Below are 57133 nucleotides of genomic sequence, written 5' to 3' on the forward strand. Positions count from 1 at the left end.
GTGAAATTCCGTCATTCCGCATGCACGGGCCGTGGTCGCCCGAAAGGCTATTGGCAAGTGCGGATGGCCCGTACCGAGTGCTGATGCACCCTCAGCGTTCGTCACAGAGGCCTTGAAGGGTTGTCCGCACCGTCCGTGGCCCCCCGCACGACCCCATGTCTCGCGATCCGCCGCATCATACGGCACGGTGGAGTGACGTGTGACACAGCCGCCACGCGGAGAGGAGCACCCGCATGACCGACCACACCTACCGGGTCACCGAGATCGTCGGCAGCTCGCCCGAGGGCGTCGACCAGGCCGTTCGCAATGCGATCGCCCGTGCCTCACAGACCCTGCGCAATCTGGACTGGTTCGAGGTCACTCAGGTCAGGGGCCGTATCGAGAACGGCGAGATCGAGCACTACCAGGTCGGCCTGAAGGTGGGCTTCCGCATCGAGGGCGGCGAGTAGCGGGACCCGTCAGGTGCGCCCCTGCCGCTCTTGCGCGTCCTTGAGCGCGACGGAAGGGGTTCCCCAGCGCGCGCGTACGACGGGGAAGCCCGCCCGTTCCGCGTCGTGGCAGACCAGTTCGTCGTCGTCCACGAGCATGCGGATCTCACTGCCACGGGCCAGCTCGTGCAGAATCTCCAGCTTGGTGAAGCGGGCGGGCCTGCGGTCGGTGTCCGGCCGCATGTACAGGCGCCCCTCGGGCAGGCCGTGGGTGGTGAGCCACTCAAGGGTGTCGTTCCGGTAGCGCGCGGGCCGCCCGGTGAGATAGACGATCTCGCACGACTCGGCGGTCTCCCGGGCCAGCGCGACGCCCTCGGCCAGCGGAGGGTCCTGCGGCGCGGCCGCGAAGAACGCCGCCCAGTCCCGCGGTTGTGCCTCCAGGAAGCGCTGCCTGTGCGCGGTGTCGGCGAGGGTGTTGTCGAGATCGAATACGGCGACCGGCCTGCTGTTGTCCGTCACCCGGCCCACTCTAGGGTGATCGGCGAGGTCCCCCGTACGAACCGCCCGTCCAGCCGCCCCCCGGTCGCCCCGGGTTCACGCTGTTCGACAGCAATGCACACGGCCTCCACCTCCACAGACCACCACTGGGCGAGTCGCCGGTGTGCACCGCCTGTTCCTCGCGGCCGCCGGACTTCTCCCTGCGTGACCCCGTTCCCCCCTCGTGACCAGGCATGTTTCACCCCGTTCAGTACTGACTCACGCCTGATTCTCGTACAGCAGTGGTATATGACCCATCCATGGCTAAACCTCACGTTGCGGACCGCACGCCGGTATCACAGGGTCAAGGTGTGAGCGCAATCCCGCCCGCCCCTGTCACCGAGCGCGCCGGGGGCGCAGCCCCTCGCGTCCGCCTGCCCTTGCCGAACCGGCTCATGCCCGGTGCCGCCCAGGCCCTCGCCCTGTTCGCCGCCATCCGTCTCGCCGGGATCGGCGCGATCGCCCTGGCGAACCACCTCGCCGGTCAACCGCTGTTCAAGGGCTTGGCTCATTCGTGGGATTCACGCTGGTACCTGCACATCGCCGAGTACGGCTACGGCACCCACGTCCATGTCCTCGCCGCCACCGGTGCAGTCCAGCGGGACTGGGCGTTCTTCCCGCTCTACCCGGGACTCATCCGGGCCCTGTCCACCGTCCTCCTGCTCTCCCCGGGCGCCGCCGCCCTGTTGGTCGCGTGGAGTGCCGCCGGAGCAGCCGCGTACGGCATCTACGCGATCGGCCGTCATCTGTACGGACGAGCGGTCGGGACCGCGCTCGTCGGCGTCTGGGCGGCACTGCCGTGCTCCGTCGTCCTCGGGATCGCCTATACGGAGTCCCTGCTCACCGCGCTGGCCGCCTGGTCCTTGTACGCCGTGCTGACGGGCCGGTGGCTGTGGGCGGGCACGCTGGCCGCGCTTGCGGGCCTGTCCCGGCCCACCGGGTTCGCGGTGGCCGCCGCGGTGGGTGTGGTGGCGGTGCAGGAGATCGTCAAGCGGCGCGGCCGGGTTCCACTCGGATTGTGGATCGGCGCCGCGATCGCCCCGCTCGGATGGGTGGGCTTCGTGCTGTGGGTCGGGGACCACACGGGCGACCTGTTCGGCGGCTACTTCACGGTGCAGCGGGCCTGGGACTCCCGCTTCGACTTCGGCCTCGGTTCGCTGCGCTTCGTCAAGGCGCTGCTGCTGCACGGCGGCCGGGTCACCTACCCGCTGGCGCTGGTCGTCGTCGCCGCGGCCGTACTGCTGTTCTGTCTGCTGTGCGTCGAGCGGGTCCCCCTGGCGCTGGTCGTGTACGCGGGCACGCTCCTGCTGATCACGGTCGGCGGATCCGGCCCGTTCGCGTCGAAGCCGCGCTTCCTGCTGCCTGCCTTCCCCTTGCTGATCCCTCTGGCGCTCGCCTTCGCCCGGAGCTGGAGAGTCCGGCCCAGGAACGCCGTGCTGCCCGGTGCCGCCCTCGTCATGGTCTCCGTGATCTACGGCACCTACCTCGTGACGGCCGGCCACACACCGCTGTGAACGGGGAGCCGCCGCACCACCGGCCTGCGGGGCCGCGACCGTACCGGTCAACGGGCCCGGTGCGTGGGGGCGGGGGTGCGGCACCCGGTCCTGACGGCCCCGCTGAGGCGGTACGGGCCTGTCCCGCCTCAGCGGTTCGGGTCGGCGTTGCAGATGTCCGCGAGCGCCGAATCGGGGTCCTCCGTGGCGGCGAGGTCGCCCAGGCTGACGATGCCGACCGGGCGGCCGCCGCTCTCGACCACCGGGAGCCTGCGCACCGCGTACCTGCTCATCAACTCGGCCGCATGGTCGGTGGTGTCCTCGGGGGTCAGGGTCACCACGGGCGGACGGGTGCACACGGCCCCCACGGTCGTGGAGTGCGGATCGCGGTCCTCGGCGATCGTCCGGATCACGATGTCCCGGTCGGTGAGCACCCCGAACAGGTCGCTGTCGTAGGTCACGAGGACGTCGCCGACATCCTGGTCCCGCATCAGGTGGGCCGCCCGCGCCACGGAGGTCATCGGCTCGACGGCGACCGCGCCGCGGGACATCACGTCACGTATCTGCCTGGTCATGGGAACCTCCCGGATCGTCTCGTCGGAGTACGTGCCCCGCCCTGCCCTCCGTCCGCCTGGGGGTCGGAAGCGGCGCGCCAGCCGCTCCAGCGGCGGACTGCGACCGCGATCACCGGTCCGTCGGGCGGGTTGTCCCGGTACTGCGGGTACTTCCGGACCAGATGTGCCAGGGCGGCCCGGTACTCGTCGCGGTCCTCCTGGGCCGTCGCCTCGGGCCGCACGATGCGGGCGTCCCCGTCCGCCCGCACCCACCACAGCCGGTCCCAGTCCTCGTCGTACGCGTCCGCCAGCAGGCACACGGCCGGGCGGGCGGCGATATTGCTCAGCCGCCGCAGCCGCTGGGAGCTCTTCGGTTTCCGGTCGACGGCCATGACGATCCCGTCGTCACCGTGGTGGGCGAACACCACCGGTACGAGGTGGGGGCGCCCCACGGGGTCCACCGTCGCCAGCCGCGCGACGCGGGCTCCGGCGAACCGCCGCCGCGCCTCGTCCTCTGCCATCCGCGGCACTCCCGTTCCTCCTCCCGGATCGGTGGCGCCGTCGATGTACCCGCTCGTCCTCTGTGTCGTCCGGCGCTCGCGGGTACCCGACGTCCGGCTCTTTACACCGTCTCACCCTCTGTCCGGGGCGTCGCCCGCAGAGCCGGGCCAGGCACCCCGGCAGGTCGGCCCGGGGCGGGGCGGGGCACACTGGACGGCCGCATCCGTGTGCGACGGGCGAGCCCGTGGATCCGGTGCCCGCCTCCATGACAGCCGCCGGACCGCTGTTCACCTCCGCCAGGTACCCCGCCGACCACGGCTGCATCGACCACACGCTCGGCGGCGACGGTGGCCCTCCCCCACACTCCGTGCGGGGGGACCCCCAGACGCACTCGTCCGGTCGGTGACCCCACCTTTCCCGGCTGTGTGATCGAGTGCCGCGCCGTCGGCATGTTCGTGATGAGGGACGAGAAGGGCCCCGACGAGAAGGTCCTCTGCGTCCCGCGCACGACCCGCGCTGCACGGCCGTGCAGGACATCGACGACATCCCGATCTTCGACCGGATGGAGATCACCCACTTCTTCGAGGTCTACGAGGACCTGGAGCCGGGCAAGTCGGTCGAGGGGTCCCACTGGGAGGGACGCGACCAGGCTTGTGCGGAGATCGACGCGTCCCGCCGGCGCGCCGCCGGGAGCCGAGGCGGGCACGGTCCCGAGTGACGACAGCCGACCGCGGCGCCTCCGACGAGGCGTTCACCTTCTTCCGGCCGGCTTCGGGCACACCTGGGACACCGTCTTCCGGGTCACGTTCCTCGCCGACCCGGCCGCGGCCCTCCCGAACGAGGCGGGCGTCAGCCGCAGTTGATCAACTGCGCGGTGGCGGGCCCAGGACGCCCGGCGACTTCGCCATGACGGCACCCGCGTCCGCGTGTTCGAGGCGTTCGCCTCTCAGCGACCGGCGCCCTGTCGGCCGCGCGGAAGCACCGTGACGCGACGGAAGTTGCAGGCCGCGGGCGGGTTTCCGGCCGGCGGCGTCTGGTGCGCCTTCAGCGCCACACTGACCAGGCTCAGCAGCAGATCCACGTCGGCGTCGCAGTCCAGGTGCACCGTCACCCATCGTGAACCGGGCACCATGCGGATGGCGGTCGAATCGGCGAGGTCGCCGTAGATGCGCTCGATGGCACGACTGGTGAGATGCAGGTCCGCCTCGTGGTCGGTATGGAAATGGACGATCTCGCTGTACCGGGAGCGGAGCGCCCGCCCGACGCCGCAACTGGCCGGACCTGGCGTGAGGTCGGGCCAGGCGTCGAGTCTCTCCAGGGCGCGCTGGGCCAGAGTCATGCACCCATGGTCGTCCCCTTACCGCTTCGACACCAGAGGTTGAGGGTTCCGTAACCCGGACGTGAGGTTGACTGCCCGAAAGCGAACCCCCCTTCGATCGGCGTCCGGGAGTACTGCTCACACACGCAGCCGGTACGGCAGCATGCACACCACCACATCGGTGCGGGCCCGCAGAACGGTCGCGAGCAGCAGGCCACGCTGGTTCTGGAGGATCTCGTAACGGCGATGACGGGGCTCCACCTCGGGGATCAGCACGGCGATCTGCCGTCCGTCCCGGGCGACGCGCTGCACATAGTCGACGATCGGCTGGACCAGGGAGCGGTGCGGGCTGTCGATGACGTCGAGGCGTACGCCAGGATCCCAGCGGTCCCATGCCTCCTGCAGGGCGCGGGTCTTGTCCGGGTCCCCTTGGACGGCCACCGCCACCACCTCGTCGCCCAGGGCGAGGGCGGCGGCGATGGCGTGCCGGGCGAGCTTGCTGACCTCGCCGAGCGGGACGATCACCAGGCTCTCGGTCCGCCGGTCCGGGGGATCCGGGATGCGGCCGAGCCCCAGTTCCTCCCCGACGGCCGTGTAGTAGCGCTCGATGCGGTTGAACAGCAGCATCATCAGCGGTACCGCGATGACGACCACCCAGGCGCCCTCCAGGAACTTCGTGGTGAGGAGGATGACACCTGCCAGCGTGGTGAGCAGTGCGCCGGTGCCGTTGATGAACGCGCGGCGCAGCCACCCCTCGGGTTGCTCGGTCGCCCAGTGCCGTACGAGACCGGCCTGGCTGAGGGTGAACCCGATGAACACGCCGATCGCGAAGAGCGGGATCAGCCGGTGGGTGTCGGCGTCGACGGCGATGAGCAGCACGGCGGCCAGCAGGGCCAGGGCCACGACACCGTAGCGGTAGACCGGGCGTTCGGTCCGCAGCCCGAACAGGTGTGGCAGGCGGTGGTCGCGGGCGAGCAGGCTCATGAGCACCGGCAGTCCGCCGAAACTGGTGTTCGCGGCGAGCAGCAGCACCAGGGTGACGATGAGATTGGTGGCGTAGTAGGCCCAACCGGTGCCGTAGGCGCCGGCGGCGAGTTGGGCGAGGACGGTGACCTCCCCGCGCGGGGCGACGTGGTCGCGGCGGATGAGCACGGCGAGGCCGATGAGCATCAGCCCGAGCAGCGCGCCGAGCATGAGTTCCGTGCGCTGGGCGCGTTTGACCCGGGGGGTGCGGAAGGTCGGTACGGCGTTGGCGATGGCCTCCACGCCCGTGAGGGCCGAACAGCCGGAGGAGAACGCCTTGAGGATCAGCAGCAACCCCAGTGACTCGTGCGCGGGGAAGGACTGCTGGGTGCCGACGACGGCCACCGGATGGGCACGGAGCAGACCGAGGAGGACGATGCCGAGGATGGCCACGATGAACAGCACGGTGGGCAGCATCAGCACACGGGCGCTCTCGGCGACGCCGCGCAGGTTCACGCCCGTGAGCAGGGCGAGCCCGATGAGGCAGATGACGAGCTTGTCGTGGGCGAGAACCGGGAACGCGGACGCCAGGGCGTCGGCGCCTGCGGTGAGACTGACGGCGACGGTGAGCACGTAGTCGACGACCAGACTGGCCGCCGCCAGCAGGCTGGTGGTCCTGCCCAGGTCCTTCTTCGCGACGGCGTAGGCGCCTCCGCCATCCGGGTGCACCGCGATGACCTGACCGTACGACACCACCAGTGCCGCGAGCAGGAAGGTGATCGCGAGAGTGACGGGCAGCGTGGCGGTGAGCGCCCCGGTCCCGGCGGCGACCAGGGCGAGCACGATCGCCTCGGGACCGTACGCCACCGAGCTGAGCGCGTCCAAGGAGAGCGCGGCCAGGCCTTCCAGGCTTGTCAGATGGTGCTTCTCGCCCTCGCCCGGACGCAGGGGGACTCTCGGTCTCAGCTCTCGACGTGCCAGGCCATACACCATCGGGACCTCACCACGGCCGGTCGGACGGTCCCCAACAGTGTCCGCTGCGGTGCCTTCGGGCGCGTCCCGGCAGATGCGACCGGGCGGGCCAGTGGTGAGGAGCATTGGCCCGCCAGGAGTACTCAACTGCTCGTCTTTGAGGTCGTTTGAGTGAGCGGGTGGCTGCGTGGGTGGGTGCGTCGATCTTGTGGGGTTGGCTTGTCAGTGGGGGTCGATACGCTGGTGGCGTTGACGCTCCGTGGGATCGGTGAGGGGGTGTTCGGTGCGTCAGCAGGGGTTGCGTCCTATCGGTGTGCCGTTCGTCGCCCTGGGCCCTTCGGGTGTGGCGATCCGGACTCGACTCAAGGAGCTCACGCGCGAGGACGAGAAGATGCTGCGGCTGGTGGGCGCGCACCTGGGCTCGCTGGCGTCGCAGGATCTCAAGGTGCGCTGCGCGCAGGGACTGGAGCATTCCACCAGCACGTGGGCGGCGCGGAAGCGAGAGTTGACGGCGCTGTCGTCGTCGCGCTGGGCGGGCAGCATCACCAAGGCCACGCATGATCAGTGGGCTTTGGCCCGCCGCTGTCAGCTCGCCCACATCCAAAGCCTGGAAACCGGCATCCGCACCATCGCGCACCGCCTGTCCCTGCCGATCGGCGAGAAGGGCAGCAGGCGGGCACCGGGCGGCTACCGCAGCAAGCAGGAGTGGCACGCGAAGACCCGCCGCCTGCGCACGCTGGAGGACCGGCTTGCCGCCGAGAGGGCGGATCGGGAGGCCGGAATCGTACGCGTCGTGCGGGGCGGGAAGCGTCTGGCACGAACCCGCCACAACCTCGCCGACGCCCAGCTCACCGAGGTCGAGTGGCGGGAGCGCTGGGAGGCCGAGCGCTGGTTCCTGGCCGCCGAGGGGGAGTCGGGAAAGCGGTATGGGAACGAGACGATCCGCGTCACGCCGGACGGCGAGATCTCGATCAAGCTCCCGGCACCACTGGCCGAGTCGGCGAACGCGGCGCATGGCCGGTACGTGCTCGCCTCGCGGGTTCATTTTGCGCACCGGGGACACGAGTGGGCGCAGCGTGTTGCGGCCAACCGTGCGGTGGCCTACCGCATCCACTATGACGTGCAGCGCGGGCGCTGGTATGTGACCGCCTCCTGGCAGATCCCGCCCACCAAGACAATCCCGCTTCAGTTGGCACGTGCCGAGGGCGTGATCGCTGTCGACACCAACGCCGATCACCTCGCCGCCCGGCGCCTGGACGTCCACGGCAACCCCGTCGGCAGGCCCCGCAGGTTCTCCTACGACCTGTCCAATAGCGCCGACCACCGCGACGCCCAGGTCCGGCACGCCCTGTCCCGGCTGCTGAACTGGGCACGCGCCCTCGGCGTCAAAGCGATCGCCATCGAGGACCTGGACTTCGGCGCGGAGAAGACCCGCGAGAAGCACGGACGCCGAAAGTGGTTCCGGCAGCTCATTTCCCGCATGCCCACCGGCAAACTCCGCGCCCGGCTCACGTCGATGGCCGACCGCACGGGCATCACGATCATCGCGGTCGATCCCGCCTACACCTCGAAGTGGGGCGCCCAGCACTGGCAAGGGCCCTTTGCCGGCAAGAACCGCAAGACCACTCGCCATGACGCGGCAGCGGTGGCGATCGGAAGGCGCGCCCAAGGACATTCGATCCGGCGACGGACGGCACCGCCCCCGCACGACCAGAGCGATCGTGCGGGGCATCGGACCGTCCAGGCCGTGTCGGAGATCCTTGGGCGTGAGGAAACCCGCCCCCGCATTCCCGGACCACGGACACGATCCGTGCGTGCCGGATGCGGTGAGAACGCGGGGGACCAGTGTGCCCAACACCGTTCGGGGCACGCGGCTGAGCACGGGTCCTGGCAACAGGACCCACTCCCGCTCAGTCCCCAGGAACGGTTCACGGATTCCTAGAGCAGCCCCTCCGCCAGGGACCCCAGCGAGAGGGCCGGCAGGAAGTTGAGCAGCGCCAGGATCAGGGCGGCACCGGTGGCCAGGGCGACGAAGTTGACGCCGCGGGCCTGGAGGGTGCCGACGGTGACCACACCCGGCTGCTGGCGGGCCAGCCGGCCGGCCAGCGCGAGCAGGAACACGATCGGCACATAGCGCCCGATCAGCATGGCCGCGGTCATCAGCAGGTTGTGGAAGTCGGTGGCGCCGTTGAAGCCCGCCATCGCGCTGCCGTTGCTGTTGACGTTGGACGTGTAGGCGTACACCAGCTCGGTCAGACCGTGCGGCCCCGGGTTGCCCATGGACGACTGGCCGTCGCCCAGCGCCACGGCGAGCGCCGAGAAGCCCAGGATCGCGGTGGGGGCGACCAGCGCGTACAGGACGACGTAGCGCATCTCCGGGAACCCGATCCGCTTGCGCAGGTACTCGGGCGTCCGACCGACCATCAGACCGCCGATGAACACGGCGATCATCACCGCCACGATCAGGCCGTACAGACCGCTGCCGGTGCCGCCGGGGGCGATCTCGCCGAGCATCATCGCCGACAGCAGCACTCCTCCGCCGAGGCTGGAGAAGCTGTCGTACGAGGAGTTGCCCGCGCCGTCCGCCGACCCGGTGGCCGCCACACCGAAGAGCGTGGAACCGGGAACCCCGACGCGGGTCTCGGTCCCCTCGTACTGCCCGCCGACCGCCGCCGTCACGGTGCCGGTGTGGGCGCTCTGCGCGAGGCTGCCGGCCGCCAGCAGCAGGCCGAAGAGGATGCCGACGACCGCGAGCAGCGTCCAGCCCTGCCGCAGCGAGCCGATCATCCGGCCATATGTGCGGATGAAGGCGGTCGGGATCAGCAGCATCAGCACGATCTCGATGGCGTTGGTGTACGCCGACGGGTTCTCGAAGGGGTGCGCGCTGCTGGCGTTGAAGAAGCCGCCGCCGTCGCCGGACATCAGCTTGATCGGCTCCCAGGAGCCGACGGGACCGCCGAGCAGGGTCTGCCGGCCGCCCGCGACCGTGGTGACGGTGTGCGCGCTGCCCAGGTTCTGCGGAACACCCAGGGCGATCAGGATGATTCCGAAGACGATCGACAGGGGCAGGATGATCCGGAAGATCGTACGGATCAGGTCGACCCAGAAGTTGCCCAGCTGATGGGTGTCCCGGCGCACCAGGCCCCGGATGAGGGCGAGCGCGGCGCAGATGCCCACGGCGGCGGAGGCGAAGGCCTGGACACCGAGGCCCGCCATCACCGCGAGGTGGCCGGTGGTGGACTCGCCCGCGTAGTTCTGCCAGCTGGTGTTGGTGGTGAAGCTGACCGCCGTGTGCAGGGCGAGCCGCCACGGCATGCCCTCGTGGCCGGTGGACCAGGGCAGCTTGCCCTGGAGGGTGAAGAGGGCGAAGAGCGCCGCGATGCTCATCAGGCTGAAGGCGAGCAGCGCGAACAGGTAGTGCCGCCAGTCCTGCTCACGGTCCGGGTCGATGCCGCTCACCTTGTAGAGGGCGCGCTCCACGCGTTTGTGCGGACCGCCGTCGAGGGCCTTCGCCATGTAGTCGCCGAGCGGCACGTGCAGTGCGACGACGACCGCGAGGATGAGGGTGGCCTGGAGCCAGGCGTACATGTTCAGGCCCCCTTCACGGGATGCGTGCGGTCGAGGGCCGCGTTCAACTGGACGACGTTCACGGCCGGTTCACCGAGGAATCCGAACCCGCGGTCAGTGGTGAAGCGGTCGAGCAGCGTACGCAGGGCCGCCTCGCTCAGTCCGCGTTCGCGGGCGACGCGCGGTGTCTGGAGCCGGGCGTAGGCGGGGCTGATCTGCGGGTCCAGTCCACTGCCGCTCGCGGTGACCGCGTCGGCCGGGACCGCGGGGTGCGCGGGCGCGTCACCGCGGATCGGGGTGACCACGGCCTTGGCGTAGTCCTCCCCCGGCTTGGCGCACTCGACCGTCACGGCCTCGTAGGTGGCGACGAACGGCTTGGCGGGGCACGCCTGGTCGAGGCTGACCACACGGGTGGCCTTGCCGGTCGTGCCGCCGTCGCGGAAGACGCCGAGCACGGCGCCGACGCCGTCAGCCGTGCAGTACGGCCGGGAGCCGTCGACGTGCTCCAGCTCGCCGACCGCCTTGCTGCGGGAACAGACCTGGGTGAGCAGGCTCTGCTTGCCGGAGTCCGGCTGTCCCTTCACCGGCAGGACGTCGACGGTCGACTCGGGGCCGAGGTTGCCGGCCGCCGAGGCCGAGGCGTCGTATCCGGTACCGGCGTTGGAGGGCCGGGGCTGGAAGTAGTACGGGATCGGGTTGCCCTTCGCGTCGAGGAAGGACTGCCCGATCAGTTCGCTGCCGGCCTGCTTTCCGCCGGCACCGGTGAGCGGGGAGCCCTGCGCAGCCTGGCGCAGCCCCGGGATCTGGGCGATCGCGGTCATGCCCAGGGGGTAGGCGAGCCCCAGGAGCAGGGTGAGCACGATGACCACCCGGATCGCCGCCACGTGGTGGCCGACCCAGGCGGGCATCCTGGAGAGGAAGGTCATGGTCAGATCCCGGGGATGAACTGGACGACGGCGACGTCGATGAACTTGATCGCGAGGAAGGGCAGGATCAGGCCGCCCATGCCGTAGATCCACAGGTTGCGGGTGAGCAGGGAGTCCGCGCCGCTGGGCCGGTAGCGCACTCCGCGCAGGGCAAGCGGGATCAGCGCGACGATGATCACCGCGTTGAAGATGACCGCGGACAGGATCGCGGACGTCGGCGAGTGGAGCCGCATGATGTTGACCGCGTCGAGCGCCGGGTAGACCCCGCCGAACATGGCCGGGAGGATCGCGAAGTACTTGGCGATGTCGTTGGCGATCGAGAACGCGGTCAACGCGCCCCGGGTGATGAGGAGCTGCTTGCCGATCTCGACGATGTCGATGATCTTCGTGGGGTCGGAGTCGAGGTCGACCATGTTGCCGGCCTCCTTGGCGGCCGACGTGCCCGTGTTCATCGCCACGCCGACGTCGGCCTGCGCGAGCGCGGGCGCGTCGTTGGTGCCGTCACCGGTCATGGCGATCAGGTGACCGCCCGCCTGCTCCTTCTTGATGAGCGCGAGCTTGTCCTCGGGCGTGGCCTCGGCGAGGAAGTCGTCGACGCCCGCCTCGTCCGCGATGGCCTTGGCGGTGACCGGGTTGTCTCCGGTGACCATGACCGTGCGGATGCCCATCCGGCGCAGTTCGGCGAAGCGTTCCCTCAGGCCGGGCTTGACCACGTCCTTGAGGTGGATGACACCGAGCAGCCGGGCCGGGCCGTCGCCGGCCTGCTCGGCGACCGCGAGCGGGGTGCCGCCTGAGGCGGAGACCTGCTTCGCGCAGACGTCCAGGGCCTCGGACGCGGTGCCGCCGTTCTCCTGCACCCACGCCGCGACCGCGGACGCCGCGCCCTTGCGCAGCCGCCGCGCTTCCGGCTTGAAGGCTCCCCCGGGCAGGTCCACCCCGGACATCCGGGTGGTGGCGCTGAAGGGCGCCCATTCGGCGTCCCCGGGCACGGACGGCTCCAGACCGAACTTGTCGCGCACGTACTCGACGATCGAGCGGCCCTCGGGTGTCTCGTCGGCGAGACTGGACAACGCGGCGGCCTCCGCGATCCGACGACCCGTCACGGATTCGATCGGGAGCAGCGCGCTCGCGCGGCGGTTGCCGTAGGTGATGGTGCCGGTCTTGTCGAGCAGCAGTGTGTTGACGTCGCCCGCGGCCTCCACCGCGCGCCCCGACATGGCGAGCACATTGCGCTGCACCAGCCGGTCCATGCCCGCGATACCGATGGCGGACAGCAGACCGCCGATGGTCGTGGGGATCAGGCAGACGAGCAGCGAGACCAGGACGATGCCGGTGACGCCGTCGGCGTTGATCGCCTGCGTGTCGTGCGCGGCGGCCATGAAGTTCTTGGAGAAGATCGCCATCGGCTGGAGCGTGAGGACCGCCACCAGGAAGACGAACGTCATCATGACCAGCAGCAGGTTGAGCGCGAGCTCGTTCGGCGTCTTCTGCCGGTTGGCGCCCTCGACCAGGGAGATCATCCGGTCCAGGAAGGACGCGCCGGGCTCCTGGGTGATGCGGACGACGATCCGGTCCGAGAGCACACGCGTGCCGCCGGTGACGGCCGAGCGGTCGCCGCCCGACTCGCGGATGACCGGCGCGGACTCGCCGGTGATGGCCGACTCGTCGATGCTGGCGACGCCTTCGATGACGTCGCCGTCGCCGGGGATGAGCTCCCCGGCCTCGACGACCACGACATCACCGCGCCGCAACTCGCCCGCGGCGACGCTCTCCTCCATGTACGAGCCCTGGGCGGCGCCGGGCTGCCAGCCCACCACCCGCCGGGCGACGGTCTGGCGGCGCATCCCACGCAGGGTGTCGGCCTGGGCGCGTCCGCGGCTCTCGGCGACGGCCTCGGCGAGGTTCGCGAAGATCACGGTGAGCCACAGCCAGGCGGTGATCAGCCAGCCGAACCCTGACGGGTGCGCGATGGCGAGGCCCGTCGTCAGGGCCGCACCGATCTCGGTGACGAACATGACCGGGTTGCGGGACAGGCTCACCGGGTTGAGCTTGCGCAGAGCGGCGGGCAGGGCCCGCCACAGCTGCTGGGGGTCGAGCAGCCCGGCGCCGATCCGGCGCGACGGACCAGTGGGGCGAGGTGGTGCGGCGTTTGCGGCTTTCTCCCGCACGGGAGCAGGCGCGGTCATCAGAAGCGCTCCGGCTTGATCAGGGCCACTACCAGGTAGGCCAGCAGGGCGATCGCGACGATCAGCCCCACGGTGTTCTCGGCCGTCACAAAGACCTCACACGTAGTACTCGACAAGGGGATCGGGTCACCTCCGGGCGAGGGCCGGGCCGTCGACTCGCCCGGAGGTGGTTCAGAGAGACTGCGGGCTAGAGCCCTACGTCCCGGCTGCGGATGTCGTCCAGCGACTCGCGGCGGACCAGGAGGCGCGCCTGACCGTCGCGGACGGCGACCAGCGGCGGCCGGCCGACCATGTTGTAGCCGGAGGCCATCGACAGGTGGTAGGCGCCCGCGACCGGGACGGCCAGCAGGTCGCCCGGGTGGATGTCGTCGGGCAGTTCGACGTCCGAGGCGAGCACGTCGCCCGCCTCGCAGTGGCGGCCCACCACGGTCACCGAGGCCGTGGGCGCGGTGCTGTGCCGCCCGACGAGCCGGGGCGCGTAGCGCACGCCGTACAGCGCGGGCCGCGGGTTGTCGCTCATGCCGCCGTCCACCGCCACGAACGTGTGGGCGCCGGTGCGCTTGACGGCCAGCACGTGGTACAGGGCGACGCCAGCCGGACCCGCGATGGCGCGGCCCGGTTCGATGATGAGGCGGGGCACCGGAAGCCCTGCCGCGGCGCACGCCTCGGTCAGTTCCGCGCGGACCTTGCGGGCCAGCGTGGTGAGGTCCAGGGCCTCCTCACCGGGGCGGTAGGCGATACCGTGCCCGCCGCCCAGATCGAGCTCCGGAAGCACCACTCCGTGCTGCTCGTGCAGCCGGGCCATGAGTCCGACCATGCGGCGCACCGCGAGCAGATACGGCTTGACACTGGTGATCTGCGATCCCAGGTGGCAGTGCAGACCGGTGAGTTCGAGCTGCGGCTGGTCGAGTATCCGGGCGATGGCGTGCTGGGCGTAGCCGTCGGCGATGGACAGCCCGAACTTCTGGTCGTCCGTGCCGGTACGGATCTTGTCGTGACCGCCGGCGCTGATGCCGGGCACCACGCGGACCATCACCTTCTGGCGTCCGCCGGGGCCCACGGCCGCGGCCAGCCGCGCGATCTCCGACGGGCTGTCGATGACGATGCGCCCGACGCCGAGGCGCAGCGCGGTCTCCAGATCACGCGGGGACTTCGCGTTGCCGTGCAGCACGATCCGCTCGGGGGGAAAGCCCGTGGTGACGGCCAGTTCCAGCTCCCCGGCCGAGCACACGTCGAGGCCGAGGCCCTCCTCGTCCATCCAGTGGACCATGGCGCGGCACATGAACGCCTTGGCCGCGTACAGGACTTCGGCGTCCGGGAAGGCGTGCCGGTAGGTACGGCAGCGGTCGCGCACCTCGGCCTCGTCAAGGACGTAGACCGGGGTGCCGAAGCGGTCCGCCACCTCGGCCAGGGGTACTCCGCCCACCGCGAGGTCCCCGCGGTGCTGCTCGGTCGTAGAGGCGGGCCACACCGACAGCTCGCCGGTGGTGGTGACGGTGGGTTCGTGGACAGTGGTCATCTTGCCTACCTCTTTCAGCCTATCCACAACGCCAGGGCCGAGACGAACGCGGCGGCCCCGGTCACTCGCAGCACCCCGACGGCCTGCGGATCCCAACTACTTGTGCGCGAGCGGCGCACGGGCGGCTTCTCCGGAACGCGGGGCAGGTCACCGGTGCGGGTCGGCGCGGGAGCCGGCGCCGAGAACTGGGGGTCCACCGTGACGGTGGAGACGCCGAGCGGTGCGGCCAGCGCGCGCAGCGCGGGCTCGGCCAGCCTGATCCAGGCCTGGTCGGTGCCGAGGGTCGCGGTCAGACGCTCCTCGGAGGTGAAGCCGACGGCCGTACGCTCGCCGAGAGGAGTGCGGAAGAGCCGGGCCGCACAGCCTGACGAACCCGGCCGGACCGGTACGAACAGTGGTCCGGCCGGGAACCGATCAGAAGGCTCCGGGTCGTCGCCGCACAGGATGTCTGCCATGGGATGCCTCCTGGAGGATCCGATGTGAGTCACGAGATGGGGGGTGTGCCCCGAACGCGGGGAGGCGACCGGGGCGTGTCGATGACGCTATGCCCGGTCCCCTGGGGGTCCGGATGTCTCATGACGCGATGCTGACGGCGATCGGCGCGACGCTGACGCGATGCTGATACGAGGTCCGATCGGACTTGGGAATGCCCGTCAGAGGAGCGCCAAGAAAGGGTGCACTGGCTGTTCGCAGGCTCCTTACCAGGGATGAGATGAAGGCAGCCCCTTTCGAAGGGCTGCCCACGGAACACCCCGCGGGCGCGTGCGAAGAAACGGTGGAGTCATGTCCGATACCGGCGCCCCCTCGACCGCTGCCCGGGTTCTGGTGGGAGTGAGCGGCTCGCTGGGCAGTCTCACCGCCCTGCGCCGGGCCGCCGCGGAGGCGCGGTGCCGGGGCGCCGAGCTGTGGCCGGTGCTGGCCTGGGAGCCGCCCGGAGGGGACATGGCCGCCCGTCGCGGCCCCGGTGCGACCGTGATGGTCGAGGCATGGCAGGACCTGGCCCGGCAGAGGCTGCTCAGTGCCCTCGATGACGTCTTCGGCGACGCCGGGCCCGGCGTCGCGATGCGGGCCCTGGTCGCGCGGGGCGCCCCCGGCGTGGCGCTGGTGGAGATCGCCGATCGCGAGAGCGACGTGCTGGTCGTCGGTGCCGGACGGCGCAGCCTCTGGCACCGGGCGTGCTCGCGCTCGGTGAGCCGTTACTGCCTGGCCCACGCCACGTGCCCGGTCTTCGCGGTGCCGCCCTCGCCTCTGGAGGCCGAACTCATGGTGGCGCACCGCCGCAACGTCCTGGGACTCGGCCTCGACACCGGCGCTCTGGAACGAGCGGCGTCCCGGGTGGTGCCGGGCCGTTCCGGGCTGTCGGACGCCTGAGCCTTCCGGCGGCCCGTGCTCGGTGTGAAGCCCCTCGGGCCCCACCGCACGTTCGCCGGAACGTACCCGCGAGGATGCCGGTCCTTCGAACCGTGCGAGAAGACGACAGGAGCCATGAACGATTCGGCCACTCCACCGGCTTCCGGGCGTCCCCGGGTGGTTGTCGGCGTGAGCGGTTCGCCGGGCAGCATCGCCGCCCTGCGCCGGGCGGCCCGGGAGGCACAGCGCACCGACGCCGAACTGTGGGCGGTGGCCGCTTGGGACGTGCCCGGCGGCGACGTCACGGCAGGGCGCTCCTCCACCCCGCCTCTCCTGGTCGAACAGCGTGAGCGGCGCGCCTTCGTGGCGTTGCTCGGCGTGGTCGACCGGCTCTTCGGCGACGGTGGTCCGGGCGTGCCCGTCCATCTCGCGGTCGGCCGGGGTCCGGCCGGCCGCGTTCTGGTCGAGACCGCCGACCGGGAGGACGACCTCCTGGTCGTCGGAGCCGGGCGGCGAGGCCACCTGCGTCGTCTCTTCTCCCGCTCCGTGAGCCGCTACTGCGTCGACCACGCCGTCTGCCCCGTCCTCGCGGTACCGCCGTCCGCGCTCGAAGCCGTGCTGGCCGCGGCACGCCGCAGAAGGATCTGGCGGCAGCGCCTGGACGTCGGACGGCTGAAGGGGGAGAACGCGCCCGGGGCGTAGGCCGGGGCGCACCGGCGGCATCTCATCGGCCGACCACCCGCCGACCGGGTCGTCGGCCGATGAGATGCCGCCGTGGTGACAACTCGCCCCGGTGGCCTACGTCGTGGCTGTCGTAGCGGGCGCAGAGGGCTGCGGAGCCCGCTGTTCCGCCACCGGCAGGGTGAGCACCATCGTCAGACCGCCGCCCGGGGTGTCCTCGGCGTCGAGCGTGCCGCCGACGGCTTCGGCGAAGCCGCGGGCGACCGCGAGGCCGAGTCCCACGCCGGCACCGCGCGGCGCGTCGCCGTAGCGCTGGAAGGGCTCGAAGATGCGCTCCTTGGCCTCGTCCGGTACTCCCGGGCCCCGGTCGACGACGCGCAGTTCCACACGGCTGCCGAGGGCGCTCGCGGACACCAGCACGGGTTCGCCCTGCGGGCTGTACTTGACGGCGTTCTCCACGAGGTTGGCGACCACCCGCTCCAGCAGTCCCTTGTCCACCGAGACCATCGGAAGGGTCTCCGGGATGTCCATATCGACGCTCGCGTCCGATACCCCGCCCAGCGCGATCGGAACGACCTCGTCCAGATCCACCTCACGGATGATCGGGGTGACGGTGCCGGTCTGCAGGCGCGACATGTCGAGGAGGTTGCCGACCACGTGGTCGAGGCGGTCGGCGCCTTCCTCGATCGCCTCCAGGAGATCCGCGCGGTCCTGTTCGGACCACTCGACGTCATCCGAACGCAGCGAGGTGACCGAGGCCTTGATGCCCGCCAGCGGGGTGCGCAGGTCGTGACTGACCGCCGCCAGCAGAGCGGTGCGGATCCGGTTGCCCTCGGCGAGGGTCCGGGCCTGGCCGGCCTCCTCCCGCAGGCGCTGCCGGTCCAGGACGACGGCGGCCTGGGCCGCGAAGGCGGCCAGCACCCGGCGGTCCTCGGCGGGCAGCACACGGCCCGTCAGGGCGAGCGCCATGTGGTCCCCCACGGGCATGTCCACATCGGCTTCCTCGGGGCACGGCGAAGGCCGCGGCCCCACACTGCCCGCGCAGGTCCATGGCGCCACATCGCTCGCCCGCTCCAGCAGCGCCACCGACTCCATGCCGAAGGTCTCGCGCACCCGTTCCAGCAGTGCTTCCAGGCTGGTCTCACCCCGCAGCACGTTCCCCGCGAGGAACGAGAGGATCTCCGACTCGGCACGCAACCGGGCCGCCTGCTGGGTGCGCCGGGCCGCCAGGTCCACCACCGAGGCCACCGACAGGGCGACGCCGACGAAGATCGCGATGGCCACGATGTTCTTCGGGTCGGCGATGGTCAAGGTGTGGACGGGAGGGGTGAAGAACCAGTTCAGCAGCAGCGAGCCCACCACCGCGGAGGCGAGGGAGGGCACCAGCCCGCCGAGCAGTGCCGCCGCCACCGTCAGTGACAGGAACAACAACATGTCGTTGGCGAGGCCGACTTCGGGCGAGACGCTGGTCAGCAGGAAGGTGAGGAGAGCGGGCCCGAGCACGCCCACCAGCCAGCCCCAGATGATGCGCACCCGTCCGAGCCGCGCGACGCGGGGTGCCGGCAGTCCGCGGCCCTTGCCCACCTCGGCGTGCGTGATCAGGTGGACGTCGAGGTCGGGGCCGGACTCCCGGGCCACCGTCGCGCCGACGCCCGGCCCGTAGATGTACTGCCAGGCCTTGCGGCGCGAGACGCCCAGCACGATCTGGGTGGCGTTGACACCACGCGCGAAGTCCAGCAGCGACGCCGGGACATCGTCCCCGACGACGTGGTGGAAGGTGCCGCCCAGGTCCTCGACCAGGGTGCGCTGGACGGCGAGCTCCTTCGGAGAAGCCGAAGTGAGGCCGTCGCTGCGGGAGATGTAGACGGACAGCACCTCGCCGCCTGCGCCCTTCTCCGCGAGCCGCGCGGCCCGGCGGATCAGGGTCCGTCCCTCGGGGCCACCGGTGAGCCCGACCACGATCCGCTCGCGCGAACCCCAGATCTCCGACACCTGGTGCTCGCTGCGGTACTCGTTCAGGTACTCGTCGACCCGGTCCGCGACCCACAGCAGGGCCAACTCGCGCAGTGCGGTGAGGTTTCCGGGCCGGAAGTAGTTGGACAGGGCCGCGTCGACCTTGTCCGGCTTGTAGATGTTGCCGTGCGCCATCCGGCGGCGCAGCGCCTGGGGCGACATGTCGACCAGCTCGATCTGGTCCGCCCGCCGCACCACTTCGTCCGGCACCGTCTCCTGCTGCCGGATGCCGGTGATGGACTCGACGACGTCGCCGAGGGATTCGAGGTGCTGGATGTTGACGGTCGAGACCACATCGATCCCGGCGGCCAGCAGCTCCTCGACGTCCTGCCACCGCTTGGCGTTGCGCGACCCCGGGATGTTCGTGTGGGGCAGTTCGTCGACCAGCGCCACCTGAGGCCTGCGCGCCAGGACGGCGTCGATGTCCATCTCGGTGAAGGTGGTGCCCCGGTACTCCAGCTCCTTGCGCGGTATCTGCTCCAGTCCGTGCAGCATCACCTCGGTACGGGGCCGGTTGTGGTGCTCGACGAACGCGACCACGCAGTCGGTTCCTCGTTCCACGCGCCGGTGTGCCTCGGACAGCATCGAGTAGGTCTTGCCGACACCGGGTGCCGCACCGAGGTAGATCCGAAGCTTGCCGCGTGCCATGTTCATCCTTCGAAGCGGTAACCCATGCCGGGTTCGGTGATGAGGTAGCGGGGGTGCGAGGGGTCGGATTCCAGTTTGCGGCGCAGTTGGGCCATGTAGACCCGGAGGTAGTTGGTTTTGTTGCTCTGGGAGACCCCCCAGACCTCCTGGAGCAGGTACTTCTGTGTGACAAGCCGGCCCGGGTTGGTGACCAGGATCTCCAGCAGGTGCCACTCGGTCGGGGTCAGCCGTACGTCCCGTCCGCCCCTGGCGATCCTCTTGGCGAGGAGGTCGATGGTGAAGTCGTCCGTCTCCACCCGTGTCGTCCCGGGCGTGAGCGGCACGTCCTCCGTCCGGCGGACGGCGGCCCGCAGCCGGGCCATCAGTTCGTCCATGCTGAACGGCTTGGTGACGTAGTCGTCGGCCCCGGCGTCCAGCGCGGCGACCTTCTCGTCGGACGCCTGACGGGCCGACAGCACCAGGACCGGCACACGGGTCCAGCCACGCAGCGCCTTGATCACGTCCACACCGTCCATGTCGGGCAGACCGAGGTCCAGTATCACCACATCGGGCTGGCGCGCGGCCGCCAGACGCAGAGCCGTCGCGCCGTCGGGTGCCGCGTCCACCCCGTACCGGCGCGCCTGCATGTTGATCACAAGGGCCCGTACTAGTTGCGGGTCGTCTTCCACCACCAGCACCCGGGTCATGGCTGTGCCTTTCGTGTCGTGCGTGGGGCCATGGGCGCCGGCCGTGCACAACCGGCGTCATGGCTGCGGGAGTCGGCGCCGGGATGCCTCCCGGACCGCCGACTCCCGCTGGGGCCGTAACGCCATCAGCTCTTGGACACGAGACCCTTGAGCGCGATGTTGAGCTCGAGGACGTTCACCCGGGGCTCGCCGATGAAGCCGAGGGTACGGCCCTCGGTGTGGTCCTTGACCAGCTTCTCCACCTGGGCGACGGGCAGACCGTTCTTCTCGGCGACCCGGTGGACCTGGATCTCCGCGTACTGCGGGGAGATCTCCGGGTCCAGGCCCGAGCCGGAGGACGTCACCGCGTCGGCGGGGACGTCGGACGGCTTGACGGTGTAGCCGCCCACGGAGTTGTCCTTGACGACCGCGGCCTTGGCGTCCTTGACCCACTTGATCAGGTCGGCGTTGTCACCGGAACGGTTGGTGGCGCCGGACAGGATCAGCTTGTACTGGGTGTTGACGCTGTTGGCGCCGAGGCCGTTCTGCGGACGGCCCTGGAACCACTTCAGGTCGGGGTCGGGAGTCTCCTGCCCCTTCTTGAGCGGCAGGTTGTAGGCCTGACCGATCAGCGAGGAGCCGACGACCTTGCCGTCCGCCTTGATCTCGGAGCCGTTCGCCTTGTTGTTGAACAGCCCCTGGGCGATGCCGGTGACGACCAGCGGGTAGATGACGCCGGTCACCAGGGTCAGCACGAGGAGGGCGCGCAGGCCCGCCCCGAGCAACCGGGCGGTGTTCGAAACGGAGTTGTTCATCGCGATCAGCCGATTCCGGGGATGAGGGAGATGATCATGTCGATGATCTTGATGCCGATGAAGGGGGCGATCAGGCCGCCGATACCGTAGATCCCGAGATTGCGGCGCAGCATCTTGTCGGCACCCACCGGCCGGTACTGCACGCCCCTGAGGGAGAGCGGCACCAGCGCGATGATGATCAGCGCGTTGAAGATGACCGCGGACAGGATCGCCGAGTCCGGAGAGGACAGCTGCATGATGTTCAGCTTGTCCAGGCCCGGGTAGACCGCCGCGAACAGCGCCGGGATGATCGCGAAGTACTTCGCGACGTCGTTGGCGATGGAGAACGTCGTCAGCGCACCACGGGTGATCAGCAGCTGCTTGCCGATCTCCACGATCTCGATGAGCTTGGTCGGGTTCGAGTCGAGGTCGACCATGTTGCCGGCCTCCTTGGCGGCCGACGTACCCGTGTTCATCGCCACGCCGACGTCCGCCTGCGCCAGGGCCGGGGCGTCGTTGGTGCCGTCACCGGTCATCGCGACGAGCTTGCCGCCCGCCTGCTCCCGCTTGATCAGCGCCATCTTGTCCTCGGGAGTCGCCTCCGCGAGGAAGTCGTCGACGCCCGCCTCCTCGGCGATCGCCTTGGCGGTCAGCGGGTTGTCACCCGTGATCATGATGGTCTTGATGCCCATGCGGCGCAGCTCGTCGAACCGCTCCCGCATGCCCTCCTTGACGACGTCCTTGAGGTAGATCACGCCCAGCACCCGAGCACCCTGGTCGTCCTTGACGGCGACCAGCAGCGGAGTACCGCCCGACTCGGAGATGCGGTTGGCGATCGTGTCCGCGTCCTCGGCGACCGTGCCGCCCTGCTCCTGCACCCAGGCGATGACCGAACCGGCCGCGCCCTTGCGGATCTTCCTGCCGTCGACGTCCACACCCGACATACGGGTCTGGGCGGTGAAGGCAATCCAGTCGGCCTGCGCCAACTCGCCCTGGTGACGCTCGCGCAGACCGTACTTCTCCTTCGCCAGGACGACGATGGAGCGGCCCTCGGGGGTCTCGTCGGCCAGCGAGGAGAGCTGGGCGGCGTCCGCGACCTCGGCCTCGGTGGTGCCCCTGACGGGGAGGAACTCGGCGGCCTGGCGGTTGCCGAGCGTGATGGTGCCCGTCTTGTCGAGCAGCAGCGTGGACACGTCGCCGGCGGCCTCGACCGCACGGCCGGACATGGCGAGGACGTTGCGCTGGACCAGGCGGTCCATGCCCGCGATACCGATCGCCGACAGCAGGGCGCCGATCGTGGTCGGGATGAGACAGACCAGCAGGGCCACCAGCACGACCATCGTCAGGTGCGTACCGGCGTAGTTCGCGAACGGCGGCAGCGTGGCACACGCCAGCAGGAAGACGATCGTCAGCGACGCCAGGAGGATGTTCAGCGCGATCTCGTTCGGCGTCTTCTGCCGGGCCGCGCCCTCCACGAGGCTGATCATCCGGTCGATGAAGGTCTCGCCGGGCTTCGTCGTGATCTTGATGACGATGCGGTCGGACAGCACCTTCGTACCGCCGGTCACCGCGGAGCGGTCACCGCCGGACTCACGGATGACGGGCGCCGACTCACCGGTGATCGCCGACTCGTCGACGGACGCGACACCCTCGATGACGTCGCCGTCACCGGGAATGATGTCGCCGGCCTCGCAGACGACCAGGTCACCGATCTTGAGGTCCGTACCGGGCACCCGCTCCTCGGTCTTGCGGTCCTGCAGCAGGCGGCGCGCCACCGTGTCGGTCTTGGCCTTGCGCAGGGTGTCGGCCTGCGCCTTGCCGCGGCCCTCGGCGACAGCCTCCGCCAGGTTGGCGAAGATGACGGTCAGCCACAGCCAGGCGCTGATCGCCCAGCCGAACCAGTCGCCCGGGTCCTTGAAGGAGAACACCGTGGTCAGGATGGAGCCGACCCACACCACGAACATCACGGGGGACTTGATCATCACCCGCGGGTCGAGCTTGCGGAAGGCGTCCGGCAGCGACTTGATGAGCTGCTTCGGGTCGAAAAGGCCCGCGCCGACACGGCCCTCGTCGGTCTTGCGCCCGGTGGGTACGTCGCTGTGCGGCGCCCGGGTCGGAGTGGCTGTGGACACTGCGTCCTCTTGGTTCTCTATGCGAGTGGTCATGACGCCAGCCCCTCGGCCAGCGGACCCAGCGCCAGCGCCGGGAAGTACGTCAGACCGGTGATGATCAGGATCGCGCCCACCAGCAGACCGGTGAACAGCGGCTTCTCGGTGCGCAGGGTGCCCGCGGTGACCGGGACCGGCTTCTGCTCGGCGAGCGAGCCGGCCAGCGCCAGGACGAACACCATCGGCAGGAAGCGGCCGAAGAGCATCGCCAGGCCCAGGGTGCTGTTGAACCACTGGGTGTCCGCGTTCAGACCGGCGAAGGCCGAGCCGTTGTTGTTGGCGGCGGACGTGTAGGCGTACAGGATCTCGGAGAATCCGTGCGCCCCGCTGTTGGTCATCGAGTTCCCGGGCGTCGGCAGGGCCATCGCGAACGCGGTGAACACCAGGACCAGCGCCGGGGTGATCAGGATGTATATGGCCGCAAGCTTGATCTCGCGGGAGCCGATCTTCTTGCCCAGGTACTCGGGCGTACGGCCGACCATCAGACCGGCGATGAACACCGCGATGATCGCCAAGATCAAGATGCCGTACAGACCGGAGCCCGTGCCACCGGGGGCGATCTCGCCCAGCATCATGCTGAGCATGGTGATGCCGCCACCGAGGCCGGTGAACGAGGAGTGGAACGAGTCCACCGCACCGGTCGAGGTGAGGGTGGTCGCCACGGCGAAGATCGACGAGCCGCCGACGCCGACGCGGACCTCCTTGCCCTCCATCGCACCGCCGGCGATCTGGAAGGCCGGGCCGTGGTGCGCGAACTCGGTCCACATCATCAGCGCGGCGAAGCCCACGAAGATGGTGCCCATGGCCGCGAGGATCGCGTAGCCCTGCTTGACCGAGCCGACCATGATGCCGAACGTGCGCGTCAGCGCGAACGGGATCACCGTCAGCAGGAAGATCTCGAAGAGGTTGCTGAAGGGCGTCGGGTTCTCGAACGGGTGGGCGCTGTTGGCGTTGAAGTAACCACCGCCGTTGGTGCCCAGCTCTTTGATGGCCTCCTGGGAGGCGACCGCGCCGCCGTTCCACTGCTGGGAGCCGCCCGTGAACTGGCCGACCTCGTGGATGCCGGCGAAGTTCTGGATGGCACCGCAGGCGACGAGGACGATCGCGCCGACCACGGCCAGCGGTACGAGAATGCGGATGGTGCCGCGGACCAGGTCGGACCAGAAGTTGCCCAGGTCACCCGTGCGCGAGCGCGCGAAGCCACGCACCAGCGCGACGGCGACGGCGATGCCGACGGCCGCGGAGACGAAGTTCTGGACGGCCAGACCGGCGGTCTGCACGACGTGGCCCATGGCCTGCTCGCCGTAGTACGACTGCCAGTTCGTGTTGGTCACGAAGGACACGGCGGTGTTGAACGCCTGGTCCGGGTCGATGGCCTGGAAGCCGAGCGAACCGGGCAGGACACCCTGGAGCCGCTGCAGCAGGTAGAGGAAGAGGATGCTGACCGCGGAGAAGGCGAGCACACCGCGCAGGTACGCGGGCCAGCGCATCTCCGTGTTGGGGTTGGCACCGATGCCCTTGTAGATCCACTTCTCGACCCGCCAGTGCTTGTCGGAGGAGTAGACCTTGGCCATGTAGTTGCCAAGGGGGACGTAGCAGAGCGCCAGTGCGGCGATCAGGGCGAGCAGCTGGAGCACGCCTGCAAGTACGGGACCCATGTCGTTTCTCAGAACCTCTCCGGGAAGATCAGGGCGAGGACGAGATAGCCCAGCAGGGCGACGGCCACGACCAGGCCGACGATGTTCTCGGCGGTCACAGCTTCGTCACCCCCTTGGCGACGAAGATCACCAGCGCGAAGCACGCGATCGTGGTGACGACGAAGGCCAGATCGGCCATCGTGAACTCCTGGGTTGAGGTTCGTTGGACAAGGACGGTTAAGAGAAACAGCCCCCTGGCCGGTTTCGACTTCCGTTGACGGGTCCCTTACGGCCCCCTGCACGCCTTTGACGGGACTCTTACGGCGGCCGCCGTGACCTGTGACGGGACTCTTACGGCGGCCGCCGTGACCTGTGACGGGACTCTTACGGCGGCCGCCGTGACCTGCGGGGAGGCGGCGCCGTCCCGCTCGGAAATTCGTCAGAACAGCCGGAAGCGCAGCCTGCAGATGACCGCGTCGGTCTCCCGTCGCACGGCGTGCGCCACGAGGGCTCCCCGCTGGTTCTGCAGCAGGCGCTGCCACAGCCGCTCCGGCTCCGCCTCCGGGATCAGGACGGTCACTCGAGTGGCCGGTTCACTCACGCCGACCTGACGGACGTACGCGGCGATGGGGCGCCCGATGGAGCGGTGCGGGGAGGTCAGCCGGACCAGCGGCACACCGGGGTCCCACTCGGCCCAGGCGCGCTCCAGGGCGTGCATCTGCGCACGGTCCTCCGGGTCGGGGCAGCAGACGGTGACGGCGCGCACCTCGTCGCCGAGCGAGGCGGCGGTCGTCAGGGCCTCGGAGGTCAGGCGGGACAGCGAGGAGACGGGCACGACCACGACCGAGCGGTCCCGGTGCGGGGTCTCGGGGATGCGGCCGAGGCCAAGACGCTCACCGATCCGGGTGTAGGCGCGGTGCACCGTCTCGAAGGCGAGCACCAGCAGAGGCAGAGCGATCACGATCAGCCAGGCGCCGTCGGCGAACTTGCTCGCCGTCACGACCACGCCGGCGACGCCGGTCAGCAGGGCGCCGAATCCGTTGAGCAGCGCCTTTCCGCGCCATCCCGGCCCCCGCTCCCCTCGCCAGTGCCGGACCATGCCGACCTGGGCGATGGTGAAGCCGATGAACACGCCGATGGCGAAGAGGGGCACCAGGGTGTTGGTGTCACCGCCCGAGAACACCAGCAGCCCGGCGGAGACCAGGGCGAGGGCGAGCACGCCGTGGCGGTGCACCTGCCGCTCGGCTTTCAGGGCGAAGACGTGCGGCAGGTAGTTGTCACGGGCCAGCAGCTTCAGCAGAACGGGAAGGCCGCCGAAGGAGGTGTTGGCGGACAGGGCCAGCAGGATCATCGTGGCGAACTGGATGACGTAGAACGCCCAGTTGTGGCCGAACGAGGCGTCGGCGAGCTGGGCGAGGACGGTGACGCCCTCGGCCGGCTGGAGGTGGAACCTGGAGATCAGCACCGACAGGCCGATGAGCATCACGCCGAGCACGGCGCCGAGGGCGACCTCGGCCCGCTGGGCACGCTTGACGCGCGGCACCCGGAAGGAGGGGACGGCGTTGGCGATGGCCTCGACGCCGGTCAGTGCGGCACAACCCGAAGCGAAGGCTTTCAGCAGCAGCAGAGCGCCCACGGTGGACGCGTTGTCCGCGAGGACCGAGGCGTGCCCGGCCGCGGAGAAGGTGCTCGCCGGCGTGGACCGGAACAGACCGACCAGGATCAGCACGAAGATCGACCCGACGAACACGACGGTCGGCACGATGAACGCCTTCGCCGACTCCACGATGCCGCGCAGGTTCACCGCCGTGATCACTGCGAGCACCGCGAGGCACAGCCACAGCCGGTCGTCGTACAGGGCCGGGAAGGCGGAGGTCAGGGCGGCCACGCCGGCCGTGACCGCGACGGCGACGTTCAGCACGTAGTCCAGCACCAGGGAGGCGGCCGCCACAAGGCTCGTCCGCGCGCCCAGATGCCTCTTGGCGACGGCGTACGAGCCGCCGCCGTCCGGGAAGGCCGCGATCACCTGCCGGTAGGAGGCGACGAGTACGGCCAGCAGTCCGGCGATGGCCAGCGTGACGGGAAGCGTGAAGCCGAGGCCGTGCGCGCCCGCGGCGGCCAGCACGAGGACGATCGCCTCGGGTCCGTACGCCACCGATGCCATCGCGTCCAGGGACAGCGCCGCCAGGCCCGTCGTGGCGGTGAGCCGGTGACGCTCGCCGGTATCGGGCGGTTCCTCGTCGGCCGGTACGGCGCCGGGGTCGGCGGTCAGAACGGACATCGGCGGTTGCTCCTTCGTGCCGGATCGACATCCGCGCGCGGGCGGTCGCACGCGGACGCACCAAGGTTGTGTCCCGCGCACGCCGCCACCGGCCGGTCCTTGCGCGTTCTTCGCGCTCAACCTGCCGAGCTTGACGACGCCTTGACGCCTGTGTGACGCGGGTAACTGCCGACCGCCGCTTGCGCCGCATCAAGAACGGCCCCCGGCCCGTCAGAGTCGTATCAAGGCGCGTTGCGGCGGCTCACGCGGTCCTTATCGTCGGCGCTATGGGAAGCAGCAACGACGCGCCGAACGCGACGGTCGGCGCGCACGCGCAGGAGGGCGACCACGCGGTGTCCGACCGCCGCTGGTCCGCAGACCTGCACAGCTCGATCCGGTGCGCTGCCATGCTCCTCGCCATGCTGCTCCTGATCGACTGGGGCTCGGGCAACGCGACGTGGTGGCGTGCCGCGCTGTGGCTCGCGCTCTCGGGGCTGCTCTTCGTCGTGCTCTTCCCTCGGCGGGTGACCGCGGGCGAGGGGTGGCTGGCCTCGCGCGGGCTGCTGGGCACCCAGCGGGTCCGGACCGACATGCTGGTGTCGTTGCGCTCCCTGGAGGGCGTCTCCCAGCGGCTCGTGCTGCGGGACGCGCTCGGCAGCCGGGTCGAGCTGGACCCCCAGGTGCTGGTGAACAATCCGGACCTCTGGTACCGCCTCCACGAGGACGTACGCACGTCCGAGGACCTCGGCTCCCTGCTGTGCGGGGCGACGGCACTGCGCCGTGTCCAGGAGCGGATCGAGCGCGAGACCGCCCGGACCGTGTTCACGATGTCCGGTCTGGAGTAGCAGCCCCCGCTTCCCGTCGCCTGGTCGCCACGCCCCGTTCCCCGTCGCCCTGGGTGCCGGCCTGCACTCCGGTCAGTCCGCCTTGCTGTACGCCTGGGCGGGGGTCTTTCCGGTCCAGGAGTGGAAGGCCCGGTAGAAGGAGTTGGGGTCCTCGTATCCGAGCAGGAAGGCGATCTCCCGTACGGTCAGCCCGGAATGTGCGAGGTAGTGGCGGGCCAGGGCCTCACGCGTGTCGTTGAGCACCGTCTGGAAGGTGGTGCCCTCGAGGTTCAGCTGCCGTTGCAGGGTGCGGGTGCTCACGGTCAGCGATCTGGCGACGGCGTCCATCGACACACTGCCGGCCGGCAGCAGCTCCAACAGGGCCGCCCTCACCCGTTCGGCCGCTGTCGCACCCGATCGCAGCTCTGACAGTCGGCGCCGCAGTTCCGGTTCGAAGAACTCCCGCATGCCCTGGTCGGCGGTGAGGAACGGCCGGTCGGCGTCGACCGCCGAGAAGGTGATCGACTCCCGTGGGCCGCGGTCGACGGGGACCCCGAGGAAGTCCAGGTACGGGCGCGGGTCCGCGGGCGGCTCGGGTGCGCTGATCCGCAGCGGGCGCACCGGTGTCCTGGTCCCCGTCCTGGCGAGGATCACCCAGAACGCCAGTTCCGTCATTGCCAGGACGGCCGGGGGCTGAAGCGGCGGTGGCCACCGGTAGGCAACGGTGATGCCGTCCGGTGTCTCGGTGACCTGGACGGACATGGGCCCGATCAGCTGTTTGTACACGGCGATCCGGTGAGCCGCCGCTCGCGCTACGGACGGCCGGTGCACCCCGCACTGGCAGAAGGCGCCATCCCGCTCGCACAGCGCGCCAGATCCTGCGGGCGCCGTCGGCCGGTCCACGACCCGCACGAACGGTTCCGCGTCGGCGCACACGGAGGCGCTCCGCCGGGAGATCCCGTCAAGGCCGGGTGCGAGCGGCAGGCGCCGCCGGAGCGAGGCGCTCGCAGGTGGGTGAGGATCCCGTCGAGCCGCGGCCGACCCCCGTGCCGCGCGGCCCCCGGATGCCCGCCCGGCCGGTCATGACAGGCCACCCACGCTCTGCGCACACTGCCAATGGGGCTGCTGGGACGTGTCGGCGACGGGCAGCGACAACACCATGGTGAGACCGCCGCCGGGGGTGTCCTCAGGGGTGAGGGTTCCGTTCATCGCCTCGGCCAGACCCTTGGAGAGCGCGAGGCCGAGGCCGAGGCCGGTGGTGTTGTCGGTGTCGCCGAGGCGCTGGAAGGGCTCGAAGAGCCGGTCGCGGCCGGTGGGCGGCAGACCGGGGCCGCGGTCGATGACGCGCAGCTCCACACGGCCTGCGAGGGCGCTGGCGGTCACCAGGACGGTGGCACCGGCCGGGTTGTGGCGGGCCGCGTTGCTCACCAGGTTCGCGATCACACGCTCCAGCAGGGGCGGATCCACCAGCACCGGCGGGATGTCCTCCAGGTTCCCCGCCTCCACCCCGGAGAAGTCCGACATCGCCATCGGCAGCACCTCTTCCAGCGTGGTGACGCGCAGTTTCAGCGTGAGGGCCCCTGCCTCGAGACGGCTGAGGTCGAGCAGGTTCTCCACCAGCCGGTTGAGTTTCGCCATGGACTCGTCGGCGGTCGCCAGCAGTTCGTCCCGGTCCTCGGGCGAGAACTGCACGTCGCGGCTGCGCAGCGAGGTAACGGCGGCCCAGCCCGCCGCGAGCGGGGTGCGCAGGTCGTGACCGACGGCCCGCAACAGGGCCGTACGCATCCGGTCGGCGGCCTTGACCGGTTCGACCTCGGCGGCGGCCTCGGCCAGCCGGGCCCGCTCGACGGCGGATCCCACATGGGCGGCGAAGGCGGCGAGCACACGCCGCTCGGACGACGACAGGGTGCGCCCGCGCAGCGCGAGGAAGGCGCCAGGACCCGCCGGCACGGCCGTGACGCCCTCGGCATCCGATGGTTCGTCCACCAGTTCGGCCGAGTCCATCCCGAAGGTCTCCCGGGTGCGTTCCAGCAGGGCCGGAATGGTCTGGCCACCGCGCACGATGCTGCCCGCCAGTGAGGACATGGTCTCCGCCTCGGCAGCGGCGCGTGCCGAGCGCCGGGACAGACGCAGCGAACGGTCGACGACGGCTGCCACGACGGCGGCCACCACGGCGAAGACGGCGAGTGCGATCAGCGCGTTCGGATCGCCGAGGGTGAACTGCCCTATGGGCGGGATGAACCAGTAGTTGAGCAGCAGGGACGCCGTCACTGAGGCGATCACCGCCGAGGCGACCCCGCCTATACAGGCCACACCCACCACGGCCAGCAGGAACAGCAGGGCGTCGCTGGTGAGGTTCAGGGCGCCGCGCACCTGGGCGAGGGCGACGGTGAGCAGCAACGGCAGCACCAGGCCGGCCACCGGTCCGGCGATCAGGCGGCCTGTCGACAGTGTGCGGCGACGCGACGGCAGCAGGGTGCCTCGTCCGGCGCGCTCGTGAGTGACCTGGTGGACGTCGATGTCCCCGCTGAGCGCGGTCACGGTCTCCCCCGTGCCCAGACCCGTCAAAAACCGCTCCAGACGCCCGCGACGGCTGGCGCCGAGGACCAGCTGGGTGGCGTTCTCGGCGCGGGCGAACTCCACCAGGGCCGCGGCGACATCGTCGCCGACGATCGAGTGGTAGCTGCCGCCGAGGTCCTCGACGAGCCGCCGCTGCCGGGCCAGCGAGGCGAGCGAGACCCCGGCGGCGAGCCCGTCGCTGCGGGCCACGTGCACGGCGAGCAGATCGCCTCCGGCCGAGCGGTCGGCGATGCGGGCGGCTCTCCGGATGAGCGTGTCGCCCTCGGGGCCACCGGTGAGGGCGACCACGACCCGCTCGCGGGTCTCCCACACCCGGCCGATGGCGTGTTCGGCGCGGTACGACTGCAGTGCGTCGTCCACCCGGTCGGCCACCCACAGCAGGGCCAGCTGGCGCAGCGCGGTCAGGTTCCCGGGCCGGAAGTAGTGGGCGAGGGCGGCGTCGATCTTCTCCGGCGCGTAGATGTTGCCGTGCGCCATACGGCGGCGCAGCCCTTCGGGAGGCATGTCCACCAGCTCGATCTGGTTGGCCCGCCGTACCACCTCGTCGGGCACCGTCTCGTGCTGCGGCACCCCGGTGATCTTCTCGACGACGTCCTTCAGGGACTCCAGGTGCTGGATGTTGACGGCGGTGATGACGTCGACCCCGGCCGCCAGCAGCCGTTCGATGTCCTGCCAGCGCTTGGGGTTGCGCCCGCCGCCGGGAACGTTCGTGTGGGCCAGTTCGTCGACCAGGGCGACATCGGGCCGGCGTTCCAGCACCGCGTCCAGGTCCATCTCGGGGAACACCCCTTCGCGGTACTCGCACCGCGCCCGGGGCACGATCTCCAGCCCCTCCAGCATCTCCTCGGTACGCCGACGGCCGTGGCACTCCGCGAACCCGACCACCACGTCCGCGCCCCGGGCGGCCCGCCGCCGCCCCTCGTCGAGCATGCGGTAGGTCTTACCCACTCCCGGGGCGGCCCCGAGGTACACCTTCAGTCGTCCGGGCCGTACGTCACTCATCGCAGCCGAGGCGCTCCGCTCACTGGCTCAACTCCCACGCGGGGAACAGGTCACTTCTCGCAGTCACTGCTTCCACGGAAGCCGTTCCGTGACCCCGTCGGCACGGCCGTTAGCGGTTCCTTGGCGCCGCCCACGTGGACCTTGACACTGTCTTGACGAGTGCTGGACCGATAGGGTGAACGCGGTGTGCCGGGAAGTCTGGTCGGCGAGGAGTCAAGGTGGCTCCGTTCGAGCCCAGGGGACGGCATGCGCGGCGTAGGGACAGTTCTCTCACTGGTGATACTGGCTACCGTCGTGGCGACCTTCGCGCGCCGTTGGCGTATCCCCGCGCCCTCACTGCTCGTGGTGGCGGGCCTTGCCGTCGCACTGCTGCCGGGAACGCCCCAGATCCAGATCAGTCCCGAGGTCATCGGGCTCGTGGTGCTGCCGCCGTTGCTGTACGCGAGCGCGGAGGACATGTCGTGGCGCGAGTTGCGCGCCGTGTGGAAGCCGGTCGGCATTCTCGCCGTCGGACTTGTCCTTGCCTCGGCGGCCGCGGTGGCCGCCGTGGCGTCGCTCGTGACACCGCTGCCCTGGCCCATGGCGTTCGTCCTCGGCGCGGTTCTGGCCAGCACCGACCCGGTGGCGGTCACCGCGCTCGGCCGGCGACTGGCGCTGCCGCCCAAGGTCCAGGTCATGGTCCAGGCGGAGAGCCTGTTCAACGACGCGACCTCGCTGGTGCTGTTCCGGGTCGCGGTGAGCGTCGCCGTGGCGTCCGCGGCCGCCAACTGGGGCGCGGCGGGCGGCGAGTTCATGCTGCTCGCCGGCGGTGGCACGGTGATCGGTGCCGCGCTGGCCGGAGTGGTGACGCTGATCCGGCGGCGCACCGAGGACCCGGTGCTGGAGACCGTGATCGCCCTGGTCACGCCGTACGCCGCCTACGTCCTCGCGGAGGCCGCGCACACGTCCGGCGTCACGTCCGTCGTGGTCGCCGGGGTGGTCCTCGGCGGGCGGGGCGACCGGCTCACCAACGCCCGCATCAGGCTCCAACTGCACGCGGTCTACGGCACGGTGGTGTTCCTGCTCGAGAGCGTCGTCTTCAGCCTGATCGGCCTGGCCCTGCCCGCACAGGTGCGGGCGCTGTCCGACGGCGACCGGACCTGGCCGCTGTACGCGCTGGCCGTCGCCGGAACGCTCATCGCCGTGCGTCTGCTGTGGGTGGCGCCCCTGTCCGCGGTCGTGCAGCGCAGGGGCGGAATCCAGCGCATGAACTGGCGGGTGCCGATGGTCCTCACCTGGGCGGGCACCCGAGGGGTCGTCCCCCTGGCCGCGGCGCTGTCGATCCCGGTGACCACGGCTCACGGCGCCGCTCTGTCGCAGCGGCCGCTGGTGCTCGTCCTGACGACGTCGGTCGTGGTCGTCACGCTTGTCGTCCAGGGGTTCACCCTGGCCCCGGTCGTCCGCCGCTCGGGCATCGCGCTCGAACCCGACCACACGGAACGCGAGGAGGCGGCGGCCCGCTGCAGCCTGGCCGGGGCCGGCATCCGCCGCCTGGACGAGCTGGCCGCGCTGGAGGTGGCACCGGACGTCGTCCTCGACCGGCTCCGCCGTGCTCTGAACGCCCGCCTCGACGCCGCCCGCGACCGCCTCACGGACACCAACGGCGGGGTGCCCGCCGAGTCCGCCGACCTGGTCTACCGCCAGCTGCGCCGCGACCTGATCGAGGTCGAGACGGCGGAACTGCAGCGCCTGTACGACGAGCACGCGATCAGCGACACCACCCGCAGGCGCCTGCAGCGCTCCCTGGACCTGGAAGAGGCCAGGCTGGCGGACGTCTGACACCCGAGAGGGCTCAGCGGAACTCGGCGAGCCGGGGCCGCAGTCCGAGGGCGGTGAGGGCGGCGGCCGCGAGCAGCAGGCCGCCCGCCCACGGCAGCAGTCCGCTCACTGCGGAGCGGCCCTCGCGTACCGAGGACACGAAGTGGGCGCGGTTGATGTCCGTCACCTGGTCCAGCGCGGCCATCCACTCCCCGAAGTGCGCATTGGACGTGCCGGGCTCCCAGCCCATGCAGAACTCCGCCGCCTCGTGCTCCTTGCCGGCCGCGAGCAGGACGCGGACCCTGCGGTCGTCGCGCTGGTACACGGCGTAGGTGCCGACGGTCCGCTCGGCCGCGGCCCGCTCACCGGGGAACGTGATGTTGTCGAGTTCGCGCCGGAACTCCCCGGTGAAGCGCAGATCGTGGTGGTCGGTGCGGTAGGCGTTCCAGCTTGCGGCGAGCCCGGCGTCATACGTCGCGAGGGTGGCGCCCTCGATGCCGTACAGCTGCTGGGACTTGGCGAGGAACGAACGCGCGTACTGGTCGCGGCGCCCGGGGTCGAGGAGGTAGCGGCTCTCGTCGGCGTTGGCGTCGTAGGCGATGGCGCGGGCGCGGGAAAGGGCGACGACGGAGTCGAAGGCGTCATGGCGGGCAACCCGCAGGTGGTCCAGGGAGGCGGACAGCATCTGTCCTCCGAGGAGTACCGCGACGAGGGTGCAGACGGTGGCGGCGAGCACACCGGGATTGAGAATCCGGTGGAAGCGGCGAGCCAGATACCACTGCAGTACGGCCAGCACGGCGAGGAGCAGCGCGCCGAGGATCAGCACGCCGGTGAGCTGCGCGGACAGGGTCGAGCGGGCCTGGGCGTACTGTCCGTTGAACGCCGTGTTGTTGGACTCCACCAGCCGCCGCGCGTCCGGCAGCAGGCTCCGCTGGAGCAGATCCGTCGCCGTGCGGTAGTCGGCCAGTGCGGCCGTCTTGCCGCCGCTGCGCGCGTCGTTCTCCAGCGCGCGGCCGATCAGCTCCTGGTACTCGGCGAAGTCGTCGGTCAGCGACTCGACGGTCCGCTCGTCGGCCGGCGCGCCCTGGGCTGCGACGGCCAGGGTGCGCAGGTCGTGGCCGATCTCGCGGCGCGCGGCCCCGTAGAAGCCGACGGCCTTCTCGTACGGCGTCACAAGGCGCCCATGACCCGCGTCCCCGCTGGACAGCAGGATGTTGGCGGCCTGCGCGTCCATGTCGTTCAGGGCGAGGTTCAGGTCGGCGGCACTGGTGGTGCGGGGCGCGTCTCGGCCGGCGACGGAGTCCCAGGTGCCGGTCGCGGCCAGGCCGGCCAGCAGGAGCAGCAGGGCCAGGGCGGCGGCGAGCGAGACCGTGACCGCACGCAGGAAGCGCAGCCGCGCGGGCAGAGTGGCCCAGCAGCGGCGGCGCAGAGCGGCCCGCGCGGCCACGGTCTCGCGGCGGAAGCGAGGCCTCCGCCCGCCCGGTCGCGGCCCCCCTCTTGGCCGCGAACCGGTCCCCCCCACGGGCGGGACGACCGTCGGCTGCCGTGGTGGCGCGCTTTCCCCTTGCGGGGCATGCGCTGTTCCGGCCGTGATGGTCACGGTCCCTCCCACGTCAGGCCACGGACGGTCGCCCGTCCCCCGTTGCCGCTCAGTCTGCGACCGGTTCCGGCCACGGACGATCTGCGTTGACGCGCCCCTGACGCTTTATCAAGCCGGATTGACGGGACTTTGACGGCCCGTCCGCAAGCCGCGCATGAGCGCCCACAAATACCGTTCTGAGCAGGCAAGTTCAGGCGCCCGGCGCCGTCCGGCTCTCCTTCGGCGGGCCCGGGCCGCGGGTGCCGGCGGACCGGTCCTGCCGTCTGCCGGCATCGAGGTGGTCGGCATCGTGATCTTGTGGGAGCGCAGCCTTCACCGACCCACGCCTCCGCCCAGCCGGACGACCTCGTCAAGAACGCGTATGCGCACGTCAGATCGGCGTATGGGATCACGTGTCGGGCTTGCCCTGGCCCTGCGCAACGACTTCGATGGACGGCGTGAACAGCGCATGGCTTCTCTTCGACCGGCCGCCGAGTCCCGGCGTGACCCGTCGTGCGCCTCGCTGCCCGGAAACGCCCATGTCAGTCGTCGTCCACTGACGCCGACGCGTTTTCCGTAGCCCTCGGGGCGCCGTGACCCACGTCCGGCGCCCCTTTCTCATACCCGCACCTCACCGGCCGCCCGCACGGGCCGAGCCGGCGTGCCCGCATCCCCGGAATGGACCATGTCCGACCTTTCGCCCCGTACCGTTCTGATCACCGGAGCCACCTCAGGCATCGGGCTGGAGACCGCCCGCCAGCTCGCCGAGCGCGGCGCCACCGTGCTGATGCACGGTCGTACCGCCGAGGAGACACAGGCGGCCGTCGACCGTCTCGTCGCCACGACCCGGATCGAAGAGGCCCAACTGCGGGCCTACGTGGCCGACTTCGCTCGCCTGGAGGAGGTCGAGGCGCTGGCCGACCGCGTCGTGCGCGAACACCCGCACCTGGATGTGCTGGTGAACAACGCCGGCATGGCGGCGCCGGAACGCCACACCGTCACCGCGGACGGCAACGAGATCGCCTTCCAGGTCAACTTCCTCGCGCACTACCTGCTGACCTGCCTGCTGGAGCCGGCCCTCACCAGCGAGCCGGGCGGCCGGGTCGTGAACGTGTCGTCCTCCCTGCACCGGACGGCGTCGATCCAGTGGTCCGACCCGAACCGGGCCCGCCGCTACTCGCGGCTCGCCGCCTACGCCCAGTCCCAGCTGGCGCTCACCGTCTTCGCGGCCGACCTGCGCGTCACCGCCGTCTCCGTGCACCCGGGCGTCTGCGACACGGCGCTCCTGTCGCTGTACGGGCTCGAAGGCGTCGCCCCGGCCGAGGGTGCCGCCTCCGTGGTCCGGCTGTGCGACCCGGCGGTGGAGATCGTCAACGGTGCCTACTACGACCGCGACGAGCGCATGGACCCGGCACCGGCCGCGCAGGAGGAGCGGACGGTCAAGCGCCTCAACAAGCTGGCGGACCTGCTGGTCGGCCGCAGCGCTTGAACAACACATCACGGAACAGGAGTTGACCCACATGTCCAAGCGAGCCCGGAAGAAGAAGGCCCGCCGCAAGAAGAAGGCGAACCACGGCAACAAGGCCTGCCAGGGGTAGCGCCGGCCCAAGGCGGGGCGAGCGTCCGGCCACGGGCGCTCGCCCCGCTCCATTCGTCCACTTTCACCGCCGAAGCGTCTTCGCCGTCCGAGCTCCTTCGCCGTCGAAGCGTCTTCACCGTCCTCACGTGGAGGCGTCGATGATCGAACTCGTACCCGACCAACTGCCGTCGCTCACTCGCTGGTTGCCCGCGGGCTCGCCGGGGCCGGCCGTCGTCGGCGAACACGTACTGAGCACCGGAATCGGCCACTGGTGGGCGGACCGGCCGGTCCAGCCCCGTGCGATCGCCGTGTCCTGCGCGGGATTCACCGTGCTCCGCGGGACGCCGGACGTGCTCACCCCCGAGGCCCTGGCACCCCTGGCACACCACTACATCGACGCCCCGGCGCGCTTCCTGCCCACCCTGCGGGCGGCCTTCGACCGTCTCACGCCCTGGGAACGCATGGTCTGGACCCTGCAGGCCGATCCGCAGCCCGCCCCCACTCCGCGGGGCGTGGCCGTACTTCGTCTCGGCCGCGGGGACGCCGACGCCCTGGCCTCACTCGACGCCGAGGCGGAGTGGATCCACTCCCCCTGGGGCGGCCCGGCGAGCCTCGCCTCCTCCGGTCACGGCTGGGCGGCTGTGGACGCAACGGGCCGGCTGCTGGCGGTGGCCTGTACGCACTTCCGCGGCACCAGGTACGAGGACGTGGCTGTCTTCACCCGCCCCGAACACCGCCGCCACGGTCTCGGCCTCGCCTGTGTCACCGCCCTCTGCGCGGACATCACCGCACGCGGTCACATCCCGAGCTGGAACTGCTCGGTCCACAACCGGGCCAGCCGTCTGCTCGCCTGGACCGCGGGTTTCAGGCTGGTGCGCGAGTACGTCCATCACGCGGCGGGAAGCACCCTCGCAGCCGGGGGAGACCACCTGCGTCATGACGCAGCGTGTTCGCCGCGGGCTGGGCGGTCCGCCGCTCGTGCCGCATAACGGTACGAGTTGCGGCCTGGTGTTTTGATGCGTTCCTGATATTGCTTCGACGCATCATTGATGTCTGACCGCTCGTTCTTAACGGAAGCTTGACGCGCTCGCCCCACACATCCGTGGGCCCAGGCGTCACTCTCCGCATACGCTGGTGCGGCCGTCCGTGTGATGGCCCAGTCCCGCACCGAGCCGTACAGCAGGAGAGCACGCCGATGGCCACCACCGAACACCCACCTGCGAGCCGCTTGCGGGCGTGGATGCTGGAGGGGCTGTCCGACATGGGCAAGGGCTCCGCGGCTCCGCACGCCCAGCCCGAGTCACCGCACAAGGGCCAGCCCTGGTGGCGGGTGATGTGCCTGACCGGCGTCGACTACTTCTCCACGCTCGGCTACCAGCCCGGCATCGCCGCCCTCGCCGCCGGACTGCTCTCCCCCATCGCCACCATCGTCCTCGTGATCGTCACCCTGGCCGGCGCCCTGCCGGTCTACCGGCGGGTGGCGCAGGAGAGCCCGCACGGCGAGGGCTCCATCGCCATGCTGGAACGGCTGCTGTCGTTTTGGCAGGGCAAGCTGTTCGTTCTGACCCTGCTGGGTTTCGCCGCCACCGACTTCCTGATCACCATCACGCTCTCGGCCGCCGACGCCTCCACCCACCTGATCGAGAACCCGCATCTGACCGGCACCCTCCACGGCCACCAGCTGGTCATCACCCTGCTGCTCATCGCCCTGCTGGGCGCGGTGTTCCTCAAGGGGTTCCTGGAGGCGATCGGCGTCGCCTTCGCCCTGGTCGGCGTCTATCTCGCGCTGAACGCCGTGGTGGTCGTCGTGGGCCTGTGGCATGTGGCCACCGCCGGTCATGTGGTCACCGACTGGACGGGCGCCCTGACCACCGAGCACGGGAACGTCTTCGTCATGATCGGTGTGGCGCTGATCGTCTTCCCGAAGCTGGCGCTGGGTCTGTCGGGCTTCGAGACCGGTGTCGCCGTCATGCCTCATGTGCAGGGTGACCCCAGCGACACGGAGGAGCGGCCCACCGGCCGGATCCGGGAGACCAAGAAGCTGCTGACCACTGCTGCGGTCATCATGAGCGGCTTCCTCATCACCACCAGCTTCATCACCACGCTGCTGATCCCGGAGAAGGAGTTCCAGACGGGCGGCCGGGCCAATGGCCGCGCGCTGGCCTACCTGGCGCACGAATACCTGGGCAACGCCTTCGGCACGGTCTACGACGTCTCCACCATCGCGATCCTGTGGTTCGCGGGGGCCTCCGCGATGGCCGGGCTGCTCAACCTGATGCCGCGCTACCTGCCCCGCTACGGCATGGCGCCGCACTGGGCGCGTGCCGTGCGGCCCATGGTCGTCGTCTTCACTCTGGTCGCCTTCCTGGTCACCTGGATCTTCGACGCCGACGTGGACGCCCAGGGCGGCGCCTACGCCACCGGTGTGCTGGTCCTGATCAGCTCCGCGGCGATCGCGGTGACCATCGCCGCCCGCAAGGCCGCCCAGCGCAACTGGACCATCGTGTTCGCGATCATCTCGGCCGTCTTCCTCTACACGACGGTCGTCAACGTGATCGAGCGGCCCGACGGTGTGAAGATCGGCGCCTGCTTCATCGCCGGCATCATCCTCGTCTCGCTGCTCTCCCGCCTCGCCCGCTCCTTCGAGCTGCGGGTGACCAGCGTGACCCTGGACGACATGGCGGAGCGCTTCGTCCGGGACATCGCCAGCCGCAAGATCCGGTTCATCGCCAACGAGCCGGACAACCGGGACGTCGCCGAGTACCGCGCCAAGATCGAGCAGATACGTGCCGACAACGACATCACGCCGCAGGACGACTTCGTCTTCGTCGAGGTGACGGTCGGCGACCCGTCGGAGTTCGAGGCCGGTCTGACCGTCCACGGCGAGGTCATGCACGGCCGCTACCGCGTGCTCACCCTGGAGTCGTCCTCCATCCCCAACGCCCTCGCCGCTCTGCTGCTGCACGCCCGGGACATGACCGGCTGCATCCCGCACATGTACTTCGAATGGACCGAGGGCAGTCCCTTCACCAACTTCCTGCGCTTCTTCCTCTTCGGCCAGGGCGAAGTCGCCCCCGTCACCCGGGAGGTGCTGCGGGAGGCAGAGCACAACCGCAAGCGGCGGCCGAGGGTCCACGTCGGCTGACGCGCCGCACACACGGACGGCGCCCGAGTCCATGGGCACGTCGCGCCGGACCTCGCCGACCGGGGGTCAGCAGCCGGTCGGTGAGGTCCGCGCCGCGGGCCGGCGCAGCAGCCACTGGGCAAAAGTGCGCCGCGGAGAGCGCACCACGACCCGGCCGTACCGGATGTCACCCGCCAGCTCGATACGCAGGGACACCGGCACACCGGTGCCACCGGCCCCCTGTGTCCTGACCTTGGCGTAGCTCACCGTGAGGGAGTCGGTGTCCACCACGATTCCCGGCCGGGTCATGAGCACCAGGGAACCGCCGAGCATGTCCAGGTCGATCCGCAGGGCGCTCTGCGTGATCACCGCCTCGGTGAAGTCGAGCGTGACATCGCCCCACGACGAGCGGATCTCCATCCGGCGCGGGACCACCCAGCCGCCGTCCCGCCGGGCCGAACTGCCCTGCTGCTCGATGCGGACGAAGTTCTTCGCCGGGGCGGCGGACTCGCCCGCCTCCCCGGCGACGGCCGGCAGATCGGCCGTGAGGACGGACAGCTCGCCGACGGTACGCGCGGAGAGTGCTGCCTCCAGCCTGTCGTCGAGTTCCTCGGAGGTCAGCCGGCCGTCCCCCGCCGCGATGCGCAGCACATCGACGACCCGGTCCCGGTCCGCGTGCGAGGCCCGCAACCCGACTGACACTCCGGAGCCCGCGAACTCCTCGGCCCGCGAGAGCTCTCCCGCCATACCGCTCACCCCGCAACTGTCGGAGACTCCACCGGGCGACGACACCGGAGCACCCGCCGTCATCGCCACGCTCTCCGAGTAACGCTATATCGCGTCATAGCTCCGGGCCAAGCCCGCGTCCACCCGCACGCCCGGGTGGGGCAGCGCACTCCAGAACACCGGCGGGTACGGGACCGTCGGTCCGCGGCCGAAGACGTGCGCCGAGGGTCCCGGCCCGTCCATGGGGCCGGGACCCTCGGCGCCGACCGAGATCAGGCCGTTCCGAGCGCCGTCCGGAGGACGGCGACCGCCTGGCCGATGGCCGCACCGGCGGCGTGGGTCTCGCGCAGCGCGTTGAGCATCACGAAGTCGTGGATGACGCCCTGGTAGCGCACGGCGGTGACCGGAACGCCTGCCTCGCGGAGCTTGCCCGCGTAGGCCTCGCCCTCGTCGCGCAGCACATCAGCCTCAGCGGTGATCACGAGCGCCGGGGGCAGGCCTGCGAGCTGCTCGGTGGTCGCGCGCAGCGGGGACGCGGTGATCTGGACGCGCTCGCTCTCGTCGGTCGTGTACTGGTCCCAGAACCACTCCATGGCGTCGCGGCGCAGGAAGTAGCCGGTGGCGAACTGGTGGTAGGAGCCGGTGTCGAAGGAAGCGTCGGTCACCGGGTAGAAGAGGACCTGCTGCACCAGCGGGACGTCGCCGCGCTCCTTGGCCATCAGGGTCAGCGCCGCGGTCATGTTACCGCCGACGGAGTCGCCGGCCACCGCTATGCGGGTCGCGTCCAGGCGGTGGCCCGCACCGTCGGTGACGATCCAGCGGGCGACGGCGTAATTCTGCTCGATGGCGACCGGATAGCGGGCCTCGGGCGAGAGGTCGTACTCGGGGAAGACGACCGCGGCGCCGGTGCCGACCGCGAGTTCGCGCACGAGACGGTCGTGGGTGTGGGCGTTGCCGAAGACCCAGCCGGCGCCGTGGATGTAGACGATCACCGGCAGCACGCCCGTGGCTCCTGCCGGGCGGACGATACGGGCGCGGACCTCGCCGGTGGGGCCATCGGGCACGGTGATCCACTCCTCGTCCACGGCGGGCTTCTCGATCTCACCGGACTGCACCTCGTCGACGGCCTTGCGGCCCTCGGCCGGACCGAGATCGAAGGGGTAGGGCGGGTTGGCGGTGGCTTCGGCGAAGGCCTGCGCGGCGGGCTCGAGGACGGGGCGGGGGCCGGTGGCGTCGGTCATGGCGATCTCCTGGGATCCGGTGCCGCGGGCAGACCCCACCGGCGTTGTCACCGGGGGCTGCGGCACACCGGAAGAGTAGCGCTCGATTAAGTCGTGCACAACTAGTTCGCTCTCCATAGAATGGCGACAGGCGCCGAAAGCTAGGGTGGAAGACCGCTGTGTGGACCACCGGACCGAGGAGCGATGCCATGAGCGCACCGACGGCCGAACCGGCCGAGGAGGGTTCCCTCCTTCTGGACGACCAGCTCTGCTTCGCCCTGTACGCGGCATCCCGGGCGGTGACCGCGCGCTACCGCCCCCTGCTCGACGCACTCGGCCTCACCTATCCGCAGTACCTCGTGATGCTCGTGCTGTGGGAGCAGGACTCGATCTCCGTGCGCGACCTGGGCCAGGCCCTCCAGCTGGAGTCCAGCACCCTCTCACCACTCCTCAAGCGCCTGGAGGCAAGCGGCCTCCTGCACCGGGAGCGCCGCCCGGAGGACGAACGCTCCGTCGCCATCCGCCTCACCGACACAGGGGCCCGGCTGCAGGAAAAGGCGCGCGACGTGCCCCTCGCCATCGGCGACTCCATGGGCCTGACCCCGGAACAGGACGCCCTGGCCAAACAGCTGCTCCGCCTCCTGACCGCCAACGTCACCGATCACTGAGGCCGCCGGGACGGGGAATCACACACCCTCCAGGGCGTTGAAGCCGTTGTGAGCTCAGTGATCGAACAAACCCGCTTCTCGGTACTCGACCGCTCGCGCATCCGCGAGGGCCACGAAGGGGCCGATGCCCTGCGCGACACCGTGCGTCTGGCCGGGGAGGCCGAGCAACTGGGATATCACCGGTTCTGGATATCCGAGCACCACGGCGTGCCCGGGGTCGCCGGCTCCGCGCCCACCGTGCTGGCCGCGGCCGTCGCCGCCGCCACCCGGACCATCAGGGTGGGGACCGGCGGCGTGATGCTGCCCAATCACCGGCCGCTCGTCGTGGCCGAGCAGTTCGGTGTGCTGGAGGCCCTCTTCCCGGGGCGGATCGACATGGGCCTCGGCCGTTCCGTCGGCTTCACGGACGGGGTGCGCAGGGCGCTGGGCCGGGACAGGGACGACGCCGACGACTTCGCCGGCCAACTCGCCGAGCTCCTGGGATGGTTCACGGGCGCGTCACCCACCGGGGTGCACGCGCGCCCCGCGGAGGGCCTGCGCGTGCCGCCCTTCGTGCTGGCCATGGGCGAGGGCGCGACGATCGCCGCCCATGCCGGGCTGCCCATGGTCATCGGGGACCTCCGGAACCGCGAGAAGATGCTGCGCGGGATCGAGACCTACCGGGAGTCCTTCCGGCCTTCCGCCTGGGCGAGCGAGCCGTACGTCGTCGTCTCCGGCACGATCGCGGTCGCCGGCACCCTCGAGGAGGCCCGGCGGATCCTGCTCCCCGAGGCCTGGTCGATGGCGTACGCGCGGACCCGTGGCTCCTTCCCGCCTCTGCCTCCCGCCGAGCGCGTGGAGTCCCTCGCGATGAGCGCCAAGGAGCGCGGCTTCTACGAGGCCGGGCTCGTCGGCCACATCGCCGGCACCGAGGAGCAGGTGGCCGGTGAGCTCGAGAGTCTGATCGAGGAGACAGGGGCCCAGGAGGTGCTCGTCACCACGAGCACATACGACCGCCCGGCGCTCCTGGACTCGTACCGGAGGCTCGCCCGGGTGGCCGGGCTAGGGACGGCCCGGAACCCGGCCCGCGAGCGTCAGAGGCCGAGGTCGCTCAGTCCCGGGTGATCGTCGGGCCGGCGTCCCTGCGGCCAGTGATAGAGGCGCTCCGACTCCTTGACGGGAAGGTCGTTGATGCACGCATAGCGCTTGAGCATCAGTCCGTTGTCGTCGAACTCCCAGTTCTCGTTGCCGTAGGAGCGGAACCAGTTGCCCGAGTCGTCGTGACTCTCGTACGCGAAGCGCACGGCGATACGGTTGCCGTCGAAGGCCCACAGTTCCTTGATGAGCCGGTACTCCAGTTCCCGCCGCCATTTGCGGGTGAGGAAGGCGATGATCTCGTCACGGCCGTCGATGAACTCGGCGCGGTTGCGCCAGCGGGAGTCGACCGTGTAGCCGAGGGCGACCTTCTCCGGATCACGGGAGTTCCAGGCGTCTTCCGCCAGCCGCACCTTCTGCACGGCCGTCTCCCGGGTGAAGGGCGGGAACGGCGGGCGCGATTCGCTCGTCATGTCATCTCCGTCGTGAGAACGCTCGTTCTCCAGCTGACGGCCACGGTATGAGAACGACGGTTCTCACGCAAGAACGGTACTGCCGAATGGCCGCCGGGAGGCGGTTCCCCGGCGCGGGGCCCGGGTTGTGGGGCCGGGCCCGGTCGTCACACCAGCGGGATCGTCACCTCGTCCTCGACCGGTGGGTCGACTTCCTGGCGCAGATTGCCGGTCGCCGCGAAGCAACGCAGCCGGATCGCCTCCGCGGTGACGTCAAGGCGCAGGAAGTTCTTGAAGAACGGCGGGCTGTAGGTGGCCGAGCCCGGGGAGAAGAGCCGGGTGTAGATCTTGCGCACGGGCAGCCGGAAGCGGGAGGCCCGTTCGGGACGGCGCCCCGCCCCCAGCAGTCCTGCGACCAGCCGGACGCGCGGTGTGACCCGGACCGGGCCCCCCGGGGTGCGGGTGGGCGGAATGCCGAGCCGCTCGGCGATGACAGCCATCGCCTCCGCCTCGGTGAGGGTGAAGAAGCGGCGCAGCCGCAGACGGCGCCCGTAGAGCCTGCTGTAGAAGGCCAGCGAGTCGCCCCGCAGCGGATAGCAACGGAAGTCCTTCTCGGTGACGTTCGCGATGGACACGCGCGGGATGGTGTGGGTGGCGTGCATGAACGCACCGCCGCCGCCGGAGACCACGTACTGGATCGTGCGGCCGTCCACCTCCACCGGATAGCGCTGGTAGTTGTGGATGTCGCCGCCTATCGCCGCGACGTAGTGGTGGTCCGGGTCGCGGACGATGTCGTCGACCGTACCGCCGCCCTCGATGGGACAGGGGTGGTGTTCACCGTCCACGTACAGGGGGGAGCCGGTGACGAGGATCTTGGGGCGGGGGCCCTTGGAGACCTCCCGCAGCCAGCGGCCCTGTTCGGCGTCGATGGTGCCCAGCAGTCCGGTGTCGATCCCGATGATGCGGACGCGCCCGGCGTCGATCGCCCAGTAGGGGCCGGGCTGAACGGCCTGCTGGGCCGGGTCCGGACGCAACGCCTGTGCTTCTTGGACGAGTTGCCCGTCCGGCTCGGCCGGTCTGTGCCACAGCAGGGAGCGCAGCCCGGCCCGGCTCAGCCGGCGCGGCGCGGGGGCCGGTGCCGGCGGCGCGGCCTCGCAGAAGACGCGCATGAACCCGTACAGGTCCTCGTACCAGTCATGGTTGCCGGGTATCGCGTAGATGGGCGCCGGATACCCCTGATAGGGGCGGAAGAACTTCGTGCCGTAGTCGGCGGTGGTCCCCACCGGATAGATGACATCGCTGGCGATCACCGCGAAGTCCGTGTCCTGACCTGTCTTCAGGAAGCCGGGCACCACGGCGTATTGGGGGTCGTCGCCCTCGCCCGTGTCTCCGAGGACCATGAACGAGAAGCGGTCCGCGGTGTGCCGCCGGATCACCTTGTCGGTGGGCGCGCCCGCCGCTTCCTGCTGCTTCACCCAGCGGCTTCGGGTGCCTCCGGTGGGGTCGCCGAACCAGGAGGCCAGCACGCCGTTGCGGGCCGCCCAGAGCGTCTTGGGGTTCAGCCAGTAGACCTTCTCGACCTGACGTGGCATCAATGCGCGGTATTCGCCGCGCTCTTCGGCGCCCCACCCGGCGCCCTCGGCCGTATCGCGTGAAGATTCGGACACCGGTGAACCGTAGCAATGGCCGAGACAAGGGCCGAGATCAGGTCCCACCCGGACGGGCTCGAACGGGCCGTGCACGTCGACAGGGGCGGGCGGCTCGTCGGAGGTCAGCGCGCGGGCGCCGCACCTCCATGCGTCCGTCCGCCCGGGCCGGGACACCTCCCGGCCCGGGGACGGGCGTCAGAACATCAGTGATGTGCGGGCAGGTCCGCGTGCCCGCCGGCCGGCAGGTCCAGGGCCCGCTCCGCGGCGAAGGCCAGGGCCCGTCGGTCGGTGCCGGCGTCCGGCACCAGCAGCGGAGTGACCCGGACCTCCGCGACGAGCCGCCGCGCCGAGACGACCCGCCACACCGACGTCAGCAACGAGTCACTGCCCACGAACGCGGGCGCCGTGGTGGCGGAGCCCCCGTCGAGCCGGTAGTGCAGACGCACCGGCTGCACCGGGACACCCGCGTCCAGCGCCGCCTGGAAGGCGGCCCGGCGGAAGTGCCCCTGCGCCCGCCCGCACCAGGTGCTCCCCTCGGGGAAGACCACGATCGCCGATCCGGCACGCAGGCCGTTCGCGATGCGGGCGACCGTGTCGGGCAGCGCCCGCAGCCGGTCACGATCGATGAACAGCGCCCCGCTGCTCGCGGTGAGCGCACCGGCCACCGGCCACTGCCGGATCTCGGTCTTCGCCAGCATCCGGCCCGGACGGACGGCGGCCAGCAACGGGATGTCCATCCAGGAGATGTGGTTGGCGACCATCAGCAGACCGCCGTCCTGCGGGGCGGCACCGGTGATCCGGAGCCGGACGCCCGCGGCGCGCACCACCGCCCGGCACCAGGCCCTGATGATCCGCGCGCGCCGTGCGGCGGAGAGCAGGCGCGCCGCCGGGAAGAGTGCGATCCCGGCGATGAGCAGGGTCAGCACGCTCACCAGCCGCAGGACGGCGAGCGGTGCGGTGGCCGCCGAGGCCGTGCCGTCCACGCAGGATATGGGCGAGCACGGTGCGCTCGGCAGCCAGGCGCTCACCGGGGCAGGGGCCCTGCGGCCGCTGCCGGGGCGCCGTCGTTCGGTGACCGGCGCGGCGGCGGGGAGCGCCGTCGCGTTCGCGAGCAGCGCCGCACGGCGCGGGCGCAGCGTCAATCCGGGGCGGGACATGTCCCTCACACCGATCCGGGTGTTCATCACGCCGGGACGAGCGAGAGGAAGTGCCGCAGGTAGCGCGAGTTGACCCGGCGCATCGACAGCAGGACGTACAGGTCGGCGACGCCGAAGTCCGGGTCGTGCGCGGGCTCGCCGCACACCCAGGCGCCCAGGCGCAGATAGCCGCGCAGCAGCGGGGGCAGCTCGGCGTGCCCGGCCGGGGCCTCGACCTCGGGGCGCCAGGGCAGCAGCGGCTGTACGCGGTACTCCTCGGGCGCCAGGTACTTGTTCCGGACGCGCTCCCAGGTGCCGGCGGCCATGGTGCCGCCGTCGGCGAGCGGCAGGGAGCAGCAGCCGGCCAGCCACTCGTGGCCGCCGTCGACCATGTAGCGGGCGATGCCCGCCCAGATCAGGCCGATGACCGTGCCGTCGCGGTGGTCGGGGTGCACGCAGGAGCGGCCGACCTCGACGAGCCCGGAGCGGATGCCGTCGAGCGGAGTGAGGTCGAACTCGCCCTCCGAGTACAGCCGCCCGGCGACCGCGGCCCGCTCCGGCGGGAGCAGCCGGTAGGTGCCCACGACCTGGTCGGTCACCGTGTCGCGGACGAGCAGGTGGTCGCAGTACGCGTCGAAGGGGTCGATGTCGAGGCCCGGCTGCGGCGTGGACAGGAGGGCACCCATCTCACCGGCGAAGACATCGTGGCGCAGCCGCTGTGCGGCCCGGACGTCGGCCTCGTCACGGGCGAGGCTGACGGTGTAGCGCGTGGGTGCCACGGGCGATGGGGGGATGGCGAGCGTGGAAACGCCGGTCATGGCTCTCTCCTGGTCACGGGCCGGTTCGGCGGTGCGTCGGCAGACCGTGTCAGTGCGATCTGCGCGATCCTGTTCTTCCGATGCCGGTTGGCCTACGCGTAACCGCAGCCAGGAGAGTGGATGTGGGAATGTTGAATGCCAGGGGTCGCCTTGCCGCACGACTGTCGGCGGGACCGGGGTTGAGCACCACGCCCGGTCCCGCCCGTCCGCACCGTGCCGGCGAACGTCGTGCGGCCGGCGCCGCCCCGTCCCGAGCGGCGCCGGCCAGTCTCGGTGCTAGCGACCGCCCGACTTGCGGGTCGCGCGCAGCCACTCCTTGTTCATGTTCGTGATGGAGACGAGCGGGATGCCCTTCGGGCACGCGGTGGCGCACTCCCCGGTCAGCGTGCAGCCGCCGAAGCCCTCCGCGTCCATCTGGGCCACCATGTCCAGGACGCGGCTCTCGCGCTCGGGCGCGCCCTGCGGCAGCACATTGAGGTGGTTGATCTTGGCCGAGGTGAACAGCATCGCCGCGCCGTTCGGGCAGGCGGCCACGCAGGCGCCGCAGCCGATGCACTCCGCGTGTTCGAAGGCGAAGTCGGCGTCCGCCTTCGGCACGGCCGTGGCGTGGGCCTCGGGCGCGGCGCCGGTCGGGGCGGTGATGTAGCCGCCGGACTGGATGATCCGGTCGAAGGCCGAGCGGTCCACGACCAGGTCCTTGACCACCGGGAAGGCCGAGGCCCGCCAGGGCTCGATGTCGATCGTGTCGCCGTCCTTGAAGGACCGCATGTGCAGCTGGCAGGTGGTGGTCCGCTCGGGGCCGTGCGCGTCGCCGTTGATGACGAGCGAGCAGGCGCCGCAGATGCCCTCGCGGCAGTCGTGGTCGAAGGCGACGGGGTCCTCGCCCTTGAGGATGAGCTCCTCGTTGAGGGTGTCGAGCATCTCCAGGAAGGACATGTCGGTCGATATTCCGTCCACCTCGTATGTGGACATGGCGCCTTCTGCGTCGGCGTTCTTCTGCCGCCAGACGCGCAGGGTGAGCTTCATGCGTAGCTCCGCTGGGTGGGGTGGACGTACTCGAAGACCAGGTCTTCCTTGTGCAGGACGGGCGCCTCGCCGGTGCCCGTGAACTCCCAGGCGGCCGCGTAGGCGAACTCGTCGTCCTTGCGGGCGGCCTCCCCGTCGGGGGTCTGGGACTCCTCGCGGAAGTGGCCGCCGCAGGACTCGGAGCGGTGCAGCGCGTCGAGGCACATCAGCTCGGCGAGCTCCAGGTAGTCGACGATGCGGTTGGCCTTCTCCAGCGACTGGTTGAACTCCTCGCCGGTGCCCGGCACCTTGATCCGCCGCCAGAACTCCTCACGGATCTGCGGGATGCGCTCCAGGGCCTTGCGCAGTCCCGCGTCGGTACGGGCCATGCCGCAGAACTCCCACATGAGCTCGCCGACCTCGCGGTGGAAGGAGTCCGGGGTGCGGTCGCCGTCGACGGACAGCAGCAGGTTGAGCCGGTCCTCCGTCTCGGCGAGCACCTCCTGGACGGCGGGGTGGTCGGTCGTGACCTGGTCCTGGTGCGGGTTGCGGGCGAGGTAGTCGTTGATCGTCGACGGGAGGACGAAGTAGCCGTCGGCGAGCCCCTGCATCAGCGCGGAGGCGCCGAGGCGGTTCGCGCCGTGGTCGGAGAAGTTCGCCTCGCCGACGGCGAACAGGCCCGGGATCGAGGTCTGCAGGTCGTAGTCGACCCACAGGCCGCCCATCGTGTAGTGCACCGCGGGGTAGATCCGCATCGGCACCTCGTACGGGTTCTCCGCGGTGATCCGCGCGTACATGTCGAAGAGGTTGCCGTACTTCTCCTCGACCTTCTTTCGGCCCATGCGCTTGATCGCGTCCGCGAAGTCCAGGTAGACGCCCTGGCCGCCGGGTCCGACGCCACGGCCCTCGTCGCAGACGTTCTTGGCGGCGCGGGAGGCGATGTCGCGGGGCACCAGGTTGCCGAAGGACGGGTAGATGCGCTCGAGGTAGTAGTCGCGCTCGTCCTCGGGGATCTCGTTCGGCGGCCGGTTGTCGCCCTTCGCCTTCGGCACCCAGATCCGGCCGTCGTTGCGCAGCGACTCGCTCATCAGCGTGAGCTTGGACTGGTGGTCGCCGGTCCGCGGGATGCAGGTGGGGTGGATCTGTGTGAAGCAGGGGTTGGCAAAGTAGGCGCCGCGCCGGTGGGCCCGCCAGATGGCGGTCGCGTTGGAGTTCATCGCGTTGGTCGACAGATAGAAGACGTTGCCGTAGCCGCCGGAGGCGAGGACCACGGCGTCCGCGAAGTACGTGTCGATCTTTCCGGTGATCAGGTCGCGGGCGACGATGCCGCGGGCCCGCCCGTCGATCACGATCACATCGAGCATCTCGGTACGCGGATGCATCTCCACGTTGCCGGCGGCGATCTGCCGCGAGAGCGCCTGGTAGGCGCCGAGGAGGAGCTGCTGGCCCGTCTGGCCGCGGGCGTAGAAGGTGCGGGAGACCTGCACGCCGCCGAAGGAGCGTGTGTCGAGGAGCCCGCCGTACTCGCGCGCGAAGGGCACGCCCTGTGCCACGCACTGGTCGATGATCTCGACCGAGATCTGGGCGAGGCGGTGGACGTTGGACTCGCGGGCCCGGAAGTCGCCGCCCTTGACGGTGTCGTAGAAGAGGCGGTGGATCGAGTCGCCGTCGTTGCGGTAGTTCTTCGCGGCGTTGATACCGCCCTGCGCGGCGATCGAGTGGGCGCGGCGCGGGGAGTCCTGGTAGCAGAACTGGACCACGTGGTAGCCCTGTTCGGCGAGGGTGGCGCCCGCGGAGCCGCCGGCGAGGCCGGTGCCCACGACGATCACCGTGTGCTTGCGCCGGTTGGCCGGGTTGACCAGCTTGGCCTCGAAACGGCGCTTGTCCCAGCGCTCGCCGACCGGGCCGGACGGGGCCTTGGTGTCGGCGACCGGCTCACCGGTCGCGTAGTCCGCATAGGAAGTCATCTCTAGCTCACCACTCCGGTCATGACGCCCACGGGCACGGCGATGAAACCGGCCGTGAGCAACAGCGCGAGGACATTGGCTGTGGTCTTCAGGGCGCGGTCCCGGGTGCGGCTGCCGACGCCGAGGGTCTGGGCGGCGCTCCAGAAGCCGTGCTGGATGTGCAGGCCGAGGGCGAGCATCGCCACGATGTAGATGACGTCGCCGTACCACGTGGAGAAGGTGTCGACGACGTTCTGGTACGGGTGGCCCTCCTGGAAGCCGCCGGAGTGCACGGTGCCGGTGGTCAGGTCGAGGATGTGCCAGACGATGAACAGGCCGAGGATGATCCCGCCCCAGCGCATGGTGCGGGTCGCATAGCTCGCCCGCGGCCTCGTGTGCACGTACTTGCTGGGGCGCGCCTTGATGTCGCGGCGGCTGAGCTGGTACGCGGAGACGGCGTGCGCCACGACGGCGACCACCAGCACGACCCGGATCAGCCAGAGCGTCCACTCGTAGTGCACGACGGGCTCGCCGATGGTGCGCAGCCAGTGGGCGTAGTGGTTGAAGTCGCCCGCCCCGAAGTAGATCTTCAGGTTGCCGTACATGTGGGCGACCAGGTACAGCAGCATGATCAGCCCGCTGACCGCCATCACGGTCTTCTTGCCGACGGTCGAGTCCCACACGGTGCGTGCCATGGACGGCCGTCGGTCCGTCCGCGTTGCCAGAGCCATGGCAGAACGCTAGGGCGGGGGGTTGTCATCGGTCCAAGACATGGTCCGCCTCGTTTCGATAGGCAGGCCCTATGCTGGTGAGGTGCAGTTCCAGCAGCTCCAGTACTTCGTGGCGGTCGCCGAGACCCGGCACTTCACGCGGGCCGCCGACCTCGTCCATGTCGCCCAGCCGTCGCTGTCGCAGCAGATCAGGGCGCTGGAGCGGGAGCTGGGCGCCGATCTGTTCCTGCGGGCGCGCGGCAACATCACGCTCACGGACGCGGGCGAGGCGCTGCTGCCGCTGGCCCGCCGCATCCTCGCCGACGCGGAGACGGCGCGGCACGAGGTGCAGGAACTGGCGCAGCTGCGCCGCGGCCGGGTGCGCCTGGGCGCGACGCCGAGCGTGTGCACCGGACTGCTGCCGGACGTGCTGCGCGCCTTCCACGACCGCTACCCCGGAATCCAGCTGCTGATCGAGGAGGGCGGCTCCCACGACCTGGTCCGGGAACTGGCGCGCGGCGCCCTCGACCTGGCACTGATCGTGCTTCCCCTGCCCACCCCCTCCCCCGCATTGAGCACGGTGGAGCTGCTGCGCGAGGATCTGGTGGTGGTGTCCTCGCCCGACGAGCCCAGACCCGGTGGCGGCCGCCGCACCGTGCGTATCGCGGACCTGGAGGGCGAGCGTCTTGTCATGTTCCGCCATGGCTACGACCTGCGGGAACTGACGGTGGCGGCCTGCCGCGCCGAAGGCTTCGAGCCGGAGTTCGCGGTGGAGGGCGGTGAGATGGACGCGGTCCTCGGCTTCGTACGGGCGGGTCTCGGCGTCGCCGTCGTCCCGCGCATGATCGCCACCCGCTCCGGACGCGGCCTGCGCGTGACCCCGCTGGCCCGGCCCGGCCTGTACCGCACCATCGCCCTGGCCCACCGCAGCGACGTGGCCCCGCCGCGCGCGGCCAGGGAGCTTCAGCGGATGCTGCTGGAGCGGTGAGCGGCCGGCTTGCTTCCGGTGACCGGACGGCGGCGCCACCGGGGGCCGTGCCTACCGGCTTCCCGTCAGCCGGGATCCCTCCGGGGTGCGGCGATAGAGCACGGCCCGCCCGGACCGGGCGCGTGCGACGAGTCCCGCCCGGTGCAGCACGCCCAGGTGGTACGACACCGTTGCGGGACTGAGGAAATGACGTGCCGCGAGTTGCGCGGTGGAGGCCGGTCGCGCCAGCGCCGCGAGCAGCCCGGCGCGGGTGGGTCCGAGCAGCCTGGCCAGCTCGGCGGAGGAGGTCGTCGGCGCGGCGGGCCTGTCGCGCGCGGGATAGGCCACCATCGGCGGCCTCTGCCCGTCCCGCACCGGGTCCACGGACACGCCCGGCCCCGCCGCCACGAGCGACGGCACCACGACGACCAGGGGCACGGCGAGCCCCACCGTGAACCGGCTGTCGATGCGCAGCGTGCCGTCGGCCCACCGGATACCGGGGTGCAGCGAGTTGAAGAGCCGGGCCGCGCCACGCCGTGCCAGCACACCGGCGCACCGGTCGACCTCCGATTCGAGGGCGGCCTTCGCGTCCTCCCAGTGCGGGGCGAAGGCCAGGTCCCAGTAGCGCCGGAGTTCCTCCGCGGCCTGCCGTGCGACATAACCGCCGCCCCGGGCCATCGCCCGTCGTACCTCCGGCGGCAGCTCCGACCCGGCCAGGCCGCTGCGCGGGCGGCCGTCGCGCAGCGCTTCCAGCTCGCCCACGACCCGCTCGGGCGGCGTGGACCGGACCCGCTCCAGTTCCTCCTCGACGGTGGGCGCGGGCCCTGACGGATGCGGACTGAGGAAATCCGGCACATAACCGCCGCCGTCCAGGGCCAGCTCCGACAGCAGCGGCAGACCGGCACGGCGCAGCACGCGCCGGGCGCGTGTGACCCACGGATCGGCGTCCGAGCCCGGGCACACGCCCCATGGCAGCAGCGTCGCCGCGACCTCGTGCAACGGCGAGACCGCGAAGCGGGAGCGGGCCAGCCCGGCGGCGTCCACGGTGAGTTCGATCACGGCTCCCCCTCGGCTGCCCCTCGCCCAAGTCCCTTTGTCCCGTGTCCCTTCGAACCTGCTCGAATCGTGGCACGAAAGCTGCCCCGGGGGGCCTGCTCCGCGCAGTCTTGTGGCCGACGAGGACAAGGGGGCGCGGAGGCGCGCGAGAGCCGGGGGGATGCCGGGGATGCGGAGAACACAACGGATCGGGAAGGCACGGGTACGCGGGATGCGGAGGCCCAGAGCGCTGGCGACGGTCGCGCTGGCCGCCGGCGCGCTGATGCTGTCGGGGACCTGCACCTCGACAGCCCAGGACCGGGCGGCCGCGGCGCCGGCCGGGGAGCACGGGGGACTCTCCGGCGTCGCAGCCTGCCCCGGGCTGGAGGGCTTCAGCTGCGGCACGCTGACGGTCCCGCTCGACCACAGCGGCGGCGTGCAGGGCCGGCTGGGCCTGCAGGTCGCGATGGCGGACAACGTGAAGGCCCCGAAGGGCGTACTGCTGTTCCTGACGGGCGGTCCGGGGCAGCCGGGTGTGCCGTTCGTGGAAGGACTGAGCAAGAAGCTGGCGCCCTTGCTGAAGGACTACCGGCTCGTCATGGTCGACCAGCGCGGCACCGGTGCGGGCGCGCTGCAATGCCCGCAGCTGCAGAAGGAGATGGGGTCGTCCGATCTCACGCCGCCCACCGCGGGGGCGGTGACGGACTGCGCCGCGGCCATCGGCCCCGACCGCCGTTTCTACGGTACGAACGACACGGTCGCCGACCTGGATCTGCTGCGCCGGGCGCTGGGCGTGCGGAAGATGACGCTGGACGGTGTCTCGTACGGCACGTACACCGCCGAGCGGTACGCCCTGGCGCACCCGCAGCACGTGGCCCGGATGGTGCTGGACTCGGTGGTGCCGCAGACCGGCTACGACCCGATGGACCGCGCCGCCATGCGAGCGGCGCCGCGTGTGCTGACGGAGGCGTGCGCGGCGATCGGCTGCCATACGGACCCGGCGGCGGATCTGGCCAAGGTGGTGGACACGTACGGCAACGGCGTCGACGTCCTGGACACGCTGACCACCTGGGAGTTCGTGGACCCGGACTACGCGGCGATGATCGACGCCCTGCACCAGGCGGCGGGCGGCGACCCCGCAGAGCTGCAGGGCCTGATCGCGGGCGTACGGGAGGGAAGCGCGGCCACCGCGGAGGAGCTGAGCCAGGGGCTGCACGCCTCGACCCTGTGCCTGGACGGGCGCTATCCGTGGGGCAGGGCGGACACACCGGTGGCGGGGCGCCAGGAGGCGCTGGAGAAGGCGGGCGCGGACCTGACGCCCGCCGACTACGGCCCCTTCGACGCGGCCACCGCGACGGGCCTCGGCTCGATGCTCAGCTGTCTGCACTGGCCGCGCACTCCGGTGCAGCCGCTGCCGCCGGAGCACCGCCGTCTTCCGGGCGTACCGGTACTGCTGCTCGGCGGCGACCGGGATCTGTCGACCCCGCTTGAATGGCTGTACGACCAGAAGAAGCTGACGCCGCGAGCCCGGGTCGTGGTGGTGCCGGGTGCCGCGCACTCGGTGCAGAACAGGGCGGCGAGCGACAAGGGCCGCCAGGCGGTGTTCGACTTCCTCTTGAGGCGCTGACCATGGGGTGGCTCACCGCACGATCACGGGGGCGGGAGCCCGGGCAGCGGCCCGGACGCGGTCGTCAGAGACACACATCACCGGGCCGGTGACACCGAGAGCGGAACGGACAACGACGAGGCCTCCACCGGGGATCCGGGTGGGGGCCTCGCCTCTCGTGCCGTGCGGCCGCGCAGGACTCGGACTTCGTCCCGAAGCATGTCGGGCGGCGCTCGACCCGCGTTCGGCGCGGCCCTCGCGGAGCGTGGGTCAGGCGGCCTGTCCGGTCGACGCCGCGGCGGCCGTCCGCGCGCTGAGCACGATCCGTCCACGGTCCGATTCCGGGAAGCGGTCGAGCATCGCGCGCAGTTCCCCGGCACCGACATCGGCGCCGAAAGGCTCGGTGCCCGGTTCGAGCCGTACTCCCTCGGTGAGAGGGCCCGCCACGACGGGGTCGAAGCCGACTGCGTCGACGAGGTGCGCGACGGTGGCGAGGTCCTCGGGATCGTCACCGGCGATCGCGATCGCCTTGCGTCCCGGCGCCCCCGCGGGCCGGGCCTCGTCCTCGAGGTCGTGGTACCCCATGTGGTTGAACGCCTTGATCACACGCGCTCCGGGCAGGTACGCCTGCACGATCTCGCTCGAGGAGGTGAGCGGGTCGGTGAGGTCCTCGCGGATGCCGTCGACCTCCCACCAGTAGTTCATCGCGTCGATGACGAGCTTGCCCCGCAGCGCTTCGGCGGGAATGCTGCGGTACTTGCCGAGCGGGAGCGCCAGGACGACCACGTCCGCCTCCGCCGCGGCCTGCGCGGCGGCGACCGGGACAGCGCCGGGCGTGAGGACTTCGACGGTGAGGGCGATCTTGGCGGGGTCGCCGGATCCGGCGATGAGCACGCGATGGCCGGCTGCCAGGGCGAGTCGAGCCAGCACGGTCCCGACCTTGCCCGCGCCCAGGACGCCGACGGTGCGCACAGTGGCGGTGTCCATGTCTTCTCCGTTCATGGCGTCAGCCGGCGAGGATGTCGCGGACCATCGGGACCACCTTGGTGCCGTACAGCTCCACGGCGCGCAGACGGGCGCTGATGGGCTGTGCCCCCGTGGTGTAGATGAGGTCGAACCTGCCGACGCCGAGTGCCTTGATGGCGCGGGCCATCTTGCGGGCGACCGTCTCGGGAGAGCCGATGTAGAGGGAGCCGTGCTCGATCTCGGCGTCGTACTCCTCCTTGCGGATCGGCGGCCAGCCCCGCAGCGCGCCGATGCGGTCACGGATGACCCGGTAGTGCGGCCAGTGCAGCTCCCGGGCCTCCTCGTCCGTGTCGGCGATGAAGCCCGGCGAGTGCATCCCGACCGGATGAGCGGTCGTGCCGAACTTGTCGGTGGCGCGCTGGTAGAGGTCGATGTACGGCGCGAAGCGCTCCGGGGTGCCGCCGATGATGGCGATCATGAGCGGGAACCCGTACTGCGCGGTGCGGATGACCGACTGGGGCGTACCGCCGACTCCGACCCAAGTCGTCAGGTGCCCGGACTCGGTCTTGGGGAAGACGTCGGCGTTGTCGAGGGGAGCCCGCTTGGTGCCGCTCCAGGTGACGGGCTTCTCCTCCAGCAGCTTGGCGAAGAGCTCGATCTTCTCCTCGAACAGCACGTCGTAGTCGCTCAGGTCGTATCCGAAGAGGGGGAACGACTCGGTGAAGGAGCCTCGTCCGAGGATGACCTCGGCCCGGCCGTTCGAGAGCGCGTCCACGGTGGAGAAGCGCTGGAAGACGCGGACCGGGTCGTCGGAGCTCAGCACGGTCACACCGGAGCCCAGACGGATGCGGTCGGTACGGGTGGCGATGCCGGCGAGGACGGTCTCGGGAGTCGAGATCGCGAACTCCGGGCGGTGGTGCTCACCGAGGGCGATGACGTCGACGCCGGTGTCCTCCGCGAGAACGGCCTCGTCGACGACCTGCCGGATGGCTCGCGCGTCGGACACCGGGGTGCCGGAGTCGTCCTGCGGCACATCACCGAACGTGTCCAGACCGAAGACGAGATCAGACATGGGTGGGCTCCTTCGTGAGCAGTTCCTTCACCCGCGGGGCGACTTCGCGGCCCAGCAGCTCGATGGTGCGGGCCCGGGCTTCGCGGGGCAGATTCAGTACGTCGTACTTGAGGTCGAAACGGCTCAGCCGCAGGTCGCGGGCCATCGTGGCGATCTTGCGGGCGACGGTCTCGGGTGAGCCGACGAAGAGCGCGCCCGAGTCGATCTCCTGCAGGTAGCGCTCACGGGTCGGCTTGTAGAACCCGCGTTCCGCCGCGAGTTGGGCCACGAGCGGCTGCCAGTACGTCCACCAGGTCTCGAGTGCCTCCTCGTCGGTGTCCGCGACCATCCCCAGCGAGTGCTGGGCGACCGGTCGCCTGGCGTGTCCGAGCTGTTCGAGAGTGCGGTGGTAGAGCTCGACATGGCCGGCGAACCGCTG

General features: G+C 70.7%; 48 protein-coding genes and 1 pseudogene (1 of these 49 cut by a window edge). 15 read left to right on the forward strand and 34 right to left on the reverse strand.

The window, feature by feature from the left end; genetic code table 11:
* The first annotated feature begins 233 nt into the window (after positions 1-233).
* Positions 234-449: a dodecin gene (locus tag ABZ904_RS10605; protein WP_359411925.1), complete on the forward strand. Its 216-nt coding sequence runs from the start codon at positions 234-236 to the stop codon at positions 447-449.
* 9 nt (positions 450-458) lie between these two features.
* Here ABZ904_RS10605 and ABZ904_RS10610 read toward each other — a convergent pair whose 3' ends face one another.
* Positions 459-947, reverse strand: a complete 489-nt coding sequence (locus tag ABZ904_RS10610; RefSeq protein ID WP_359411927.1) for a hypothetical protein — start codon at positions 945-947, stop codon at positions 459-461.
* A 413-nt stretch (positions 948-1360) separates the two neighbouring features.
* Here ABZ904_RS10610 and ABZ904_RS10615 point away from each other — a divergent pair, with 413 nt between their 5' ends.
* Positions 1361-2479: a hypothetical protein gene (locus tag ABZ904_RS10615; protein WP_359411934.1), complete on the forward strand. Its 1119-nt coding sequence runs from the start codon at positions 1361-1363 to the stop codon at positions 2477-2479.
* 128 nt (positions 2480-2607) lie between these two features.
* On the opposite strand, the gene ABZ904_RS10620 is transcribed toward ABZ904_RS10615, so the two are convergent.
* The gene (locus ABZ904_RS10620) at positions 2608-3033 is read right to left on the reverse strand and encodes a CBS domain-containing protein (protein WP_359411930.1); all 426 of its coding nucleotides are present in this window, start codon (positions 3031-3033) and stop codon (positions 2608-2610) included.
* On the reverse strand, positions 3030-3542 hold the full coding sequence (locus ABZ904_RS10625) for a TIGR03668 family PPOX class F420-dependent oxidoreductase (protein WP_359411931.1): 513 nt from the start codon (positions 3540-3542) through the stop codon (positions 3030-3032). Before ABZ904_RS10625 ends, ABZ904_RS10620 begins: the two co-directional genes overlap by 4 nt.
* A 254-nt stretch (positions 3543-3796) precedes the next feature.
* Here ABZ904_RS10625 and ABZ904_RS10630 point away from each other — a divergent pair.
* Positions 3797-4231: pseudogene (locus ABZ904_RS10630) on the forward strand (inorganic diphosphatase); the annotation flags it as partial.
* Between the two features lie 228 nt (positions 4232-4459).
* On the opposite strand, the gene ABZ904_RS10635 reads toward ABZ904_RS10630, so the two are convergent.
* Both ABZ904_RS10635 and ABZ904_RS10640 read right to left on the reverse strand, forming a co-directional pair.
* Positions 4460-4852: a luciferase family protein gene (locus ABZ904_RS10635; RefSeq protein WP_361004455.1), complete on the reverse strand. Its 393-nt coding sequence runs from the start codon at positions 4850-4852 to the stop codon at positions 4460-4462.
* 117 nt (positions 4853-4969) lie between these two features.
* Positions 4970-6787: an APC family permease gene (locus ABZ904_RS10640; RefSeq protein ID WP_361004453.1), complete on the reverse strand. Its 1818-nt coding sequence runs from the start codon at positions 6785-6787 to the stop codon at positions 4970-4972.
* Between the two features lie 292 nt (positions 6788-7079).
* On the opposite strand from ABZ904_RS10640, the gene ABZ904_RS10645 reads away from it, so the two are divergent.
* Positions 7080-8708 (forward strand): IS200/IS605 family accessory protein TnpB-related protein, encoded by a 1629-nt coding sequence (locus ABZ904_RS10645; protein ID WP_361822458.1) that lies wholly within the window; start codon positions 7080-7082, stop codon positions 8706-8708.
* Here the strand turns inward: ABZ904_RS10645 and kdpA (ABZ904_RS10650) are convergent.
* From kdpA (ABZ904_RS10650) to ABZ904_RS10675, 6 genes are all read right to left on the reverse strand, one after another.
* Positions 8705-10354 (reverse strand): potassium-transporting ATPase subunit KdpA, encoded by a 1650-nt coding sequence (kdpA, locus tag ABZ904_RS10650; RefSeq protein ID WP_361822461.1) that lies wholly within the window; start codon positions 10352-10354, stop codon positions 8705-8707. The genes ABZ904_RS10645 and kdpA (ABZ904_RS10650) overlap by 4 nt on opposite strands.
* 2 nt (positions 10355-10356) lie before the next feature.
* On the reverse strand, positions 10357-11259 hold the full coding sequence (locus ABZ904_RS10655) for a potassium-transporting ATPase subunit C (protein ID WP_361822464.1): 903 nt from the start codon (positions 11257-11259) through the stop codon (positions 10357-10359).
* A gap of 2 nt (positions 11260-11261) precedes the next feature.
* Entirely contained in the window at positions 11262-13445 is a 2184-nt protein-coding gene (gene kdpB / locus ABZ904_RS10660) for a potassium-transporting ATPase subunit KdpB (protein WP_361822467.1), read from the reverse strand.
* A complete protein-coding gene (gene kdpF, locus ABZ904_RS10665; protein WP_361004439.1) occupies positions 13445-13534 on the reverse strand; it encodes a K(+)-transporting ATPase subunit F in 90 nt (29 codons plus the stop codon). Before kdpF (ABZ904_RS10665) ends, kdpB (ABZ904_RS10660) begins: the two co-directional genes overlap by 1 nt.
* Before the next feature lie 98 nt (positions 13535-13632).
* Positions 13633-14964, reverse strand: coding sequence for a diaminopimelate decarboxylase (gene lysA, locus ABZ904_RS10670; protein WP_361004436.1), 1332 nt, complete (start codon positions 14962-14964; stop codon positions 13633-13635).
* A gap of 14 nt (positions 14965-14978) precedes the next feature.
* A complete protein-coding gene (locus tag ABZ904_RS10675; RefSeq protein WP_361004433.1) occupies positions 14979-15419 on the reverse strand; it encodes an SAV_915 family protein in 441 nt (146 codons plus the stop codon).
* A gap of 328 nt (positions 15420-15747) precedes the next feature.
* Here ABZ904_RS10675 and ABZ904_RS10680 point away from each other — a divergent pair, with 328 nt between their 5' ends.
* Both ABZ904_RS10680 and ABZ904_RS10685 read left to right on the forward strand, forming a co-directional pair.
* Entirely contained in the window at positions 15748-16335 is a 588-nt protein-coding gene (locus ABZ904_RS10680) for a universal stress protein (RefSeq protein WP_361822472.1), read from the forward strand.
* Between the two features lie 114 nt (positions 16336-16449).
* Complete coding sequence (locus tag ABZ904_RS10685) at positions 16450-17016, forward strand: universal stress protein (RefSeq protein ID WP_361822475.1); 567 nt, start codon at positions 16450-16452, stop codon at positions 17014-17016.
* Between the two features lie 96 nt (positions 17017-17112).
* Here the strand turns inward: ABZ904_RS10685 and ABZ904_RS10690 are convergent, their stop codons facing one another.
* The 7 genes from ABZ904_RS10690 to ABZ904_RS10720 form a co-directional block, all read right to left on the reverse strand.
* On the reverse strand, positions 17113-19656 hold the full coding sequence (locus tag ABZ904_RS10690; protein ID WP_361822478.1) for a sensor histidine kinase KdpD: 2544 nt from the start codon (positions 19654-19656) through the stop codon (positions 17113-17115).
* A gap of 2 nt (positions 19657-19658) precedes the next feature.
* A complete protein-coding gene (locus ABZ904_RS10695) occupies positions 19659-20342 on the reverse strand; it encodes a response regulator transcription factor (protein ID WP_359404268.1) in 684 nt (227 codons plus the stop codon).
* A 125-nt stretch (positions 20343-20467) separates the two neighbouring features.
* The gene (locus ABZ904_RS10700; RefSeq protein WP_359404271.1) at positions 20468-21136 is read right to left on the reverse strand and encodes a potassium-transporting ATPase subunit C; all 669 of its coding nucleotides are present in this window, start codon (positions 21134-21136) and stop codon (positions 20468-20470) included.
* A 5-nt stretch (positions 21137-21141) separates the two neighbouring features.
* Entirely contained in the window at positions 21142-23280 is a 2139-nt protein-coding gene (gene kdpB, locus ABZ904_RS10705; RefSeq protein ID WP_359404274.1) for a potassium-transporting ATPase subunit KdpB, read from the reverse strand.
* Positions 23277-24941, reverse strand: a complete 1665-nt coding sequence (gene kdpA / locus ABZ904_RS10710) for a potassium-transporting ATPase subunit KdpA (protein ID WP_359404277.1) — start codon at positions 24939-24941, stop codon at positions 23277-23279. The genes kdpB (ABZ904_RS10705) and kdpA (ABZ904_RS10710) overlap by 4 nt, the downstream gene beginning before the upstream one ends.
* An 8-nt stretch (positions 24942-24949) precedes the next feature.
* Positions 24950-25039, reverse strand: coding sequence for a K(+)-transporting ATPase subunit F (gene kdpF, locus ABZ904_RS10715; RefSeq protein ID WP_016434100.1), 90 nt, complete (start codon positions 25037-25039; stop codon positions 24950-24952).
* A 320-nt stretch (positions 25040-25359) separates the two neighbouring features.
* The gene (locus ABZ904_RS10720; RefSeq protein WP_360997962.1) at positions 25360-27201 is read right to left on the reverse strand and encodes an APC family permease; all 1842 of its coding nucleotides are present in this window, start codon (positions 27199-27201) and stop codon (positions 25360-25362) included.
* 266 nt (positions 27202-27467) lie between these two features.
* On the opposite strand from ABZ904_RS10720, the gene ABZ904_RS10725 reads away from it, so the two are divergent.
* Entirely contained in the window at positions 27468-28025 is a 558-nt protein-coding gene (locus tag ABZ904_RS10725; protein ID WP_359404283.1) for a hypothetical protein, read from the forward strand.
* Between the two features lie 72 nt (positions 28026-28097).
* Here ABZ904_RS10725 and ABZ904_RS10730 read toward each other — a convergent pair whose 3' ends face one another.
* A complete protein-coding gene (locus tag ABZ904_RS10730) occupies positions 28098-28940 on the reverse strand; it encodes a helix-turn-helix domain-containing protein (protein WP_360997965.1) in 843 nt (280 codons plus the stop codon).
* A gap of 144 nt (positions 28941-29084) precedes the next feature.
* Positions 29085-31586: an ATP-binding protein gene (locus ABZ904_RS10735; RefSeq protein ID WP_360997967.1), complete on the reverse strand. Its 2502-nt coding sequence runs from the start codon at positions 31584-31586 to the stop codon at positions 29085-29087.
* 246 nt (positions 31587-31832) lie between these two features.
* On the opposite strand from ABZ904_RS10735, the gene ABZ904_RS10740 reads away from it, so the two are divergent.
* Positions 31833-33404, forward strand: coding sequence for a Na+/H+ antiporter (locus tag ABZ904_RS10740; RefSeq protein ID WP_360997969.1), 1572 nt, complete (start codon positions 31833-31835; stop codon positions 33402-33404).
* 13 nt (positions 33405-33417) lie between these two features.
* On the opposite strand, the gene ABZ904_RS10745 is transcribed toward ABZ904_RS10740, so the two are convergent.
* Complete coding sequence (locus ABZ904_RS10745) at positions 33418-34830, reverse strand: hypothetical protein (protein ID WP_360997971.1); 1413 nt, start codon at positions 34828-34830, stop codon at positions 33418-33420.
* 817 nt (positions 34831-35647) lie between these two features.
* Here ABZ904_RS10745 and ABZ904_RS10750 point away from each other — a divergent pair.
* The 3 genes from ABZ904_RS10750 to ABZ904_RS10760 all read left to right on the forward strand — a co-directional run bounded on the left by ABZ904_RS10750 (position 35648) and on the right by ABZ904_RS10760 (position 39686).
* Positions 35648-36451, forward strand: coding sequence for an SDR family NAD(P)-dependent oxidoreductase (locus ABZ904_RS10750; RefSeq protein ID WP_359404299.1), 804 nt, complete (start codon positions 35648-35650; stop codon positions 36449-36451).
* 248 nt (positions 36452-36699) lie between these two features.
* Entirely contained in the window at positions 36700-37530 is an 831-nt protein-coding gene (locus ABZ904_RS10755; protein ID WP_361822485.1) for a GNAT family N-acetyltransferase, read from the forward strand.
* Between the two features lie 206 nt (positions 37531-37736).
* A complete protein-coding gene (locus ABZ904_RS10760) occupies positions 37737-39686 on the forward strand; it encodes an amino acid transporter (protein WP_361822488.1) in 1950 nt (649 codons plus the stop codon).
* A 66-nt stretch (positions 39687-39752) separates the two neighbouring features.
* Here the strand turns inward: ABZ904_RS10760 and ABZ904_RS10765 are convergent, their stop codons facing one another.
* Both ABZ904_RS10765 and ABZ904_RS10770 read right to left on the reverse strand, forming a co-directional pair.
* On the reverse strand, positions 39753-40412 hold the full coding sequence (locus ABZ904_RS10765) for a DUF1707 domain-containing protein (RefSeq protein WP_361822491.1): 660 nt from the start codon (positions 40410-40412) through the stop codon (positions 39753-39755).
* Positions 40413-40663: 251 nt separating this feature from the next.
* Entirely contained in the window at positions 40664-41632 is a 969-nt protein-coding gene (locus ABZ904_RS10770; protein WP_359404308.1) for an alpha/beta hydrolase, read from the reverse strand.
* Between the two features lie 188 nt (positions 41633-41820).
* Between ABZ904_RS10770 and ABZ904_RS10775 the strand changes: the two genes are divergently transcribed.
* Both ABZ904_RS10775 and ABZ904_RS10780 read left to right on the forward strand, forming a co-directional pair.
* Complete coding sequence (locus ABZ904_RS10775; RefSeq protein WP_361822494.1) at positions 41821-42279, forward strand: MarR family transcriptional regulator; 459 nt, start codon at positions 41821-41823, stop codon at positions 42277-42279.
* A gap of 48 nt (positions 42280-42327) precedes the next feature.
* On the forward strand, positions 42328-43383 hold the full coding sequence (locus tag ABZ904_RS10780; RefSeq protein WP_361822497.1) for an LLM class flavin-dependent oxidoreductase: 1056 nt from the start codon (positions 42328-42330) through the stop codon (positions 43381-43383).
* Here ABZ904_RS10780 and ABZ904_RS10785 read toward each other — a convergent pair.
* The 7 genes from ABZ904_RS10785 to ABZ904_RS10815 all read right to left on the reverse strand — a co-directional run bounded on the left by ABZ904_RS10785 (position 43353) and on the right by ABZ904_RS10815 (position 51054).
* A complete protein-coding gene (locus ABZ904_RS10785; protein WP_360997984.1) occupies positions 43353-43826 on the reverse strand; it encodes a nuclear transport factor 2 family protein in 474 nt (157 codons plus the stop codon). The two genes, ABZ904_RS10780 and ABZ904_RS10785, sit on opposite strands and share 31 nt — an antisense overlap.
* Positions 43827-43972: 146 nt before the next feature.
* Positions 43973-45472, reverse strand: coding sequence for a metallophosphoesterase (locus tag ABZ904_RS10790; RefSeq protein WP_361822500.1), 1500 nt, complete (start codon positions 45470-45472; stop codon positions 43973-43975).
* Between the two features lie 185 nt (positions 45473-45657).
* The gene (locus ABZ904_RS10795; RefSeq protein WP_359404370.1) at positions 45658-46482 is read right to left on the reverse strand and encodes a lysophospholipid acyltransferase family protein; all 825 of its coding nucleotides are present in this window, start codon (positions 46480-46482) and stop codon (positions 45658-45660) included.
* A gap of 155 nt (positions 46483-46637) precedes the next feature.
* Complete coding sequence (locus ABZ904_RS10800; protein WP_359404329.1) at positions 46638-47408, reverse strand: GNAT family N-acyltransferase; 771 nt, start codon at positions 47406-47408, stop codon at positions 46638-46640.
* 276 nt (positions 47409-47684) lie between these two features.
* Positions 47685-48434, reverse strand: coding sequence for a succinate dehydrogenase/fumarate reductase iron-sulfur subunit (locus ABZ904_RS10805; RefSeq protein ID WP_361822503.1), 750 nt, complete (start codon positions 48432-48434; stop codon positions 47685-47687).
* A complete protein-coding gene (locus ABZ904_RS10810) occupies positions 48431-50380 on the reverse strand; it encodes a fumarate reductase/succinate dehydrogenase flavoprotein subunit (RefSeq protein WP_359404335.1) in 1950 nt (649 codons plus the stop codon). The genes ABZ904_RS10805 and ABZ904_RS10810 overlap by 4 nt, the downstream gene beginning before the upstream one ends.
* Positions 50381-50382: 2 nt before the next feature.
* On the reverse strand, positions 50383-51054 hold the full coding sequence (locus ABZ904_RS10815; protein ID WP_360998054.1) for a succinate dehydrogenase: 672 nt from the start codon (positions 51052-51054) through the stop codon (positions 50383-50385).
* A 118-nt stretch (positions 51055-51172) separates the two neighbouring features.
* Between ABZ904_RS10815 and ABZ904_RS10820 the strand changes: the two genes are divergently transcribed.
* Positions 51173-52057 (forward strand): LysR substrate-binding domain-containing protein, encoded by an 885-nt coding sequence (locus ABZ904_RS10820; protein WP_360997989.1) that lies wholly within the window; start codon positions 51173-51175, stop codon positions 52055-52057.
* Between the two features lie 51 nt (positions 52058-52108).
* Here the strand turns inward: ABZ904_RS10820 and ABZ904_RS10825 are convergent, their stop codons facing one another.
* Entirely contained in the window at positions 52109-53095 is a 987-nt protein-coding gene (locus ABZ904_RS10825) for a winged helix-turn-helix domain-containing protein (RefSeq protein WP_361822506.1), read from the reverse strand.
* Between the two features lie 208 nt (positions 53096-53303).
* Here ABZ904_RS10825 and ABZ904_RS10830 point away from each other — a divergent pair, with 208 nt between their 5' ends.
* Positions 53304-54698 (forward strand): alpha/beta fold hydrolase, encoded by a 1395-nt coding sequence (locus tag ABZ904_RS10830; RefSeq protein ID WP_359404344.1) that lies wholly within the window; start codon positions 53304-53306, stop codon positions 54696-54698.
* Positions 54699-54947: 249 nt separating this feature from the next.
* Here the strand turns inward: ABZ904_RS10830 and ABZ904_RS10835 are convergent, their stop codons facing one another.
* The 3 genes in view from ABZ904_RS10835 to ABZ904_RS10845 are tightly spaced (at most 19 nt apart) and all read right to left on the reverse strand, a layout consistent with a single transcriptional unit that may run on beyond the window.
* Positions 54948-55664 (reverse strand): NAD(P)-binding domain-containing protein, encoded by a 717-nt coding sequence (locus tag ABZ904_RS10835; RefSeq protein ID WP_361822509.1) that lies wholly within the window; start codon positions 55662-55664, stop codon positions 54948-54950.
* Between the two features lie 19 nt (positions 55665-55683).
* Positions 55684-56715 carry an LLM class flavin-dependent oxidoreductase gene (locus ABZ904_RS10840; protein WP_359404350.1) on the reverse strand — a complete coding sequence of 344 codons (1032 nt, stop codon included), beginning with the start codon at positions 56713-56715 and terminating at the stop codon, positions 55684-55686.
* On the reverse strand, positions 56708-57133 hold the end of the coding sequence (locus ABZ904_RS10845) for an LLM class flavin-dependent oxidoreductase (protein ID WP_359404353.1). The gene runs 624 nt beyond the window's last position; 426 of the gene's 1050 nt are visible here — the last part of the coding sequence; the start codon falls outside the window, past its right edge — the gene reads right to left on this strand; it ends in the stop codon at positions 56708-56710. Before ABZ904_RS10845 ends, ABZ904_RS10840 begins: the two co-directional genes overlap by 8 nt.

It is taken from the genome of Streptomyces sp. NPDC046900 (assembly GCF_040644975.1).
In the GTDB taxonomy this organism is placed as follows: domain Bacteria; phylum Actinomycetota; class Actinomycetes; order Streptomycetales; family Streptomycetaceae; genus Streptomyces.

Coding starts and splice junctions, on each gene's coding strand:
- ABZ904_RS10785 (WP_360997984.1), bottom strand. CDS start 43,826: ATGACGAGCGAATCGCGCCCGCCGTTCCCGCCCTTCACCCGGGAGACG.
- ABZ904_RS10840 (WP_359404350.1), bottom strand. CDS start 56,715: ATGTCTGATCTCGTCTTCGGTCTGGACACGTTCGGTGATGTGCCGCAG.
- kdpA (WP_359404277.1), bottom strand. CDS start 24,941: ATGGGTCCCGTACTTGCAGGCGTGCTCCAGCTGCTCGCCCTGATCGCC.
- ABZ904_RS10835 (WP_361822509.1), bottom strand. CDS start 55,664: ATGGACACCGCCACTGTGCGCACCGTCGGCGTCCTGGGCGCGGGCAAG.
- ABZ904_RS10805 (WP_361822503.1), bottom strand. CDS start 48,434: ATGAAGCTCACCCTGCGCGTCTGGCGGCAGAAGAACGCCGACGCAGAA.
- ABZ904_RS10760 (WP_361822488.1), top strand. CDS start 37,737: ATGGCCACCACCGAACACCCACCTGCGAGCCGCTTGCGGGCGTGGATG.
- kdpB (WP_359404274.1), bottom strand. CDS start 23,280: ATGACCACTCGCATAGAGAACCAAGAGGACGCAGTGTCCACAGCCACT.
- ABZ904_RS10800 (WP_359404329.1), bottom strand. CDS start 47,408: ATGACCGGCGTTTCCACGCTCGCCATCCCCCCATCGCCCGTGGCACCC.
- ABZ904_RS10690 (WP_361822478.1), bottom strand. CDS start 19,656: ATGGCACGCGGCAAGCTTCGGATCTACCTCGGTGCGGCACCCGGTGTC.
- ABZ904_RS10685 (WP_361822475.1), top strand. CDS start 16,450: ATGAACGATTCGGCCACTCCACCGGCTTCCGGGCGTCCCCGGGTGGTT.
- ABZ904_RS10655 (WP_361822464.1), bottom strand. CDS start 11,259: ATGACCTTCCTCTCCAGGATGCCCGCCTGGGTCGGCCACCACGTGGCG.
- ABZ904_RS10675 (WP_361004433.1), bottom strand. CDS start 15,419: ATGGCAGACATCCTGTGCGGCGACGACCCGGAGCCTTCTGATCGGTTC.
- ABZ904_RS10605 (WP_359411925.1), top strand. CDS start 234: ATGACCGACCACACCTACCGGGTCACCGAGATCGTCGGCAGCTCGCCC.
- ABZ904_RS10830 (WP_359404344.1), top strand. CDS start 53,304: ATGCGGAGGCCCAGAGCGCTGGCGACGGTCGCGCTGGCCGCCGGCGCG.
- kdpA (WP_361822461.1), bottom strand. CDS start 10,354: ATGTACGCCTGGCTCCAGGCCACCCTCATCCTCGCGGTCGTCGTCGCA.
- kdpB (WP_361822467.1), bottom strand. CDS start 13,445: ATGACCGCGCCTGCTCCCGTGCGGGAGAAAGCCGCAAACGCCGCACCA.
- ABZ904_RS10775 (WP_361822494.1), top strand. CDS start 41,821: ATGAGCGCACCGACGGCCGAACCGGCCGAGGAGGGTTCCCTCCTTCTG.
- ABZ904_RS10815 (WP_360998054.1), bottom strand. CDS start 51,054: ATGGCACGCACCGTGTGGGACTCGACCGTCGGCAAGAAGACCGTGATG.
- ABZ904_RS10615 (WP_359411934.1), top strand. CDS start 1,361: ATGCCCGGTGCCGCCCAGGCCCTCGCCCTGTTCGCCGCCATCCGTCTC.
- ABZ904_RS10695 (WP_359404268.1), bottom strand. CDS start 20,342: ATGACCCGGGTGCTGGTGGTGGAAGACGACCCGCAACTAGTACGGGCC.
- ABZ904_RS10755 (WP_361822485.1), top strand. CDS start 36,700: ATGATCGAACTCGTACCCGACCAACTGCCGTCGCTCACTCGCTGGTTG.
- ABZ904_RS10765 (WP_361822491.1), bottom strand. CDS start 40,412: ATGGCGGGAGAGCTCTCGCGGGCCGAGGAGTTCGCGGGCTCCGGAGTG.
- ABZ904_RS10735 (WP_360997967.1), bottom strand. CDS start 31,586: ATGAGTGACGTACGGCCCGGACGACTGAAGGTGTACCTCGGGGCCGCC.
- ABZ904_RS10750 (WP_359404299.1), top strand. CDS start 35,648: ATGTCCGACCTTTCGCCCCGTACCGTTCTGATCACCGGAGCCACCTCA.
- ABZ904_RS10740 (WP_360997969.1), top strand. CDS start 31,833: ATGCGCGGCGTAGGGACAGTTCTCTCACTGGTGATACTGGCTACCGTC.
- ABZ904_RS10640 (WP_361004453.1), bottom strand. CDS start 6,787: ATGGTGTATGGCCTGGCACGTCGAGAGCTGAGACCGAGAGTCCCCCTG.
- ABZ904_RS10620 (WP_359411930.1), bottom strand. CDS start 3,033: ATGACCAGGCAGATACGTGACGTGATGTCCCGCGGCGCGGTCGCCGTC.
- ABZ904_RS10725 (WP_359404283.1), top strand. CDS start 27,468: ATGGGAAGCAGCAACGACGCGCCGAACGCGACGGTCGGCGCGCACGCG.
- ABZ904_RS10810 (WP_359404335.1), bottom strand. CDS start 50,380: ATGACTTCCTATGCGGACTACGCGACCGGTGAGCCGGTCGCCGACACC.
- ABZ904_RS10700 (WP_359404271.1), bottom strand. CDS start 21,136: ATGAACAACTCCGTTTCGAACACCGCCCGGTTGCTCGGGGCGGGCCTG.
- ABZ904_RS10770 (WP_359404308.1), bottom strand. CDS start 41,632: ATGACCGACGCCACCGGCCCCCGCCCCGTCCTCGAGCCCGCCGCGCAG.
- lysA (WP_361004436.1), bottom strand. CDS start 14,964: ATGACCACTGTCCACGAACCCACCGTCACCACCACCGGCGAGCTGTCG.
- ABZ904_RS10720 (WP_360997962.1), bottom strand. CDS start 27,201: ATGTCCGTTCTGACCGCCGACCCCGGCGCCGTACCGGCCGACGAGGAA.
- ABZ904_RS10680 (WP_361822472.1), top strand. CDS start 15,748: ATGTCCGATACCGGCGCCCCCTCGACCGCTGCCCGGGTTCTGGTGGGA.
- ABZ904_RS10635 (WP_361004455.1), bottom strand. CDS start 4,852: ATGACTCTGGCCCAGCGCGCCCTGGAGAGACTCGACGCCTGGCCCGAC.